The organism is Flavobacterium salmonis, from assembly GCF_903819435.1.
GTDB classification, from domain to species: domain Bacteria; phylum Bacteroidota; class Bacteroidia; order Flavobacteriales; family Flavobacteriaceae; genus Flavobacterium; species Flavobacterium chungangense.
Map to the genome: position 1 here is coordinate 64,221 of NZ_CAIJDP010000078.1, position 57,671 is coordinate 121,891.

Below are 57,671 nucleotides of genomic sequence, written 5' to 3' on the forward strand. Positions count from 1 at the left end.
AAAGCTATTTTGTTCCCATAAAAACAAAGCAAGGGATTGAGTACAGCTGATTTGTAACCCTTAAAAAAACGGAGCACTGGGATTTAAAGCTATATTGTTCCCATAAAAACAAAGCAAGGGATTGAGTACAGCTGATTTGTAACCCTTAAAAAAACAGAGCACTGGGATTTAAAGCTATATTGTTCCCACAAAAACAAAGCAAGGGATTGATAGAGCTGATATGTAACCCTTAAAAAAACAGAGCATTGGGATCTTATAAAGCTAGTTTGTTCCCATAAAAGACAAAGCAAAGTGGTATTATTTCCACTGACAATCTTTAAAATGGAACTGATTCTTGGGGAAAGAATTCTCAGGAATCACCATTTTAAAATTTGATTTAAGAATTATGGGGAATTCTTAAAACACAAAAAAAGAGCCTACATTTGATTGCAGGCTCTTTTTTGTATTTATAAATTCTAATCTACTTATCCATTCAAGGCTTCAGCACCACCAACAATTTCTAAGATTTCATTAGTAATAGCAGCCTGACGAGCTTTGTTATATGTCAATTTCAATTGATTTCTTAATTCAGTTGCGTTGTCAGTAGCTTTGTGCATTGCTGTCATACGCGCTCCGTGTTCTGAAGCAAATGAATCACGAATACCTTTATATAATTGTGTTTTTAATGATTTTGGAATCAAAGTTAACACGATTTCTTCTTTTGAAGGCTCGAAAATATAATCCCCTGTAGAAACCACTACATCAGATTTAATTGGAGCTAATGGCAAAAATTGCTCAACCTGAACAATTTGAGTTGCAGCATTTTTAAACTGATTGTAAACTAATTCAATTCTATCGTATTCTCCTGATAAGAATTTTTCAGTTAATTTATCAGCAATTGCAGCAACATTTTCAAAAGTTAAATGATCAAAGATTGCATTATGATGACCGTGAACTTTATGAGTTTTAGCTAAAACATCATTTCCTTTTTTTCCAATAGGAAAAACGTCAACTTGTTTTCCTGCGTAAAACTGAGTACGGTTTTTAATCTCTTTAATTACATTAGTATTGAATGCACCACATAAACCTCTATTTGAAGTTATAGCAACAAGCAATACTTTTTTTACTTCACGCTGTGTCGTGTAATCTCCTCCAACTTCACCTTCAAGTGTAGCAGAAAGGTTTTGCAACAGCTCCGTTAATTTCTCGGCATAAGGGCGCATTGCAGTGATTGCATCTTGTGCTTTCTTAAGCTTTGCAGCAGAAACCATTTTCATAGCCGATGTAATTTGCATCGTCGATGAAACGGAAGTAATTCTATTACGGATTTCCTTTAAATTTGCCATTTGTTAATTAAAAAATGTGACAATTTGAAAATTAGATAATTAGAAAGTCTCCTAAGATATTTTCTAATTATCTAATTAACGAATTATCTAATTAGATATATTTTGCTGAAATTTCTTTTGCTGCTTTTTCAATTACATCTGTAATGTTGTCATCTAATTTACCAGCTTTCAACGCGTTAAGTGTATCTTTGTGTTTACTGTTTAAGTAACCTAAGAAATCAACTTCAAATTCTTTTACTTTATTTACAGGAACGTTTCTTAATAAGTTTTTAGAACCTGCATAAATAATAGCTACTTGATTTTCTACAGTATAAGGATCATTTAAGCCTTGTTTCAAGATCTCAACGTTTCTTTTTCCTTTTTCAATTACATTTAAAGTAACAGAATCTAAGTCAGAACCAAATTTAGCGAAAGCTTCTAATTCACGGAATTGAGCCTGGTCTAATTTTAAAGTTCCAGAAACTTTTTTCATTGATTTAATTTGTGCATTACCTCCAACACGAGATACTGAGATACCTACGTTAATTGCAGGACGAACCCCAGAGTTGAACAAATCTCCATCAAGGAAAATCTGACCATCTGTAATCGAAATTACGTTTGTTGGGATATATGCAGAAACGTCACCAGCCTGAGTTTCGATAATTGGTAAAGCAGTCAATGAACCACCACCTTTTACGATAGACTTGATAGAATCCGGTAAATCATTCATGTTTTTAGCAATTCCGTCATCAGCAATTACTTTACAAGCACGCTCTAATAAACGAGAGTGTAAGTAGAAAACGTCTCCAGGGTAAGCCTCACGTCCCGGTGGTCTTCTTAATAAAAGAGAAACCTCACGGTAAGCAACAGCTTGTTTAGATAAATCATCATACACAATAAGGGCAGGACGACCTGAATCTCTAAAGTACTCTCCAATTGCAGCACCTGCGAAAGGAGCATAAACTTGCATCGGAGCCGGGTCAGAAGCATTTGCTGCAACAATAACTGTATAAGCCATTGCGCCTTTTTCTTCTAACATTTTAGCGATTCCTGCTACAGTTGAAGCTTTTTGTCCAATTGCAACATATATACAGAATACAGGTTTTCCTGCATCGTAAAATTCTTTTTGATTTAAGATCGTATCGATACAAACAGTTGATTTACCTGTTTGACGGTCACCAATTACAAGCTCACGTTGTCCACGACCAACCGGGATCATAGCATCTACTGCTTTTACTCCAGTTTGTAACGGCTCAGTAACTGGCTGACGGAAAATAACACCAGGTGCTTTTCTTTCTAAAGGCATTTCGTATAAGTCTCCACCAATTGGTCCTTTTCCATCAATAGGAAAACCAAGAGTGTTTACAACACGCCCTACCATTTGCTCACCTACTTTAAGAGAAGCGATACGTTGAGTTCTTTTTGCTGTTGATCCTTCTTTGATACCCGTTGATGGCCCTAAAAGTACCACACCCACATTGTCTTCTTCAAGGTTCAATACAATAGCTTCAAGTCCGTTTTCAAATTCAACTAACTCACCATATTGTACATTAGATAGCCCGTAAATACGAGCAATACCATCTCCAACCTGAAGTACTGTTCCTACTTCCTCTAGCGTAGCACCAGATTCAAAACCTTCTACTTGCTTTCTTAATATTGCTGAAATTTCAGCAGGTTTGATTTCCGCCATCTTAATTTATAATTTAGACACTTTTTGTGTTATAAAAACTAATTACTTAACTCTCTCTTTAATACTTGTAATCTGTTTGCAACTGAAGCGTTGTATTGCTGATCACCTATTCTTAAAATAAATCCTCCAATAATTGTTGGATCTACTATATTCTCAATTGTTATTTTTTTATCTGACAAAGTTGCAACTTTAGCCAAAACTTTAGCTTCTAAAGCAGCATCCATTGGGATTGCTGTCGTAATTTTTGCTACTTCTATTCCATTGCCTTCATCAAATACTTTGCTGTATTCTAATGCAATTGCTTCTAAAATTTCAAATCTTTTGTTTTCGAATAATAAATGAAATAAACCTTTAGTTACACCATTAACATCTGCGAAAACTTCTAAAAGAGCACTTTCTTTAACTTCAACTTTTGTAGTTGGGTTTTGAATAAATGTACTCAATTCTGTATTAGTTTCAATTGCAGAAGCAATTGATTTCATATCGTTATTGACAGCTTCGGCAACACCTTTAGAGTTTGCTAAGTCTAGAATTGCTTTTGCATAACGAATTGCTGCTCTTGTACTTGCCATAATCTTAGTTTAACTTTACGTCACCTAACATTTTCTCTACTAATTTAGTTTGAGATTCTTTGTTAGATAATTCTTCTTTCAATAATTTTTCAGCGATGCTTAATGATAAAGTTGAAACTTGTAATTTCAATTCTGCCATTGCAGCATTTTTTTCACTTTCGATAGCAGCTTTTGCCTGCTCGATCATTTTTTGACCCGCTTCTTGTGCTTCGTTTTTAGAATCAGCTATAATTTTCTCTTTCATTTCACGAGCTTCTTTTAACATCGCGTCACGTTCTGAACGAGCTTCATTCAAAATTCTTTGATTATCAGCCTGTAAGTTTTCCATTTCTCTTTTTGCATTTTCAGCAGAAAGCAATGCATTTTTGATACCTTCTTCTCTTGCAGTAATAGATTCCATAATTGGTTTCCATGCAAATTTCACTAAAAGCAAAATCAATACTAACAAGATTAATGCCTGCCAGAAGAATAAACCGAATGAAAAATCGTTAATTAACTTATCCATTTTATACTATATTAAAATATTTAATTTCTTTTAAAGTAACAACATCTTTAACCAACCGTCAAAGATGCTGTTATTTCTTTCTTTATTAGTTTTTTCCTAGGATTAAAGCAGCGAATGCCAAACCTTCTAATAAAGCCGCGATAATAATCATCGCAGTTTGAATTTTACCAGCAGCTTCTGGTTGACGAGCAATAGCGTCCATAGCAGATCCACCGATTTTACCTAAACCTAAACCTGCACCGATTACTACTAAACCTGCACCTACTAAAGTTGGAATTGTTCCCATAAGTATTTATATATATAAAATTAAACTTCTAAATTAAATAATTGCGTTTTCTTCTGCGTGGTGGTGATCATCATGGTGGTGATCCTGAACAGCCATACCAATAAATAATGATGACAGCATTGTAAAGATAAAGGCCTGTAAAAATGCAACTAAAACTTCAATAACCGAAATAAATAATGTTAATCCTAAAGAGATTGGTAAATCTGCAGCTAAGTTTTTACCTACGAAAATCATAGCGATCAAACTCATAATTACTACGTGACCTGCAGTAATGTTTGCATACAAACGAATTAATAATGCAAATGGTTTTGTTAGTGTTCCTAAAACTTCAATTGGAGCTAAGATAATTTTCATTGGAACCGGAACTCCTGGCATCCAGAAAATGTGTCCCCAATAATCTTTGTTTGCACTAAATTGTGTAATTAAGAAAGTAAATGCTGCTAAACAAACTGTAATAGCAATATTCCCTGTAACGTTAATTCCCAGAGGAGTCATTCCTAATAAGTTTAATAACCATATAAAGAAAAATACAGTTAACAGGTAACCCATATATTTACGATACTTTTTTTCTCCAATGTTAGGAACTGCGATTTCATCTCTAATAAAAATAATAAGCGGTTCTAAGACTCTTCCAAATCCCGTTGGAATTGGCCCTTTTTTGTACGATTTTGCTAAACCAGTAAACATGAAGAACAATAGTATTGAAACAAAAAGCATTGAAACAACATTTTTAGTAATAGAAAAATCTAAAGGTTTTTCGTTTTCAGGATGTCCGTGCTCGTTAAAGTTAATTGTTCCAGCTGCATCTGTTTTGTAAATTTTACCATGAACTAACTTGTAGAAGTTTCCGTCAACTTCTGCAACTGCTTCACCATGGTGCAATTTTGAAGAAGAGAAAATTTTCAATCCTCCATCAATTAAAATAACTGGTAATGAAAAACCATAGCTTTTGTTTTCTTTCTCATCTTGAAAGAAAACAAAGTCGTGAGAATCTTGTAAGTGATGATCAATAAAAGCATCCACTTTTGCTTTTGGATCAAGAGCTACATGCTCTTCTCCTTGATGAGCGTTATGTGAAACTACTTTCTCTTCATGAGCTGTTTCAGTTTGAACATGCGTTGAGTCATTCTCTGGATTTGCAAAACCCATAATTGGTAGAGAAGCTACAAAAGCGGCAAGAATAAAGCTGAGCGGTTTGTTTGAAATCACCATATCGTGGAAAATCTTATTTTTTTACGTTTCTAAAATTTGGTGCAAAGGTACATTTTTTATTAATATTAAAAAGGATCTGAAAAATTATTTTTGAACGTTGTTTTACAGAATCGCTAATTTAAGGCTTTTCATTTAATAATCGGATAGTTAAAAGCGTCTGAAATAACAAAAACAGCACAAATGTTATAAAAAAACTGATTTTTTCAACATCTGTTTGTATTGTACTGTTTTTTAAAATTGGCTGTAGAACTAAATATGCTAATAACATTTGTGCAAAAGTTCCAAATAAAAAAATCATTCCAACTATTTCAAAATTCTTCTTTTTTACTATTAATAATATAAGGTATAATAATATAGAAATCCCGAAAAAGAATAAATATTGTAACTCTAAACTGTAATGAAAATTTTGAACATTAATTTCCAAAAAAAAGAAAATTACTTTGTGTAAAATATAAGCTGCCAAAGCAAGACAAAAAAAAGAAAATATCGGTTTTTTATAATTTATAAGCATTTGAACTAATTTGATGCAAATATGCAACTCTACTTTGTTTTATTAATATCGTTTACTTGTCGAATTACATTATATAAAGCAATTCCAACACCTAACAATACAAAAATAGTATTATAATACACTTTACGGCTTGGATGGTTTTCGTCAAGCCAAGTTCCTAAATAAGAAAATGCAAAAATAATAATACCCATTTGAAATGGAATATTAATAAATGCCAGCCATTTATTTCTTCTATTATTATTCGGTTCCTCTTCCATCTTCCAACATAATTACTTGATTCGCTTGTGTCAGCATCGTACAAGTAGCTGTAAAATCTGCTCCTGGCTCTATAGAAAGTTTTCCAACCGCAACTTCTCCATGAATTTTTGCAGTAGCTTTTATATTAAGGATTTCTAAAACTTTTAGTTTGCCTTGAAATTCTCCTTCAATATCAGCATTATGGCAAATAATATCGCCTTTTATAATTCCTGATGATCCGATAACGAGTTTGCCCTGTGACGTAAAATTTCCAATCAATTCTCCATCCAGCCTAAAATCAGCTTTAGAAACAATATCACCAATAATAGAAGTTCCTTCAACAATTCTGTTGGTTTTTCCTAAAAGCTCTGTGCCGCTTTTTTTTGCTTTTTCAAACATAATTATGGAGTTTTAGGTGATAAATAAGTCTGAAGATTTTTCTTCATCTGAACTATTTTATAATTATCACTTGATATAATAATTGCAGGATGTGTTATTTTATACTTGTTATCTTCACGAAAAAGCTCCGAAAGATCTTTTGCATAAGCTTCTGACTTAATACCGTGAATTACGAAAAAACTTTCTGTCCTGTTATATCTATCTAAAGAAGTTGTTAGTCTTTCGAAATTTTCAACTAATAAAAAAACTTTAATAGCTTCTTCGATTTTTTTAGCTGTTTTGGTGTCACTGTTAGAAACCAGATATACAATTTTCCAGTTTTTTGCATCAACTGTGGTAAAATCAAGTTTTTCTAAGCCTGGAATTTGTTTTTCTAAAATTTCTCGGGCACTTTTACCTTCGTCACTATTTGGATAATTATCCGCTACTGTTTCCAGACCTTTTTTGTAGGCTTCCAAACCGTTTGCTTTTGCCAAAGTATTTGCTTTTAGCAATTCAAATTTAGAAACAATTTCATCACCTGAAAATTGGTTAATCAAATTATCAATATTATCTAAAACAAGATCATATTGCTCATCTGTAAATAATTTATACCATTTCTCATATTCCTTTTCGGGCGATAAGTTGCCGCTTTCAGGATTTGTATTACCTAAAATTTGGGCATATCTCGAGTTTGGATAATTGGTAGTAATATCAAATTTTATCCTTTCGGCTCTTGCGGGATTTGTAATTTGATAAATTTTATATAAATTATACATCGATGGAAGAATCCATTTTTCTTCAGGATTATTAAGAAGCAATCGCTCAAATTTATTGCTGGCCAAATCGTACTCCTTAAATTTTTCCTTATAAATTAATCCTAATTGGTAGTAGGCAAAATTGCGCTCTTTACCAATACTATCCATAGCAATCTGAGTTGTTGGAAGTTGTTTTTCGTAAAATTCTGTTGTGTACTTTTCGATAACGATTACCTCTTTCAAAGCATCTATCGAATCCTGTTTCCTATTCATTTCATCCGTAAGGGCTGTATCTTCATTTGATCTTGAAGCAGATAATCTCCAGTTTCCTGATAATCCTCTGTTGCCCCACATTTTTTTGAATTGCAATTTTCCGTAAGCTACCGTTGATGGGTTGTAGAAATAGAAAGTACTTGAAACATCATTTTCTATTGGCGGATTGAAACCTCCGGGTATACCAACAGGCGAATTATTTCCTGTTGATTGAGGATTTACGACTTCCTGAGCACTGTTAGAATTAGTGTTTTGTTCAATATTCGCTAATCGTTCTTTTTCTTTTTCTTCTAAGATGCGTTTCGCCTCGTCTTTCTTTTTTAATTCTGCTATATAATTTTCAAAATATAATTTTCTCTCCGGATCCGAAAAGCTTTTTACCTCAATAATACTGTCATTTCGTTTTGCTATCGCTTCATATTTGATAACATTGTCCAAATTTTTTCGGTTTTTCTCAATAAAGGCAAACTCTCTAGTTTTTGGGTTTAATTTTATTAATGTACTGTCATAATATTTGGCAGCCATTGTATAATCTGTATTCTTAAAATACATATTACCTATATTTCTGTAAGTCGATGCTATCAAATAAGAGTCTTTCGATTTTCTTGACAATGATTTATTATAAAATTCCAAAGCATTTTCCTGCTGCTTCTTTTTATCATAAAAAACCCCTATTTCATAAAACAGAACATCATAGTATGGTCGGTTTTCGCGGTCAGCAACTAACTTGTTATAAGTCTTTAAAAACAGAGTATCATTATCGCTTTCATAATCATACATCTGCGCTTTTTTAGCATATGCCTGCATCATATATTTTCTGTCGGCTTTTCGATTCATATCGATTACACCATTGTAAAAATAAACAGCACTGTCTTTTTTTCCTGCTTGCTGATACATCTGACCTAAAATAAAACGATAGCGTGCTTTGTCTTCATTTCTTTTAGAAAACTTTTCGGCAATTTTAAGTTTGATAACGGCACTGTCTTTTTCTTCTAAATGTAAAAATGCCTCTGCCAATAATGCATTTGCATCAGAAAATGTTTGTTTATCTAAATCTGTTTTTTTCAATAACAGTTTGATGTTTTTTATCACAATTGCGTCATTTCCTAAACGCATATTGGTTTTTTCACGCCAAATTTTTGCGGTATAAATATTACTGCTATTTGGATATTTATATAAAATATAATTGAATGCTTCAAGCGCCGGAATGAAACGCTGATCATAATAACGTGCTTTTCCAAGCATTAAATAGGCCTCATCAATCTGACTGTTTTTTTCTCTTCCGCCAATATTCATTGAATGCTTCTGAATCGCTTTTGTTGCTTTTGTTTCAGCCAGTTCAAAATCGGGATTTTTGGTTTTTTCCTTTTCAGAAATACTTTCATCGATTTGCATTTTTTCGATTGGAAGCATTTCCCAAAAATTATCCTGATCGTTATTTTGAATGGTTTTCAATCCTTTATCCAACGCTATCCCGCCATTATACAAAATGTTGTATTTGGTACTCAAAGCATGTGAGTTTCTAGCCAAAAAAGTATCTCTTTTGGTAGAACAGGCTATCAAAAAAAACAAAAAAACAAAAGGAAAACTATATTTCAGCGTATTCTTTTTCAATAGAAAAGAGTTTAGATCATTTAACTTCTAAAAAGGATTTTTAGTATAATGACTGGTAAAAATACGCTTCTTTTTGAAATATAGAAATTTATACCGCAAAAAACGATTCTAACTCTTGTAAGGTTTCTTTTGAGGTTTGAATATCTTTTACAATTTCTCCTTTATTCAAAGCTACAATTCGATCACAAACCTCAACCGTATGCTGTAAATCGTGACTGGAAACGAGAACTGTAACGTTTGGATTTTCAGCTAATTCTTTAATGATTTTTTTTAACCGGCTTACTGTGGTTGGATCTAAATTGGCAAAAGGCTCGTCCAGAATAATTACTTCGGGATTACCAATAAGCGTTGCTATAATTCCAACTTTTTTCTGGTTTCCTTTTGATAAATCACGCAGGTACTTTTTGTTTTTTAAAATTTCTCCGTTAAAAAATTCCTCGTGCTGGGCTAATAAAGCATCGACATCAGCTTTATTCTGATGACGCAAATCTCCGATAAAATAAAAATATTCTTCGGGTGTTAAATATCCAATAAGGAAACTTTCGTCCAAAAATGAACCTGTAAAAGATTTCCAGTTTTCACTTGTGTTTACCTGAATATTATTACTGCTAATATTTCCTGTTGAAGGCTGAATCAGATCTAGTAATAAACTGAAAAAAGTAGTTTTTCCTGCTCCGTTATTTCCCACTAAGCCAAAACTTTGCCCTTTTGGAATTTCAAGATTGTTTATGTTTAAAACTGTTGTTCCGTTATATGTTTTTGAAAGTTGATTTACTTGTATCATGGTAATTTTAGATTTTTGAATTAAGATTATTAGATTTATCAATTAAGACTAATTATCTAATTGACACATTTTCAAATTGGCTAATTAGTTCTTCTGTTTGTAAGCGCTGATCGTGCTGTATTTTTCGATTTTATATCTTTTTTCAATTATAGAAAAAACAGTATTTCTAAACACAAAACCTAAAACTCCTGCACCTGCAACCAGCAACAATCCAAGGGTTTTGTCTCCTAAATATAGTCCGGTTCCATAAAGTCCTAATGGTAATAATAATTTCGGCAGTGTCAATAACATAGCGTTTATATTGAATGCCTTTTTATCTCCAAATGCGCCTCCGGCATTACTTAAGTCAATTGGTGTTTTTGTAAATGCCCCGCCCAGAAGGACCAAATGCGAATTGACTCCTATATTATAAATTGCACCAACCACAATGGTCAGATAAACTTCCCATCCATAAAAAAGGTAAAATGATGCTAAAATGGTCGAAACAAAAGTAGCAATGACAACCAGCCACCATTTTGAGGTGATGTATCCCCGATAGGGAATATTCTGTGTCATCATGAGTTGATAATATGAACTGTCCCAACTTGGTACAAACTGACCAAAGACAAACATAAATCCGCCTGAAACAAATATTCCCGCAAAAATATGCATGATTTCCGGTTGATTCGTATTTCCAAAAAAGATCAATCCGTAAAACAAAAAGAGAATACTCATAAAAATTGTAGTTTTGGATCTTTTGTTTCTTTTAATCAGCTTGATATCATTTTTTAGAAATGTCCCTAAAGTTCCAAATTGATTTAGCCAGACAAGGTTTTCTGTTGTAGCAATATCTTCTTTTTTAGAAAGGCCGGCATCTAAAAATAAATTGTTCTTAAAATATTTGAATGTAAATTGATACAGGCCAATTAATACCAAAACCGGAATTAAAAATAATCCTTTAGCATCATAAAATGACTGAAAAACTGGTCCGGTAAAAAACGTAATATCAAAGAATTTATAATATTGTGCAGCACCTAAAGCCAATGTGATTGCGATAAAAACAACAAATAATTTATCGATATTACTCAAAATAATATTCAAAAAATTGTTGATGTATACTAGGGAAAAAGCAGCTATCAGCCAAAAAAGAATCCCCAAAACATCATAACCTTCAATAATAAGTACTACCGAAAAAGGAACAAAAAAGAGAGCATGTGCCCAATTAAAAAATGATATTGCTGTTTTACCTAATGAAAAATGGACAATCGTTGGTTTTTTGAAAGGCAGAACCAGTAATGGCTTGATATTTAATACCGGAATGGCCTGCATTAACAATCGAACTACTAAATCGAATAAAAAATAATAAATCAAAAATTTATTGACTGTGAGTAAGGGTTCGAGATTCATTTTCTTTAGGATGTAAAATGCTCCTATTCCCATTCCGACAAAAATGATGGAAAAATAGACCATTAAAAAACCTATCAGAATTTTCATTGCTAAATTAGCACCAAACGATGCCGATCTTGTAAAGGCTTTCCATTCGAGATAAATAAACTTTTTAATCATGGTTATTTGGTTTAAGTTTCGTAGTATGTAATCAAATGTAAGAAAACGTTACAAAATATTTTGAAGCTGAAAACTTCTTACCAAATTACAAACCGTGAGCTGAAATTTTTAGATTAAAAATCCCTGAACGAACACGTAAAATCAAATGTTGCACAATCTTAGCTTGTAAAACTCTTTTCAAATTGTTTCTTTATTTTGAAATGTTTTGCTACTAATCGAAAACTATTCAAATTATAAAATATAAAAATTATAACCAGAAAGATTGAATAACTGTCACTATAGTTGTTTTCTAAAGATGGCAAAATAGGAAAAGCTCCCAGCATAAATCCCAAAAAATAAACAATTGTTAAATAAAATCTACGCTTAAATATTTCTGAAAAAGTGGTTTTAAATTGATGTTTTTTCAGCATAATTCTTCCTGTTACTGTTATTATAAAAACAATACACAGTAAGGCTTTCAAAGCTATTATTGTAAAATTTGCGCCATCATCTGTAAACGTTACATCAAAATTTAATGCTTTCTGAATCATAAAAATTACTAATAAACAAAATCCTGCCTTATATTCGTCTATAGTAAATTGTAAAAATCTATCCATAAAAATTTTGGCTCCTGCATAATTTCCAAGCCAAACACCATAGGTTTTTGGCTTAAATTGTTCTTTCCAATTTTTGAAAACTTCTTTAAAAGCAATTTTAAAATCAGTTGCGTTTTCGGTCATTTCATACTCGATTTCAGAAGCAATATGGTCTGTCAGCTCTAATTTTATATCCTCATAAATAATTCCGTTTAACACTAAGGCTTCGTCTATTTTTGCAATTTGTTCGATGGTTAATTTCATGTTTCCAAAAATTAAAATTCAAGTTTAGGACTTACTAAACTTTGCATGTTTTTGATAAAACTCTCCAATTCTGTCAATCTGTTGATGGTTTCCTTTTGCCCGGATTCTGTCAGCTTGTAGTATTTTCTCATACGATTATCTACTTTTTCGATTTCAACATCCAGCAAACCATCGGCTTCTAATTTATGAAGAGCCGGATACAAAGCACCTTCGGTAATATTAAGTTCACCATTTGTAATCAATTTTACTTTTTGGGTAATTTCGTAACCATACATCCTACCATTTTCTTCTAGTAATTTCATTATTATGGTGTTAAGACTGCCTTTGTATAATTGTGAGTTTTTCATTTTTATCTTAAATTTGACAAACAAATATACATAAGAAAATTATACATTGATAACTTATGTATGTTAAATTCAGCCTTTTTGTTTTCAGGAAACATTTTGTCTTTAGTATATTTGCATAAAATATCATATCATGCCTTCATTCTTAAAACTCATAATTAAAGAGGTAAAACGCGAAACTATTGATGCTGTTTCAATCCTTTTTAATGTTCCCGAAGAACTAAAACCAGATTATAAATTTATTGCAGGACAATATATAAATTTAAAATTAACTCTTGATAATCAGGAAATTCGTCGTGCTTATTCTATTTGCTCAGGACCTGAAAGCGGCGAATTGAGAATTGCTGTAAAAGCGGTTAAGAATGGTTTATTTTCACAATTTGCCAATACGAAACTTAAGGCCGGAGATGTACTTGAAGTAGGTCATCCGGAAGGAAAATTCACGTTTGAACCTGATGCTGAAAGACAAAAAAACTACGCAGCTTTTGTTGCAGGAAGCGGAATTACTCCTGTTCTTTCTATCATAAAATCGGTTTTAAAAAGTGAACCAAAAAGTACTTTTGTATTGGTTTATGGAAACAAAACTCCCGATGAAACTATTTTCCATCAGGAACTGCACGATTTACAACTACAATATGTAGGACGTCTTTTTGTGCATTATGTATTTAGTCAGGCTAAAGCGGAAAATGCATTGTTTGGAAGAATCGATAAATCGGCAGTAAATTTTGTCTTGAATAACAAACACAAGGAACTGGAATTTGATAAGTTTTATTTGTGTGGTCCGGAAGAAATGATCAATACGGTTTCCGGAATTTTAAAAGAGAAAAACGTAAAAGACTCCGCTATTAAGTTTGAACTTTTTACTACCTCATCTCAAGAGCACGAAATAAAAACTTCCTTAGAAGGACATACAAAAATTACTGTTTTGGTTGATGATGACGAAGTTACTTTCGAAATGTCTCAAAAACAAACAATTTTGGATGCAGCCTTAAAACAAGGAATCGATGCTCCGTATTCTTGTCAGGGCGGAATTTGCAGCAGCTGTCTTTGCCGTATAACTCAAGGGAGTGCCGAAATGACGAAAAACTCAATCTTAACCGATAAGGAAATTGCCGACGGTTTGGTACTTAGCTGTCAGGCACATCCAACTTCGGAAACTATTTATGTAGATTTTGATGATGTATAATCGTTGAAATTTCAAAAAAAATAAATTTCAAAAAAAATAAATTCCAAATTCCAACTTTATAAATTGAGATTTGGAATTTTTTTTGGCTTTTTTAAAACTTATATTTTCTTAATTTTATCTCAAACCAAGCGGTTTCATTAAATAAAAAAATAAAATTACAAAGTGATTTCATACATTTATAGCATTAATTATATTCTATTATGAAGTACTTTTTGTTTTTATTATTCTTTTTATATACTACTACTGGTTTTTCACAATCAGAATATCAAGCCTTTATTGATAAATATGAAGAATTTGCTTTGTATGCAAAACCAAATAAAACAAATAATCTCTCTAAATATTTTGCAAAAAGAATCGATTCCAGATTGATTGATTCTTACCAAATTACTGATACGATAAAAAACAAAAAATATATTTATTTAACATTTAACCTTGACAAATTAAATAAACCAATTCGTATAATTGTTAATTCTCCTTATTCAGAATTAAACAAAAGTATTCGTGAAGCTTTTAAAGATTTTGATATAGAAGATCTGAATATTGCTGAAAAGAGCCAACTAAATATTTATACACTTCAGATTCTTTCTCAAGAAAATAATAAAATGGTTGTTAATTGCAGTACAAATGTAGTCTATGACAGGAATCCAGTATTTGAAGGCTGCGAAACGTCTGCAATCAAATCTAAGTTGTCTAACTGTTTTAATAGTCAGCTTTCAGCATATATTGCAAATACTATATCTCCTGTACAAATTACTAAAGCTAAAATATTAGGTAAATTAAATTTACGTGTTAAATTCTTAATAAATGAAAAAGGAGTTATTGAACAAATAAACTGTAAAGCACCAACAGATAGTCTTAGCCGGGAATTAAATCGCATCATTGCATTATTTCCAAAGGCCAAAAGCCCGGCCACCAGAAATGGTATACCAACAAGTTTTACTTATGAAAAAACAATTGATCTTCAAATAGAATCCAAAAATGATGAATATACCAAAGAAGTAGAAGAATATAATGAACAGTTGTATTCAAATGATTCCTTTTTAAATCCTAATAGTGACTTGGCGCTCCACTTTAAAAAATATATAAGTAACAAGGAGTTAAATGATATTCCTCTTATAGATTTTCCTGTGCTTAGTATCTATTTTGATATTGACAAAAAAGGCAATCCAATTAATATTAAAACGAATGCAAATACAGAGCTTAATAATCAGCTTGTTGCTATTTTTAGATATTTTCCCTTTGAAAAGTTAAATATCAAACCTCTAAACACTATAGATTCTTACAGTTATCCTATTATCATTAATAGATATAATAAGAATATTATTATGTCTAACGAGAAGCCTTTTGTACATACGCCTCCAATTTTCGATAAAGATTGCCATTTATCCAGCTCAAAGGAGTTGGACAATTGTATGAATGAAAATATTAAAACAATTGTTGTCAATAATTTTAAAAGAACTATCGGAAATAAAACAAAACTCACCGGAATTATCAAAATTAGTTTTTCATTTCAAATAGATGCTGAAGGAAAGATTACAAATGTAAAAGCAACTGCTCCTAATCCAAATATTTGCAATGAACTGGAGCAATTGATAAAAAACATATCTGCGGTTTATAAACCACAATATTTAAATGGAATTGCTGTATCAAGAATTTATAGATATTCTTATAGTTTTGATGTAGGAGCTAATAAAGTTAACGAATTTAAAAATTTGGTAAGAACCTATTATTAATTTGTTTATAAAAATTAAATAATATTATAAAAAAGCATTCCAAAAAAACATTTCCTTTTGCCTTTTATTTTCTTCTTTATCCTCCCCGTAACTGAACCAATCTTTTGTTTTTTCTTCTAATAATGATTTTAGTTCAACTAAGTCATAGGTTTTTTTAGCTGGAGTAGGCTTTATATCTAATCCGTTACTGATTTCTAAATCTATTTTTACAGCCATAAATGAAGTATATAATCTTGGAATTGTAAGTCCTAAAATCATACCCGGCAAACCATTTACAGAACATGGACCGCCAGAAATGGTTATATCATCTGTGTAAAAAGCAAATACATATACCCCGTCAGTCCTTTTTCCTATGGCTTTCCGGCAATTATAGCCCATAATTTCTCTGTGTTCATTTGTGATTTGCCATTGTATATTCTGTATACTATCTGCTATTACAAAATTGGTTCCTACTATTTGTTTTTGCACGTTCATTTTTCCTGAAGAAAAATCATGGTACCAGATGTTTTCTTCATCAGCCTCTTTTTGATGTTTTGGTATTCTTGTTTTTGGACTCCACCTGTTAAATTTATAAATGCTTTTGTTATCTGCAAAAGTGAAAGTGAAATAGGATATTTTTAAGTCCGAAAGATTCTCTTTCATCATCTCGTCCCAGCTGTCATTACTCATTGTTTTTTTGAGATTGGTATTTACCTCATATTCAATTATAGCCTTATCTACAAAGTGTTGTGCTTTTGAGATAATTGTAAACATTAATACTGCAATAAAAAAAAGTGGTGATTTCATAATCTTTCGGTATATTTTTTTATGTTTCTTATTGCTGTCCCTTACTTTTACTGAACAGCATCATAATTATTTTTTTGCTGCTGTGTCTTTGTTTTTAAAATTCCAGGTTAGGCCTACCATAACATATCTTTTTAATCTGTCATTTTGTTCCTCCCCTATTATATTTTCATAAACATATCTGTTAATACCTATATTTTGATTCAAAATATCCCTTACCATAATATAAGCCGTAAACTCATCATTTTTAAAGGTACGCTGCAGTCTTGCATTCCACAATTGATTGGTGAGATTGGTTTGAAAATCAACCGTCTTTTGACGAGAGAATAAATTGTAATCTGTTGACAGTTTCCATTTCTCTCTAAAATAAACTCCTATCTCTAAGCTCAAATTATTAGTGTTAAATGATTTTATTTCATCGTTTTGAGAAGTAGAATTTCTATTATTTGAAAAATTATTACTTAAACTAAACTCGTACTTCTTTTCTTTAAATTTATTCAGATAAATTCCAAATCCTGAATTTAAAGTATTCGAATTATTGATTTTATTATTAATACTAAGTACGTATTTGTTATAGTTTAGACTTGGATTTAGATTTACGTATAAATCTATTTTTTTTACCTTAAATCCATATCCAAAGTAAAAATTACCGGAAAAATTACCGTTTGTATTGATAGGTGTGGTAATTGTTTTAGCATTTTCAGGATCAATATCTTTGTTATAAGAAATTAAATTAGAAGTCGAACTAAAAGTAATATTTTGATAAAATTGCGATTCTGTCAAAATACTGTAAGTGTTATGAAATATAGATATCCTGTTTGTAAAGGATTGCTTTAAATCCGGATTACCTAAAATTTGATTAAAGAAATCCTGATTGTTTCTCAAAGGCTGTAATTGATTTATAGTAGGCTGTTTAGTAGCACCTTCATAGCTAAAACGTAAATTACTATTGCTTTTGTACTTATAAGAAAAATTTGCCGTTGGGAAAAAGTTAGTATAATGACGCTTATATTCTTTATTTAATGTTTGATCCAGCAAATCAAATGAAGTAAACCCAAAACCGCTTCCAAAACTATAATTTATCTTTTTAGCATTATAGCTCAATTTTATATTAGGTCTGTGTGTTGTTATTGTTTGCCTGAATTGGTTTGATAAAGATTCAACAACCAAATCATAATCACCTGTATCCTTGGAATAATCATAGGTTAAATAATTGCTTTTACCTGTATTGTGAGTAATCTGATAGCCAAATTGCAATGCAAAATTTTTATTAAGTGGCTCTGTGTAAGTAATGTTTAATCCTAAATCTTGATTTGTTTTTTCTCCTATTTTATTTTGATCAACATCATCCCTTGAAGAAAAAACTCCTTCATTATAGCTTTCATTAAAAGATTTCAAAAAATTATCTGAATTTGTATGCAACATATTCCAATTGCCATTTAGAGAAAATGTACGACGTTCCTTGGTGAATTTATGTCTAAATAAAATATTAGCCTGCAAAGACTGCTTGTCTGAATTTGTTATAAAAGTTTTTTCCTGCTTGTTTTTTAATACGCCATTTCCTGTAGTGGTTCCGTTTATAAATTCATCGCTTTCTGTATTATAAAAGTTAGTTTTAGCAGTAAATTTTATGGAATTTAAAGAATCTAATTTTACATCATAAGTAGCATTTACCTTGAAATTACCTCTGTTTACATTGCTCACTGTCGATGTATTTTCGTTTAACTGCGTTTCACCTACTTGTGTCCGGACATTCCTAATATTATTGTTGGTGTAAATTTGCTTATTATATTTTGGAGATAGATTCAGAGTCTGTTTATCATTCCACTTGTTGCTGTACTGCAGTCCTGCATTGGTGTTTTTGATAAACCCGTTTTGAGTGTCAACATACGGCTCTTCATCATTATTACCACCTGTCCACTCATAACTTACATTTCCATCATCATCCATATTCATGCTTATATCATCGCGTCCGCCAAACTTATCATTATCCTGCCAGCTAAGTCCGTCCTGACCCGTGTTTCCGTTTAATAAAAAAGCAGATAATTTTCTTTTACCTTTAAAACTGCTAAACATCGAATTGATATTGTACCGTGAATCAGTATCAGAAAAGGGTTGATTTGCAGCATCAATTTTACCAAAATATCCTTTCTTTTTATCTTCCTTTAATTTCAGATTAATTGTCTTTTTTGTTTCGCCATCATCTATTCCGGTAAACTCAGCCTGATCACTTTTTTTATTAAAAACCTGTACTTCTTTTACAGCATCGGCCCTTAAATTTTTGACAGCCATACCTGGGTCATCTCCAAAAAACTCTTCACCATCAACTAATACCTTTTCTACTGTTTCGCCCATAGCTTTTATGGTACCATTTTTATCAACTTGTATACCTGGCAGTTTCTTTAGTAATTCTTCAACGTTTGCATTGGCGTCTACTTTAAAATCACTGGCCCTGTAACTCGTGGTATCTCCTTTAACTCTTATAGAACCTGTCTTTATTATTATTTCTTTTAGGAGTTTCATTTTACTTATTAGAGCAATTGTTCCTATGTTTTTTTCACCATCTTCTAGAGTTATTGCATCCAAATAGTCTGCATATTGACTATGGGTAGTCATCAGGATGTAGTTTCCTGCTTCTATATTTTTAATATTAAATTTTCCCTCTTTATCAGATCGGGTAAATCTGTACAAAATAGAGTCTTTGGGTGTTAATAAAGCAACAACAGAATTATAAATGGGTGTCTTTTCACTTTCATCGGTTAAAATACCTGAAAGATTTGTTTTTTGAGAAAATGATGAAAAAGAGAATAAGAACAAAATTGTAATTGTTACTAAAATTTTTGGCATAAATAGTTTGCGATTATAATATTAAATATCATTCAGCTTATTTGTAAGACCTAACTCACAACAAGCCAAAGTAATATATTTAAGATTACGCCCTTAAAACCCTTTGTTAAATAATTTATAAAATTATTCTCTCAAAAGAAACAAACTACAATAAACATAATTTTTAAGCTAATTACATTGATCTGTTTTAATGTTTTAACATTTTTAAAACAGATTCTACTGTTATAGTTCTCATAGCATCTTGATAACCCTCAACAATTTTATTTCCGTAAACAGAAGTTGGCATTTTTGGATATTGGTTTCGATCTGAAGTTAATGTATTCTCCAAACTTTGGTTGAATGGTAAAAATCCGGCATACGGATGTGTGGCTCCCCAAAGTGTGACCACTTTTACACCCAGCATTGCTGCAATATGGCTGTTTCCAGAATCCATAGAAAGCATGACATCCAGATTGCTAATCAATTTTAATTCCTGTTGGAATTTAATTTTACCTGCCACATTTATTACATTTTCAAACGGCTCTGAAAGTGAATCCAGGATTTCGATTTCTTTTTTTCCTCCGCCAAAAAGCAGTATTTTATTGTTTGGATTTTGTGCAAGTGCTGAAACAACTTCCTTCATTAAATCCAGAGGATAAACTTTAGAATCATATTGGGCAAAAGGTGCAATTCCGATTAGTTTTTGATAATTTTCTCCAATTAAATCTGTAATTTCTGCACTTAAAACAGCTTTTTCAGGGAACTCAGGATTTGATAAATCTAATGGAAAACCCAGTTCTTCAAACACTTTGGCATGCCTTTCAAACATCGTTGGCAATTGTTTGAAAATCTTCTTTTCTGCGCGGGTTAATTCTTTTTTTCCTTCACGTCCTTTATCAACAGTTGCTCTTTTTTTTCCGCTTAAAGCAAAAAGCAAACTCACAACCTTAGATCGTAAAACATTGTGAAGATCCGCAAAAGCATCGATTTGAAGCTGTTTCAAATCTCTGAATAATCTCAAAAGTCCGGGAAATCCTTTGTGTCTTTCTTTTTCATCAAAAGCAAAAAACTCCAAATTCGGAATTCCGTCAAAAAAAGGTTTAAAAAAAGGACGCGAAATAACGGTCAATTTTACCGTTGGATATTGTTTTACAAACGCTCGTAAAACAGGAACCGTCATGGCGACATCTCCCATTGCGGATAGTCTCATGACGGCTATATGCTTGATTTTGTTGTTTGACAACTCTGCCAAATTATTTTTTATTTTGATATAAAACCGGATTCAAATCATCGTCGTTGTACATTTTCATTTGTTTGTACACTTTCATGAATTTTTCTCCACTTTCGATATCCGTCAATAATTCTTCAATTGCTGTAGACAAGTCTGTTCTTTGCTCCAAAAGAATATTCAATTTTTCCTGACATTTATCTCTGTGTTCCTGTGTAGCTTCTGCACGAGTTGCTTCTTCGTTCATATGATAAATTTTCAATGCTAAAATTGACAGTCTGTCAAAAGCCCAGGCAGGACTTTCAGAATTAATTTTTGCCCCGTCTTTTGCTTTGATATGACTGTATTTTTGCAAAAAGTAACTATCAATATATTCCACCATATCAGTACGTTCCTGATTAGAAGCATCAATTTTTCTTTTTAAAGTCAAAGCTGCTACAGGGTCAATTTGTGGATCACGTATAATATCTTCGTAATGCCATTGTACAGTATCTATCCAGTTTTTTAAATATAATAAATGCTCAAATTTGTCTTTAGGAAACGGATTGTTTATTGGTTGATCAACACTGTCAAATTGATGATAATCTTTGATGCTTTGTTCGAAAACAGTATATGCTAATTTTGAAAACATGTCTTTATTTTTTAGAGTTACAAAGATACTTTTTATACTTTTATAGTACGATAAAAACCAATAATTTTTCGTCCCGGTATTCTTTACCGTTAATCATTCTAAAAACCTATTATGAAAATTCATAACATCTCTGAAAATAATAGTGTTCTAAATCATTTTTTAGGACAAATCAGAAACATAAATATTCAGAACGACAGTATGCGTTTTCGACGAAATATAGAACGAATAGGCGAAATTATGGCCTATGAACTGAGTAAAAATCTTTCCTATAAAAATGTCGAAATACAAACCCCTCTTGGTATCAAAAAAACTACTGAAATTGAAAATGATTTAGTCTTATGTTCTATTTTGAGAGCCGGACTACCACTTCATAATGGTTTTTTAAATTATTTTGACCAGGCTGAAAATAGCTTTGTTTCTGCTTCCAGATATCATCCTAATAATGATGCTGAATTTGAAATTTTAGTCGAATATCAGGCACTCTCAAACTTAAACGATAAAACTGTCCTGCTTCTTGATCCAATGCTGGCTACAGGTCAATCTATAGTCGCAGTTCATGAAAAATTAGTTCAAAATGCTGTTCCAAAAGAGATTCATATTGTAGTCGTTATTGCCGCTCCGGAAGGAGTTGCCTATCTTGAAAAAAAGCTTCCTGACAATTGTCATTTGTGGATTGCTGCCTTAGACGAAAAATTAAACGAGAAAAATTATATTGTTCCCGGACTTGGTGATGCCGGTGATCTTGCTTATGGAAATAAATTATAATTGAGAGAAAAAAGTAAACAAACTACAACAAATAAGTACATAAAACACAATTTCTTTATTTAGTTTTTGCTGCATATATTCAATATGGCTCGAGGCCATAATAGTCAACGGCGTAATACTAAACAATAATAAATCATTGCTTTTGTCTGGTGAAAGAATGAAAACAAAGACAGCAATAAAAAAACAAGCTACCACTTTTTTGTATGAAGTATGTACAATTTGAGGTCTGTCTGATAAGGTTGTTAACATTGAAACTACAAAAAACAAAACTACTGCAACATAGATTGAGAATGCACCATTTTCATAATTATTTTTAAAATACTCAATCCTTAAATCGAAAACTGCCCTATCCTGAATAAATTTTATGGCATCAAAATTAAACATTAAGGATGTCGTTAAAAATAATAACGAAACTCCTATAAGAGCAATAAAAGGTAAAATCCAATTTCTGTAATCCCGGGATACATGAAAAATTATCGATATAAAAACCAATACCAGGAAAAGAACACACCAAAATTGAAATAACGAAGCCACTAAAATCCAAAAAGAAGCATCAAATATTTTTTCTTTTGAAGCCTTAAGCGATTGTAAAGAAATTAATCTTCGAAGTGCCAGCAAAATAAAAAAGTTAGCATATAATACATTTGGATTATTAAATATTGTTGGAAAAAACAATAAAAACAACAAATAGAAAAGTATAGCGTAACCATTGTCTTTACTGAGTCCGTTCTTTTTTACGATAAAATTTATCAGAAAAAAAGAAGCTAAAATAAAGCACAATAAACTTATTTTTTGAAACGCCAAAAAATAAGAACTCATCCATAATGGTCCCTGAATTTGAAACATAAAAAAGAAAAACAGTATCAAAATTACGACCAAAGAATAATTTAATGGCGTAGATTTTTTAAAAACACTTGTTATCATAAGGATATTTTATACTTTTGTGACTGTAAATATAATACTTGTTTAAAAAGGAAAACCAACAAGTTGAAAAAGATTCTTTTTGAATTTTGATTCAATGCGTTAAAAACAATAATAACATATAATTTTATAAATTATGACAGCTTTTTTCGAAGGAATTCAATACTTATTCGTTAACATTTTGTTTGCTCCTCTTGACTTTTTACGTCGTTTGGAATTAATTACATGGTTTGGTGCAAACACTATCAACTGGATTTTCATGATCATCTGTTCATGCGCAATCGTTTATTGGATTAAACAATTACGTATTTTTGATGATGCCGGAACAGAAAACCAAGATACAACAGCTCATTCATTTTTAAAATAAAAACCAAACCCTTTAATTAAAAAGGGCTTGTTGAATATTTTTAAAGTAAATCGAAGCCGATATCTTTTCTAAAATACATCTTATCAAAGCTTAGTTTATCTATGTTTTGGTAAGATTTTTTTATGGCCTCCTGGAAATTATCTCCGTATGATGTTACTGCAATTACACGTCCTCCATTAGTAACGACATTTTCGCCATCTAATTTTGTTCCTGCATGAAAAACTATCGAATCTGTAATATTTTCTAAACCTGTAATCACTTTTCCTTTTTCGAAATCTTCAGGATATCCTCCAGATACTAACATGACAGTAGTAGCGCTTCTTGGATCAACTTCTAAATTAAAATCTCCTAATTTTTGATCTGCAACAGACAAGAACAATTCAACTAAATCAGATTTTAATCTTGGCACTACAACTTCAGTTTCAGGATCACCCATTCTTACGTTGTATTCAATAACGATTGGTTCGTTTTTCACGTTGATTAAACCAATAAATACAAAACCTTTGTATTCGATTCCGTCTTTTTGGAAACCTTCGATGGTTGGTTTAACGATACGAGTTTCAATTTTTTCCATCAAAACAGCATCCACATAAGGAACGGGAGAAACGGCTCCCATTCCACCAGTGTTTAAACCTGTATCTCCTTCTCCAATTCTTTTGTAATCTTTTGCTGTTGGAAGAATTTTATAGTTTTTACCATCCGTTAAAACGAAACAGCTTAATTCGATTCCATCCAAAAATTCTTCTATAACTACTTTTGAACTTGCTGTACCAAATTTTGCATGAACCAGCATGTTACGCAATTCTGTTTTAGCTTCTTCAAGATCCTGAATAATCAGAACTCCTTTTCCTGCTGCTAATCCGTCTGCTTTTAAAACGTATGGTGGCTGCAAAGTTTCTAAAAAATCACATCCTTTTTCAACTGTTTCAGCAGTAAAACTGTCATAAGCTGCAGTTGGAATGTTGTGTTTCATCAGGAATTCTTTTGCAAATTCCTTGCTTCCTTCTAATTGCGCCCCCAATTGAGATGGTCCAATAACCGGAATATTTTTTAAACTTTCGTCATTTTTGAAATAGTCGTAAATACCTTTTACCAACGGATCTTCAGGTCCTACAACTACTAAACTTATATTTTCTTTAAGTACAAGTGCTTTTACTGCTTCAAAATCTGTGGCAGATATTGCTACATTTTCAGCAATTGCAGCTGTTCCTGCATTTCCAGGTACTACAAAAAGTTTTTCGCAAAGCGGGCTCTGAGTCATTTTCCATGCAAATGCATGCTCTCTTCCGCCTGACCCCAATAGTAAAATTGTCATGGTGTTGTTGTATTTAGTTGTGGTGCAAAAATACTTGCTTTTGTACGTAAAAAATAATTAAATCTTTAAAAAGTTGTTCGTTCCGCACTGTTAGTAAATCCTAAACATTATTTTTGATGAAAATATGCTGAAAAAATGATTCGCCTTTTTGATATTTCGCTTCAATTAAATGGTTTTCCAATAAAGAAAGCTAAAACCGAATTGGATAAAATTGTTCATTTTTCTGAAGAAGAATTTGCTTCGTTTCTTGAAAATAAAAAAGTAGAAATTGTTGATTTTCATCTCAAAAACAACTCTTTTTACAAAGAATTAGCCGGAAATACAATTGCTGAAAATTGGAAAAACCTTCCTGTTTTAAACAAACAAAATTTACAAAAACCTCTTGAAGAAAGACTTTCAAAAGGGTATTCTAAAAAAAACATTTACCTCAACAAAACTTCCGGATCGAGCGGAACTCCTTTTGTTTTTGCTAAAGATAAATATTCGCATGCTTTGACCTGGGCTTCGAATATGATGCGTTTTGGTTGGTTCGGAATTGATTTTAATCATTCCTATCAGGCGAGGTTTTATGGTATTCCAATGGATTTGATTGGTTATCAAAAAGAGCGTTTCAAGGATTTTTTGACGCACCGTTTTCGTTTCCCGGTTTTTGATTTATCTGATGCAGTTCTGGAAAAATTTCTGCAGAAATTCAAAACCAAAAAATTCGATTACCTCAACGGATACACTAGCTCTATCGTTTTATTTGCTAAATATCTGGAACAGAAAAATATGGTTTTAAACGAAATTTGTCCAACTCTGAAAGCTTGTTTTGTTACTTCAGAAATGCTTTTTGAATCGGATAAAAAACTTCTCGAAAGACAATTTGGCATTCCAATTATCAGTGAATATGGTGCTTCTGAACTGGATTTGATTGCTTTTGAAAATCCTCAGGGAGAATGGCAGGTAAATGCTGAAACTTTATTTGTCGAAATTTTAGATGAAAATAATAATCCTGTTCCACATGGAACAGAAGGCAAAATTGTGATTACTTCACTCTTCAATAAAGCAACTCCTTTCATAAGATATGAAATTGGCGATATTGGAATTCTCGATGAAAAGAGCACCCCTCAAAAACCAATTCTAAAAAAGCTTATTGGAAGAACCAATGATGTTGCCATTTTGCCAAGCGGTAAAAAATCCCCGGGATTGACATTTTATTATGTAACCAAAAGCATTATCGAAGATGATGGAAACGTAAAGGAATTCATTATCAAACAAACTAAATTAGATACTTTTGAAATTGAGTATGTTTCTGAAAAAGAATTGATTTCAGAACAAATTCAAAAAATAAAAGAAGCCATTGATTTATATCTGGAACCAAATCTAAACTTCACTTTTACCAGAAAAACTGTTTTAGAAAGAACCAATCGAGGCAAACTAAAACAATTCAAATCTTTTTTATAATATAAATAAAATCTTACATTTGTTTTTAATTTAAAAACTTATGGCTAATCAATCTTTACTCTCTGAAGAAACAATTTCTAATAAAATATACTTTATTCGCGGACACAAAGTGATGCTGGATAGCGATTTGGCTTCCCTTTATGATGTCGAAACTAAAAGACTAAATGAACAGGTTAAAAGAAATTTATCTCGATTTCCTGAAGACTTCATGTTTCAACTAACTGAAAATGAATACAATTCTTCAAGGTCGCAATTTGCGACCTTGAAGAATGGAAGAGGTTCAAATTTAAAATACCTTCCTTATGCCTTTACCGAACATGGGATATTAATGCTTTCAAGTGTATTAAAAAGCGACAAAGCCATTCAAACCAATATACAAATCATGAGAATTTTTACAAAAGTAAGACAAATGCTTTTGGACACAACTGAAATTAAAGTTGATATTCTTCAGATTCAAAAGAAGTTAGAAAATCATGATAAAAATATAGAATTGGTATTTTCTTATTTAGATGAATTAACTGAAAAGAAAGAAAATGAAGAGGAAAGAGTAAAAATTGGATATAAAAAGTAATTATCAAAGTCATAAATTGTAACCTTGATGAATTTAATTTTTTTTTATATATCTTGATTTTACAATCAACTGCGTATATAAAAACCTTATAATCAGCAAAATAGCAAACACAAAATTATATCCATGGAATTGGCTGTAAACCCCAAAGTTATGTTTGATTAATTTGAATTTTGAAGAGGAAACAGAATCCTTTCTAATTCTATAAAAAGCAAGAGATTCCGGGATAGGTTTTGCCGTTTTTATTTGTTTTAAAATCGTAAGCCATATTCTCCAATCTTGCCTTTTTTGGGACGTTTCCAAAATAATTTTGCCAAAATAATCTGCATCGTAAATGGCTGTTAAATTGCCAACATAATTGCAGAAAAACAACTGTTTGTAAGTTAATGGATTTGGTGATTCAACTCTTCTGTTTAAATTATTTCCTTCTTCGTCAATTGAATCGTAAAAACTAAAAGTAAAATGCAGATTATTCCTTTTTAAAAAATGTATTTGCTTTTCTAATTTCTCAGGAAACCATAAATCATCGGCATCTAAGTAGGCAATATATTTTCCTGTTGCTTTTTCTAAAGCGGCGTTTCGGGCAAAACCATTTCCACAATTTTCAGGTAATTTAAAGAGTTTTATTCGGCTGTCTTTTTTAGCAAATTCTTCAATTATCGAAATTGTGTGATCAGTTGATGCATCATCGGCCAGAATCATTTCCCAGTTTTGATAACTTTGATTCAGTACAGACTGCAGCGTTTCCCGAATATATTTTTCGGCATTATATGTGGGTGTTATGATAGAAACTAACTCACTCATCAATATGCTTTTTCATCACCTTTAATGATATGGTAAACCGTAGTTACAATAATTTTCAAGTCTAGTAAAATGGACCAGTTTTCGATGTAAAAAATATCGTATTTTACCCTGTTTATAATATCATAATCAGATTCGATTTCTCCACGAAAACCTTTTACTTGCGCTAAACCAGTAATTCCGGGTTTTATAAAATGGCGCACCATAAATTTATCTACTTTAAGTATATATTCCTGATTATAGCTTACCATGTGCGGTCTTGGTCCGACTACTGACATATCTCCTCTTAAAACATTAAAAAACTGTGGTAACTCATCAATACTGGTCTTTCGAATAAACTTTCCAATTTTAGTAACTCTGGGATCGTTTTTAGAAACCTGATTTGTATAGGTTTCATTGGTTATTTCCATTGATCGAAATTTATAACAATTGAATTCATTGTTATTGAGTCCGTTACGCCTTTGTCTGAGTAAAATTGGTCCCTTAGATTCCAGTTTAATTAAAACTCCTAATATTGGAAGAATCCATGAAAGAACACCCAAAATAATTACTATTGAAAAAGTAACATCGAAAGTTCGTTTCATTATTTTATACAAATTTTCATCTAGTCGAATACTCCTAAGTGCAATTACAGGAATATAATCATAATATTGTAAGATGAAATTTCTAAAAAATATTTGATTCCCATCAGGAATAAACTTTAATGTCTTCAAATTACTGTCAGCAAAATCAATAAGTGCATTCATCTGATCCTGAGATAATCCAATAATGGAACAATACATTTCGTCCATATTTTTATTCATCACGAATTCAAACATTTCTTCAATATGCTCATCTTTTACTTCTTCAAATTCAAAAACATGAATCAGTTCATATCCATAATCAGGATTCTCGGTAAAAAAATATTTTAAAGGCGAAATACTTGCTTTATTACCTAATAGCACAACTCTCCTGTGATTTCCGCCAAAAACAACGCGATAAGTCTGCAGGAAATAATAGATTGAAAACTTAATAAATAAGATAAGAATAAATATAAACCATAAATAAAACAACAACGTTCTAAAACTGGTTTGCTTAGCATAAAAGAAGGCAAGCGCAAAAACGACAAAACCAAATAAGCAGGCTTGTTTTAAAGCACAATTTAAAATTGCAATTACTTTTGTATAACGATAAACTTGGTAAAAACCTAAATCAGAAGCAATACCAATCCAACCGACATTTAATACGATTAAAAATAAAATTTGATTTTCAGGAAAATGTGCGATATAAACCGCAAAAAAATTGATAATAAGCAAATCAATCAAATAGGAGAATGGCCGAATATAGCCTGAATATTTTCCTGTTTTTGTCCGCATTTATTTTATATAATTTGAAAAATCTTTATGCTCTTCTTTTGAAAGTTCTTCTTTTGAAAGTGATTTAAAATAATCATACGTAATTTTCATTCCTTCTGCGCGGTTTACTTTGGCTTCCCATCCTAATAATTCTTTTGCTTTTGTAGTGTCCGGCTGGCGTTGCAGAGGGTCATTAATAGGTAATGGATGGTAAACTACTTTTTGGTTTGTCCCGGTAAGTTTTATAATTTCTTCAGCAAAATCCTTAATAGTTATTTCATCCGGATTCCCAATATTAACCGGATATACATAATCTGAATGCAATAATCTGTATATTCCTTCAACCTGATCGTCTACATAACAAAACGAACGGGTTTGCATACCATCTCCAAAAATCGTTAAATCTTCTCCACGAAGTGCCTGACCAATAAAAGCCGGAATTACGCGGCCATCATTAAGACGCATTCTTGGTCCGTAAGTATTAAAAATACGAACGATTCTGGTTTCAACACCATGAAAAGTGTGGTAAGCCATTGTTATGGATTCCTGAAAACGTTTTGCTTCATCATAAACTCCGCGAGGCCCAATCGTATTTACATTTCCATAATATTCTTCAGTTTGCGGATGGACTAAAGGGTCTCCATATACTTCAGAAGTAGAGGCAATTAAAATTCTTGCTTTTTTTACACGGGCCAAACCTAATAAATTATGAGTTCCTAATGATCCTACCTTTAAGGTTTGAATTGGAATTTTTAAATAATCAATTGGGCTTGCAGGCGAAGCAAAATGCAAAATATAGTCTAATTCGCCCGGAATATGAACAAATTTGGTAATGTCGTGATGGTAAAACTCAAAATGTTCTAACTTAAACAGATGTTCAATATTTTTAAGATCTCCTGTAATCAGGTTATCCATTCCAATAACATAATAGCCTTCTTTGATAAACCGATCACACAAATGTGATCCTAAAAATCCTGCAGCACCTGTAATAAGTATTCTTTTCATATTGATTTGTTTCCAAAAGCAAATTTACTTTTTTCAATTTTATAAAAATAAATTTAGCATTTATCTTTTTTCTATTATTGACTAAACTTTTGAATGTTGATTATTTATTATTAAAAATTTGTTCCAGTATTTTAATTGTAATTAAATAAGTTGGCTTTACCCCTGTGGTTCCTAAACCTCCTGAGGCCAGAGTACTTCCGGTTTCTAGGGGATTATCAGAAGCATAATAGGCATATCGAACCTTAATATCATGTGGCACACTTTTTCTGATTTTTGAAGCCGACTGTATGGCTTTTTGGTAATAAGAACCTTCCATTTCAAGGCCAATTACACCCCATGTCGATTCATGAAAGAATTTTAATAATTCCCTGTTTTGCAAAGAAGTCCCTAAAACGGTAACCATTGCGCCTTCAAAAACGGCAATATCATTTCCTTCAAACATGGCACCTGTTAATTCATTTTCGAAGAAATAATTATCGGCCGTCCCTTCATTTATATGCGCTGAAGGAATCATGATGTCTCCTTTTCCTCCTTCCAGGATTCCTGCCTTACCCATTATCGAAACTGATTTTACATTCAATAACGTTTCTTTTTTATACGGTTTCAAAAGCTCGTCAATTGTTTCATAAGCCTGTTCGCCAAATGCATAATCCATTACAATAATAACGGGTTTTTCTTCATCGAATTTCGTTTTTGGAAAAGCTGTTTTGGCCCAGTCAATTTTGGCTGTATCAAAAATCTGAACATCGATATTGGTTCCTGAAGTGTCAGGCAACGAAATCATTCCGTTTTTTATAGCCAGTTCTTCTACAATAGCCCTGGTTTCCTTAGCTGCAGATTTGCTCAACTCTTCATAAATAAAGAAATCAGATTTGTCCTTGAATTTTGGTTTCAGCAATGGTGTAGCAAAAATGGAATTCATTACACTGTGCATATTGGCGCTTATAATGTGAATTGGTCTCTTTAAAAGATCGTTTGCCTTTAAAACCTCTTTAATATTTGTTGCCCAGATTTCGCCGTGAATGTGATGTCCTAGCCGTTCTCTTAAAACAGGGCTAAAAGTAATCGTTCTTTTGTTATTGTCGATCATTTCTTCAATGGCTAATTTTCCAAGCCAATAAATTACATGAAGGAAACGATCCGGTGCATTTTCTGACCCGAAAGCGTCATAAATATCTAAAACTTCTTCGAATGTTCTGGCTAAAATATTGGCCACATGCGATATTGCTTTTTCCCTTTCTACCAGAGGCAGTTTTTTGGTTTGCATTACAGCTTGTTCCAATTTTAACCAGTCACGCGAAACTTCGCCACCGTCATCTAATAAAACCCTGTTTTTAATTTTATGAGATTCGATGAAAATAAAAGTCAAATGCGTTAAAATATCATAAATATCAGAGCGGCCTCGTGTGATTTCAACATTCATTTGTTCCTCATCAATACGGTAGCAATTTCTTCTTCTTTTTGGAGGAACAATGGGCTGAAAATGTGATTTTGAATATCCTTCATCTGAAGTTAAATTGATAAAACGGCATTGCTCGATTCCTATCGGAAGACGTTCTATAACATATAAAAGCCCATTTAGTTCAACTTTTTCTTCACCAATATTTCCATAAATTTCAGGGCGTAAAGCCAATAATGATTCCCGTAGACTATCGCCTGACACACCCATTGGCTTATAAAAACCACGATTGAATAAATGGCGCATTGTAATGTACATTTTTTCGATCGCTGCAGATGATTCCTGCGCTCTTGATCTTGATATATGTTTAGTTTCTTTCATGTGTTTTTATTTTTAAAATCCTCTTTAAAAAAAGATTATCCAGGAACATAATGTAAGGAAAGTTATGAATTATCTATTTAATTCATTCAAAATAGTTTTTATCAAATTGTTAGAAGAACTGTTTCTCTATTTCAAATTATCCGCTATATCCCTATTATTTGATAACCTTGGCAATTTATTCTGTCCGCCTAATTTTCCCTGCGATTTCATGTATTCCTGAAATCCATTTTTAGAAACTTTGGTTATAACTACTTTCTGCAAAACATTTCCTGTAATTAAATCATCGTAATAAATGTTTTGTTTTCGCATCGAATCGTCAATTGCTTCTGCAAAAGATAGTATATTTTCCGGTTCATTTTCAAATTCTATAAGCCACTCGTGATAAGGCAATCCCTTTGATGGATTAATTTGTGGTGCTACTGTAAATTCGTTAATGACAATTTTGGTTCCTGCTGTCGCTTCTTTCATCGCATTTTCGACTTCGTTTGCAATAACATGTTCTCCAAAAGCAGAAATATAATGCTTGATTCTGCCCGAGACAATTACGCGATGCGGAAATAAAGTCGTAAATTTAACGGTATCGCCAATATTATAACGCCACAGCCCTGCATTTGTAGAAATAATCAAAACATAATTTACATCTATTTCTACTTCGCCAACGGTATAACTTTTTGGGTTTTCTTCAAAAAATTCATCAGCTTTTATAAACTCATAGAAAATTCCGGAGTTAAGTAACAAGAGCATTCCTTTTTCTTTTTGAGAATCCTGATAGGCAAAAAATCCTTCAGAAGCAGGAAATAGCTCAATACTGTCTACTTTTCTGCCAATCATATTTTCAAATTTAGCCCGATAAGGCTCATAATTTACTCCTCCGTAAATAAACAGGTTAAAGTTCTTAAATATATCACCTATTTTCTTTCCACCGCTTTTTTGTTGTAATCGCTCAAAATACATTTGTACCCATGATGGAATTCCGGAAATTACAGACATATCTTCTTTTATTGTTTCATCAACAATAGCATCAACTTTGCTTTCCCAGTCTTCAATGCAGTTGGTTTCCCATGATGGCATTCTGTTTTTCTGCAGGTATTTCGGTACAAAATGAGCAACAATTCCTGAAAGTCTTCCAAAATTTATTCCGTGCTTTTCAGTCAAAATTGGACTTCCCTGTAAAAAGATCATTTTACCATCAACAAAATCGGCATTTCCTGTTTCGTTGATATAATGCAAAATAGCATTACGTGCCGCATTGATGTGATAAGGCATTGATTCCCTGGTTAGCGGAATATATTTGGCTCCGGATGTTGTTCCGGAAGTTTTGGCAAAATAAATAGGTTTTCCCTTCCACAGAATATTTTCCTTGCCTAATTTTACTTTTTCGATATACGATTTTAAATCTTCATAATCCCGAATTGGAACGTTCTTTTGAAAATCTGTAATTGTTTTTATAGTATCAAAATGATGATCTTTTCCAAATTCGGTTGCTTTGGCCTTCTCAATCAAAATTTTAAAAACTTTCAGCTGAGTTTCAACCGGTTTATTAGACCATACTTTTGTTTGATTGTATATTTTTCGTGCAAATATTTTTGCTGCTATAGATTTAATTGACATTTTGTGTGTATTATTTCTTTTTGTTTGCTTTGCTACCGCCTGACTCCTTCTCTATTTTGGAAACTTCTTCCCTAAGTTTAATTTCTTCTTCAGAAGCCTTCATATTAGTTACCTGTATTTCAGATTCAGCTAAAATAGAGTCTTTGTTGAACTTTGCATATTCTAATTCACCTGTCAATACTTTTTGAATCGATTTGATATAGGCTTCATTTTTCTTTAATGAAGTTGTTAATGAATCAGACTTTATAGCTAATTCTAAAGCATTTTTTTTTAACTGTGTTGACGAATATCCGGGTATAAATTCACGCAAAGGGGTAAATGCAATGATAAAAGTAGTAATGAGAATTAAGAATATTCCGCCTAAAGAAAAAACAACAAAAACATTCATTAAAGTAAGTCTGAACGAAAAGATTTCTTCAAATGTATTTTCATTCAAAATTACCAATCGGTTTTTTACGAACAATTTTTTTCTGAAGTTCTTTTTTTTCTTGGTCATTGCGGATGTTTATACTCGCAAATATAACAATTATTACATTTGGTGGTATGTGTCAAATTTGATACAATACTTCTTATTTTTTTATTTTATAAAATATTTAACGCTCTTCAAAATAAACATTTTAGTCTAAAAACTATTCTGATACGTATATTCTATATACATTTGCAACAAAAATTTATAAATTGCTTCGGCATTAATTTTACTATTATGGGAAGATTTGGCGTTACAGAAATCCTTATTATATTGGCAGTTGTTTTATTACTTTTTGGAGGTAAAAAAATTCCGGAATTAATGAAAGGACTAGGAAGCGGAATTAAAGAATTTAAAAACGCAGCCAAAGACGATCAACCTACTGCTAAAAAAGAAGAAGAAGTTAAATAAAACTCTGTAAAGAGTGTTTTGAATCCCAACTGAAATCATAATAGTTTTAGTTGGGATTTTTTATGTCCAATTTTTAAATTATTTACATTCAAAAGCTTGCATTCTTGAAGGATTTTTCCTGAAAATAAAAATTTGCAAACGAAAATAATTAGTAATTAATTCAAGTTGCTAGTTATAAAATATAAAAAGTAAGCATGAAAAGTGAGAAATTTGGTTTACCACAACTAAAGACTCACAGATATGATGCTTACACAAGACAAAATTATTTCAATTTTTTGTTTAATCGATTATATTTTACAAGGAATTGAGCACAAAGAAGATGTTAGAAGACAAGTAAGTGACAGTGAAATAATAATAACAGCCATAGTTTCCTCGACAAGTTTCTATGGCAATCATTCTTCTGCAATTCAATTTATGAAGCAATACGGGTATATCCCTAATATGCTTGAGAAAAGCAGATTCAATAGGCGGCTTCATAAAATAGGTAAGCTTCTTTATGAATTATTTGAAATTATAAGTTCTTATTTTAAAGACTTTTGTTGCGAAATGCATTATATAATTGATTCTTTTCCAGTAGCGGTATGCCATAATATGAGAATTTCAAAATGCAAAATTCTTAAAGATAAAAAGTGGAGAGGTTACACGGCAAGTATGCGCAATTACTTTTACGGTGTCAAAGTACAATTAGTAACAACAAAATCAGGTATTCCAATAGCATTTCATTTTACACCAGGAAAAACAGCTGATGTAAAATCATTAGGAAGAATGATTGACAAATTACCTGCCGAAGCTTCAATATATGGCGATAGTGCTTATTTAGATTATAGTTTAGAAGATAAAGCTTTGGAACGAAAAGCAATTTTATTGAAAATTCAAAGAAAGTCGAATTCTAAAAGAAATGATACTTTAGAACAAAAAAGGGAAAAATTAAAAATGAGAAAAAGAGTAGAAACAACAATTAGCGATATCAAAAAACTTTTCCCAAGAACAATACACGCGGTGACACTCGATGGGTTTATTATAAAGCTTACACTCTTTGTATTCGCACTACAATTAAACAAATCAATTAACTAGCAACTTGAATTAAGTAGTAAAATAAATACAAATTATAACTCATTATATTTGTTAAAGTAATTTTAAATTCTATTTTTACAAAAAATTCTTACTTAATAATTAATGTAAAAATAGTTATGGCACATTTTTCAGAACAGGTACATATCAGTATAGGTAGTTTTACCCAAAACGTAGTTTATCATAATTTAGAACTGTCACAAAAAGATGGCCGATCACCATCATTTTTCTTTTGTATGGCAATATACAGGCAAGGCGATAATCAATCCAGCAGATCAGGCAAAGGCATTGCGAACGTATCTTGGAGATGAAGTTATCTTTACCTTTAAAAGCCTTACCGGAATCCGGTTGATGAGCAAAGGAATCATAACAGAATTATCTTCTATAGATCTTCATGGCAGTGCCGAAGGATTACATGTTACAGGTATTAGCCATACTATCGTTCTGGATGATATGAAAAAATCAAGAACCTACCAGCAAAGAGGTATGAATGATATTGTACTGGATATTTTAGCAGAAGGTCCGGGAGAATTCTATGAAAGAGATGCTATAAAATCTACCTATCTTCAGGAGTTCAAATACATGGCTCAATATAATGAAACCAATTTTGATTTCTTAAAACGATTGGCCAGACGTTACGGGCAATGGTTTTATTTTGACGGGATGCGAATGCAGTTCGGACAGACTAAAACCAGTAAAATAAAACTCATCAACGGATCTTCGCTGCATGGTTTTAAAATCCAGACCAATATGGCTTCCCATAAAATTTCTTTGGGAGGGTATGATTACAATGGTGCAGCCAATATTCGTAACTCGGCAGCAAGAACCTCTTCAGGAAGTAAAGACAGTTTCTCGGCCGTTGTAGGACACAATCAGGGAACCGTTACCCAAAACGACTTAAGCAATGGAGCTTATACAACCAATGCTCAAAGCAGCGAAGAAATCGAAGAAATGGTTAAACTGCAAACAGCAGGCAGCGACGCCAATAGTGTATATTACAGTGGAACTTCTTATTTTCCGTTAGGGCTTGGACAGGTTTTCAGCATCGTAAACCAGACTGTAGAGCATGAACTTATTGTGACAGAAGTATCACACATCTCTCAGGTTCACGGAAATTACTCCTGTAATTTCAAGGCCATTCCGGCAGATGTTGCAGCACCACATTTTACAGACGTCAATGTATTTGCCAAAGCAGAAACACAGCCAGCCAAAGTAAAAGACAATAATGACCCGGAAGGATTAGGACGTGTAAAAGTACAGTTTAACTGGGCAGGCGGAAACAATTCAAGTGAGTGGCTTCGTATGATACAGCCACATTCAGGTTCAGGAAAAGGATTTTACTTTATTCCCGAAATTGACGAAGAAGTTTTAGTAGGTTTTGAAGGCAGCAATGCACAGAATCCGTATGTTTTGGGAGCACAATACAATGGAAGCCAATCCAGCGGTTATGCAGACGGTAAAAATAATGTAAAAGTAATTCATACGCGTAGTGGGCATATCCTAAAATTTACTGAAGACGAAAGCATCATTATCACAGATAAAATTGGCAATGAAATTCAACTGGATACTATTGGCGGAAATATCAATATTACTGCACCCAAAGTGATAACAATGAATGCTTCCAATATTATTATGAATGCCTCCGAAAATATTACTACCACTGCAGGAATGAATATTACAGAAAGTGCGGGTGTTGATAAATCGACAAATGTTGTCGGAATACTAAATACCAGAGTTGGATTGGATAAGATTTTGTATGTGGGTGGAAATCATAATGTAAATATCGATGGAGATTTGAATTCAGAAACTACAAAAGACCACAATCTGACTTCTGGGAGTAAGATTATTACACAAACAGAAAACGGTCATGAAATACATTCTCAAAAAGAGATAAAAAATAACAGTAGCGAAAAAACGAAACAAAACTAATGTCATGGCAATCAGAATAATCAGTGGAATTACAATAATGGGGACAGTTGACAATTTTAGTTATGATAATTCTAAAAACAGTTCGCATTTTAGAGTAAACAACCACGAAGTAATTTACCGGGATTCTTTTGGCAATTATATGACAAGTTCTCCATGTCACATCAGAATAAATTTTGAATACTTTAAGCTGGAAAAAATGGGAGATGAAATACAAATGTCAGATGGGACAGTGATGATAATGATGCCCAAAGAACAAATTCAGGAAATTGCTAATAAAACCTTCTATGCAGAAGAACAGTTTCATGCGATAGATTTTTTAACTTTTGAAATAATCGAAGAAAATAAATAGATGTCAGAAAATATACGAGTAAAAGGAAATGTTAATATAAAAGTAGGAGGAACTACAAGATGGTATGCCAAAGAAGGAGTCGAAATTAATTCGAATGGACGTATTGATTATTTTGCACCTGAATATAGTTATGGCGAGCCGGAAAGCCCGCTACCATCAAAGTTTGAAAAGAATGATAAAAAGGTTGTCTTTTATGAAACAGACGGACATTACAGTACAGTGTATTTGGTTTGTTTAATGTTGGGAATGAAAGAAGCTGATGCTGAAGAATTAGCAATTGCTGCTGAAGCTCCAGACACCACAATTCATAACGAAATGGATTTTGAATTGAATGATACCTGGATAAGTCCAGATTATCAGGGGCCAGTGCATTCTCTCACGGGAGGATTTCATGGTATTGAAGAATTTATGACAGCAGTAAAATTTTTATGGCTAAAAATTGATCATAATAACCGTGAAGATTCGATACGTCAATTAGGAGAACTCCTACATAGATTTGGGGATACTTATGCACATTCTAAATTAGATAATATAAAACCATCGAATTTAGTAGCCTATGATTTGCATTCTGGAAATAAAAATTTACCTCTTGCCATTTCTTCTTGGAAAGGACAAGGAGGTAAGGTTTTAGCAAAAGATGTAGAACCTTGGATTGTTAGAATTAATCAATATACTAAAAAATATGGTTATGATTTTTTAACAAATAAAGACTACCAACATGAAGCTTTTAATGGTAAAACATTGACTGAAGTACTTCAAGAAGTTTATTTGCTAAAGCCTACTGATAAATTTAAAATGTATGGAGGAGGGTATTTTACAACAGATCATTTTTGTTCTGATGGAGGTGAACCAGACATGATATACTTGAGACCTGATTGGTATTTAAATTATGTAAAAAATTTGGCTTGGATATTAGCATTAAAATTTCATCTTGACTCAAGTAAATTTGATCTTTCTGTTTTTAAAAAAATGACGAAATTTGCAACTGATAATAAATGTTCTTTAAAAGGAATTATTGATTATGAAATTGCTAAAAAAAGAGGAAAAAGAGAGTTTTATATTCCTGTCTTTTATAGTAGTCCAAACAGATTCTTCGCTTCAGTGGATGCTGTTAAAAATACTGACTATTTAAAAAATGCAAAAAATGCAAAAGAATTTGCAACTAAATATATGATGTATGAAGGTAATTATCCTAAACCTTTAGAAGGAGAAGAAATAACAGACATACTACGTGTGAAATTTAGTTTAAAAACAGAAAATTTTTTCTACTACACTAATGCCTTTAAACTAAAATTTTAAATGAAAAAAAATATTATTATACTAATCTTAATCTTCTTTGTTCAATATTTTTTGTTAGAAGCTTTTTTTGTAAGGTTAGACGCTTATACACCTTGGAATAAAACTGGTAATCCAATGGCTTCAGCATTATCCTTTATTTTTACAATATTTTCTTGTGTTATTATGTTTGTAGTCTTAGCGCTGGAAAAACTCAATAAAACACAATTTAAAAAAATAGTTTTATTTATTTTATTTGTACACTGTGTTCTTCATTTTTTCTGGGAAGCTTTTTTTGAGTATAATTTATTTACTGATTCAGAATCATTTGATACTTCATCAGTAATAATTATTTTATCATATTTTCTGTTTGAATTAATTTTTACTTTTTATGTAATCAATAGATTGTATAAATCAGAAGACAAGTAGTTATAATGAAAAAAATAGTATACATAGGTCTCTTAATTTTTCCGGTTCATTTTTTTGTTCTGCTTGGATTCTTTGCAAGATTAGATAATTATGTTCCAAAACATTATGAAAGAGCAGGTCATCCTATATTTGCTGTAATTGCAATTTTTATAACATTTGTCATTTATATTTTAACTATCATTCTTGTTATTATTGAAAATCGGATGAAATTTGATTATAAAGGCATAATGATGTTTCTGGTTTTAGGTAATTGCTTACAACAGTTTTATATAAATTCTTTTTATCAATTCCGGCTATTTACTAAGACGGAAAGTTATGATACAATAGCCAAAGTAATTATTTTATCATATTTTGTATTTGAATTAATTTTTACTTTTTATATAGTCAATAGATTGTATAAATCAGAAGATAATTAAACTCTAATGCAATCATATTAATATATTATCTGCCTACATTATTAGAGGTACATACATTTGCAAAAATTTGGAGTAGAGACACATCCTATAAAGAAAAATAAAAATCACAGTACTGAGCCGATCCATACCCAAATTGCCAAAGATGCCCTTCATCCTCTTAACCCTTTGGCTTCTGAACTTGCCAAAATAGCTGTCCAGGATGTTGCCCAAAAAATTCTGGAGATCTGGAAAACAAATAGCGATCCCACAGGAGAACAACTGGCTAAATATGTGATAAACAAATATACGATACACCCTGTTTACCAGGCTGCTGATTGGGCTAATAAAGCGGTTAATATTTGGATTGAAGAGAATGATACTATTATTCCAAGACTTCAAAGTGCTACTCCTTATGAGCATGCTGAAAAGGTAACCGAAAGAGCGATTAGTAACAAAAAAGTACAGGAAATTTTAAACTATTTTAAATGAAACAATTAGCAATCTTACTATTGAGTACCATATTTATGCAATGTCAAACCCCAAAAAAAGAATTCATGCCAGAAACCGATTTTTATATCAGCGAACATAGTATTACTTATAAAAACAAGGAGCTACCTTTTGGTAAACCCGTAGCTGAATGGGTGAAAAATTTTGGTAAATATAGTAGAATACATCACACAAGTGTATATATTTGGGACGATTTAGGAATTTATGTTTCCGAATCCGATAAAGATAATAGTATTGATGAACTCCATATTTTCTTTATGAATCTCGATAGTCCTTTGGGACAAATGGGTAAACTACAGGAAGCTAAAGGAAGAGTATCTGTAGCATTTATAAAAGATAAAGATAAAGATAAAAATGTAGACCTGTATGATGAAGACTATAAAAAAGAAAAATACGAAAGAATCGAAAAAAGGAATACTATAGGATCCGAAGCACCAAAAAATTTCATTTATCCATTTAAAATTTATTCTAAATCTTTAAATATAGAAGGCGCAGCAGTAAAAGCGGGAATGAAAGTATGTGACATTAATAAAAAAAGAGAAGCGGCAGATTTGCCAGTTATCAAATATTATGATGCGGATCTGAATTCGAAACATGAAGACGGTTCTGTCACTACTTTGTCAAATGGTTATTTCACTACTTTTAATGGCTTCCTGACTCCCGATGAACAAGCAAAAGCAGATTTTTATAACATCATGTACCGCCAGACCGAAGGCGAAATAGAATACATCCGTATTGTGCATGATAAAGGGCAGGAATATTTTAAATTCTAAATTTACAAATGAAATATTTTTAATAATACTGTTGTGTAGTTTCTTATCGCATTGCCAAACTTCAAAAAAAGAAACAGTACAAGAAACCGATTTTTATATCAGCTAACATAGTATTACTTACAAAAATAAGAAGTTGCCATACCTTTAAAAAAGGGTTTAGCTTTAATCAAAAAAGCTAAACCCTTTAGTTTAAACTATTATTACTTAGGCAATATTATTCTCCAATAATATGAAGTTCATTGAATTCTTTTTCAACGATTAAGAAATGGTTTGTTTCAAAATCAAGTGCATTAAATTCAATCTTTTCATTGTCAATTTCAATTTCGGTCACTTTAAAAGGTAATCCTATAAAGTTAATTTTGTACTTAGTGTATGGAGTTTCATATTTTCCCTCTTTGTACAACTGGATAATTACTTCTTTTTCTTTTCCGACGGTTCTAAAAGATAAAAAGCTAAAACGTCCTTTTTTGTAATCATAACCATCCTGTGCATCTTCATAAACTTCTGATTTTTCCTTTCCCATTTTGAAGTAATAATCCAGTACAAGTTCATCAAACTCTAATTCCCCAACATATTGCTGAACCGGATATTTTGGAATAACAGACCCTGCTTTTACGAAAACCGGAATTTCATCAAATTTAGAATCAACCCAAACTTCACGACCTCCAGTTGCAAATTCATTTGTCCAATAGTTGTACCACTCGCCTCTTGGAATATACATACGTCTTCCTATGGCATTAGGCTCCAGAATCGGGCAAACTAGTATGTGATTACCGAAGATAAATTCGTCATTGCGATAATGTGTCTGTGTATCATCCTGATCGTAGTATACCAAAGGTTTCAGCATTGGAATCCCTTCTTCGATATACTGCCAGAACATCGTATATAAATAAGGTAATAACTGATAGCGAAGACTCACAAATTTTCGTGTAATATTAATTACTTCCTCATCAAAAGCCCAAGGTTCCTGATTTCCGTGATCACCGGAAGAATGTGTTCTACAGAAAGGATGAAAAACACCTAACTGAATCCATCGGGCATATAATTCGCCGGTTGGCTGTTCTGCAAAGCCGCCAATATCAGAACCTGTAAAGCCCATTCCGGAAATACACATGCGCTGTACCTGAATATTGGCAATCCATAAATGTTCCCATGTTGCTACATTATCACCGGTCCATGACGAAGTATAACGCTGGGCACCAGAATAAGCTGATCTTGTAATAACAAATGGACGTTTTGGATAAGCAAATCGTTTTACACCATGGTATGTTGCTCTTGCCATTTGTGTTCCGTAAATATTATGTGCTTTTCTGTGACTGCAAGGATTTCCATCATAATCATGACGAACATCCATAGGAAAAGTTTTATTAGGAACTTCCATAACTGCAGGTTCATTCATATCATTCCAGACTCCTTTTACACCAATATCCGAGATTAATTCTTTAAATAATCCTGCCCACCATTCGCGAACCACAGGATTGGTATAATCAGGAAAATTACATTCCCCCGGCCACACTTTTCCTTTCATATAAGGCCCATCGGCTCTTTTGCAGAAATAATCTTTCTCTAATCCTTCTTTATACACCCAGTAATCCTTGTCAATTTTGATTCCCGGATCAATGATTACAACTGTTTTAAAGCCATCTTCGGCTAATTCAGTGACCATTTTCTTTGGATCCGGAAAATAATTTTTATTCCACGTAAAACATCGAAAACCTTCCATATAGTCAATATCAAGATAAATGGCATCGCATGGAATCTTAAGTTCTCTGAACTTTGACGTGATTTCTTTTACTTTGCTTTCAGGATAATAACTCCATTTACATTGATGGTATCCCAAAACCCAAAGCGGAGGTAATTCAGGTTTTCCTGTTAAGTCAGTATATGTTGTCACTACATCCTGCATTTGTGGGCCATAAACGAAATAATAATTCATTTCGCCGCCTTCTGCCCAGAAGCTTGTAACGTTTCTTCTTTCCTGGCAAAAATCAAAAAAAGTTCGGAATGTATTATCAAAGAAAATACCGTATGATTGCTTGTTATGCAAGCCAATATAAAATGGAACAACCTTATACAAGGGTTCCTGATCTTTTTGATAAGCGTATTGATCTGTAGCAAAATTCTCAACTCTTTTGCCTTTTAAATTCATTTGGGTGGCTTTATCACCAAGACCATAAAAACATTCACCATCTTTTGATGATTTACTCATTTTTACAATATTCCCGCCATATTCATAACTTTCTTCCCAATGAAAACCAAGTTCGTCTTCCAGAATTAAAAAGTCATTTAAATCATAAATTGACAAACGGAGATCTGTTTTTTGAATTTTGCACTTTACTTTACTGGTTCTAATCTGAAAATAAGTTTCTTCTTCTGTCAGTTCGAGAAAGTTATATCCATGCAACTGGCTTTTATCGATAGCATACGAAAAATCGTTACTGAAATAGCCTTTTGTAGTAAATCTAAAACGGATTAAACTATCCCTTAGAATAGTAACTTTCAGGATTACCTTATTATCAGTATTAAAAAAAACAGAATCACCCTCGTGTTCATACGACACAATTTTTGACGGATACAAATCTCCCTTATACTCTAACTGTGTATTTACAATCATATTGCTAATGAATTAATTAAACCAACATATGTTCGTTCCAAACATACAAAAAAACTAAGTAAGCCCCTATGATTATTAGGTTTATTAACGAAAACGTTTTTTCTGAATGAGTGATAAAATATGTATTAAAAAAACATCAATTCAGTAATTTATAACTTTAAAAAATAACAAAATAACAGTCTAAAAAAAGTTGTTTAATTACACCAAAGAATAAACTGTAACACTTAATGGCGGTAAAATTAATTCAACAGAAAAATCCCTTCCATCATAGGAAGAAGATTCAATCTGTAAAGTTCCTGGATTACCTACTCCACTTCCGCTGTAAAGAGGAGAATCAGTATTAAAAATTTCTTTTAGCTTTCCTTTGTGAGGAATTCCAATTCTATAATTTTCCCGAACTACCTGAGTAAGATTGCAAACAACAATCAAATTTTCTTTAGAATTATTTCCCTTTCGGATATACGATATAACCGCATTTTGATGATCCGAATAATTAATCCACTCAAAACCTTCACCACTAAACTGTTTTTCATATAAAGCAGGCTGTGATTTGTACAATAAATTCAAATCGGTCACAATCTTTTTTATGCCTGAATGATAATCATACTGCAACAAATGCCAGTCGAGGCTGTTTTCAAAATTCCACTCGGCAGTCTGCCCAAATTCAGAACCCATAAATAATAATTTGGTTCCCGGATGGGTAAACATATAACCGTAAAGCAACCTTAAATTGGCAAATTTCTGCCATTCATCGCCCGGCATTTTATAGACAATAGACTGTTTCCCATAAACCACTTCATCATGTGAAAAAGGCAGCATGAAATTTTCGGTAAATGCATATGTCATTGAAAAAGTCAAATCATTCTGATGATATTTTCGGTAAACGGTTTCTTTCTGAAAGTACTTTAAAGTGTCATGCATCCACCCCATCATCCACTTCATTCCAAAGCCTAAGCCTCCTGTAAATGTTGGTCTGGAAACCATTGGAAAAGAAGTACTTTCTTCTGCAATTGTCTGAACACCTTGAAAATTAGCGTAGATTACTTCATTAAATTCCTTAAGAAAACTGATAGTTTCTAAATTTTCATTTCCTCCATAAATATTAGGTTCCCATTCGCCATCGTTTCTGGAATAATCCAAATACAACATCGACGCTACAGCATCAACACGTAAACCGTCAACATGATAATTTTGAAGCCAAAAAACAGCATTACTGATTAAAAAAGCGCGAACTTCATTACGACCGTAATTAAAAACAAGGCTTTTCCAGTCGGGATGATATCCTTTTCTGCGATCCGGATGTTCATACAAATGTGAACCGTCAAAAAATCCAAGCCCATGTGCATCATCAGGAAAATGGGATGGGACCCAATCTAAAATTACCCCAATTCCGGCCTGATGTAATTTATCTACCAACACCATAAAATCCTGTGGTTTTCCAAAACGGGAGGTTGGTGCAAAATAACCAACTAACTGATAACCCCATGATGGATCATAAGGATATTCCATAACAGGCATAAATTCTACATGTGTAAAACCTGTTTCTTTAACATAAGTAACCAAATCGTCAGCCAATTCCAAATAGGTTAAAAACTTATTATCATTACCACGTTTCCAGGAGCCCAAATGTACTTCGTAAACCGAATAAGGTTTATCTAAAGCATTCTTTTCATTACGCGACTGCATCCAGTTTTCATCTTTCCAGCTATAATCTAAATCCCAGACTACAGAAGCAGTATGGGGTGGTTTTTCGCAGTATAAAGAAAAAGGATCTGATTTTTCAGTTACGATTCCGTCAATGTTAGACTGAATCTTGTATTTATAAAGTGCGCCTTTATCTAAATTTGGAATAAAGCCTTCCCAAATACCTGAAGAATCCCAACGTACCTGAAGTAAATGCTCACCCTGAGTCCAGTAATTAAAATCGCCTACAACCGAAACAGATTGTGCTGTTGGAGCCCAAACAGCAAAATAAACACCTTTAACCCCATTGACTTCAACTAAGTGTGCACCTAATTTTTCGTATAATCTAAAGTGTTTTCCTGCCTTGAATAAATCGATATCAAAATCGGTAAATAGGGAATGCGTTATAACGTTGGACATATATTATTAGTAATTAGTGAATAGTACTTAGTAATTAGTTGTTGTTTATTGATGAGTAATAATGGTTCTTAGTAACAGTTCATTTATTTTAATGATTTTTCCTAGTAATTACCTCTCGCTAATCACTACTTACTAAAGGACTAAAAATTAATCTATCCTGAAATTATCCGGAAGCACCACTCCTTTTTTAATGACAACAATACCATCTTTAATACTGTATAATTCATTAGTGAAATTTTCTAAATGCTTACCTCCGTTAATATAGACATTATTTCCGATGCGTACATTTTTATCAACTAAAACATTTTTTATAAAGCAATTTTCTCCAATTCCAATATGTATCTTATTATTTATAGTGTCCTGATTCATTTCATCGAGATCCTGATAAAAATCATTCCCCATTACATACGAATGCTGAATAACAGTTCCGTCACCAATTCTGGAACGTATGCCAATTACAGAACTTTTTATTTCCTGTGCATTGATGATACAGCCTTCAGAAATTAGCGATTGATTAATATTTGAATTTCTGAATTTTGATGGCGGTAATAATCTTGGGCGTGTGAAAATCTTGTTATCGTTATCAAATAAATTAAATTCTGGTATATCTGCAGTTAAACCAATGTTTGCTTCGAAAAAGGATTCTATATTTCCAATATCTGTCCAATATCCTTCATACTGATAACTCAGGATTTTATGTTTACCAACAGCTTGCGGAATAATTTCTTTACCAAAATCTTTGGTATCAGGATCTGACATCAAATCTTCCAATAATTGGCGGTTGAAAATATAAATTCCCATAGAAGCCAGGTATTTTTTTCCCTGAGCCTGCATTTGCTCGCTTACTTCCGATTCCCATTCTGGTAAAAGTGAAGCATTTGGTTTTTCGATAAAAGCTTCAATGCAGCTTTCATTATTGGTTTTTAAGATTCCAAATTCAGGAGCATCCTTTGCATTTACTGGCAACGTCGCAATAGAAATCGCAGCATCGGCAGCAATATGAGCGTCCAGCATTTCATTAAAATCCATTTGATACAACTGATCTCCGGAAAGTATTAAAGCATATTCAAAATCATGTTTTAAAAAATGTGACATACACTGACGAACAGCATCTGCAGTACCCTGAAACCAGGTTGGGTTATCAGGAGTTTGCTCGGCAGCTAAAATATCAACAAATGACTGACTGAAAATACTAAAATTGAAAGTGTTTTTAATATGCGCATTTAATGAAGCCGAGTTAAACTGGGTCAAAACAAATATTTTAAAAATATCCGAATTGATACAATTGGATATCGGAATATCGACCAATCTGTATTTTCCACCAATCGGAACAGCTGGTTTCGATCTGGTTTCTGTTAATGGATATAAACGTGATCCCTGACCACCTCCTAAAATAATAGCAACGACTCCCTTTTTGTTAACTTTCATTTTTTTCAATTATTTGGTTATATATTTCGATATATTCTTGGCAAACTCTTTCCCAGGAATGATCTTTAGCCATCCCTCTTTTTATTATTTCATTGAAATGATTCTTATCAGTATATAATTTTACAGCTCGATTAATCGAATAGCAAACATCCTCAACCGAAGCCTGATCATGACAGATTCCGTTTCCATTATCACCAAAATCAATTACTGTATCCCGTAAACCACCAGTTCTTCTTACTATTGGAATGGTTCCGTATCTCAAAGCATACATCTGGTTTAACCCGCAAGGCTCTACTCTTGAAGGCATTAAAATAAAGTCTGAACCTGCATAAATCAAATGCGCTAATTCTTCATTATAACCAATAAAAACATTATAATTTCCTTGATATTCTTCTTTTAACTGAACTAATTGACTTTCAATATCCGGGTTTCCCGATCCTAAAATCAGGATATTCAAATTTTTGAAATTCTCAGACAAAGACAACACAGAAGACTGAGGCAAAAGATCACCTCCTTTTTCATCAAACAATCTACCAATAAAACTAAACAAAGGCTTAGAAGAATCTAATTCGAATCGCTCACACAATTTTTCTTTATTCTTTTGTTTTCCAAAGTCAAAGTTTTCAATAGAATAATGTTCTTCCAGCATTTTATCAGTTAGCGGATTCCATACTTCGATATCTATTCCGTTCAAAATTCCTCTTGATTTGATCCGAACTTTATTAAATAATGATTCCAGTCCGTTTGCAGAAACATTAATTTCATCCAGATAACTTGGAGAAACCGTAGTCACTGCACCAGCACATTTAATCGCTACTGCCAACGAATTCAAACAATTATCCCATTCCAGAAAACCGGCATGACGTACATCAAACTCCGGGATATAATTCATTTTATCATGATTAAACCATCCCTGATACAATCCGTTATGAATAGTAATAACGGTTTTAACATTACTTAGAATTTCATATTTATAACAATACAGAAGCATAAACGGAATTAATCCTGTATGATGATCATGACAGTTGATGACATCCGGAATTATATTCTCCTCTAAAATCCAGTTTAAAGTAGCAATTTGAAAGGATACAAAGCGTTCAATGTCATCTTCATAACCATAAACATTTGGCCTGTCAAATAATTCTTTTATTTCAATCAGATACAATTCATATCCTAATTTATCTGTTACTTCTTTTAAGACATTAAATGGAAAATCAAAATTCCCTAATACAACATTACCGGAATATACCGTTTCAAAAACATTTTCATTTTTAAATTTAGTATCATAACATGGAACTACTACCCTGACTTCATGACCCGCTTTTTTTTGGTATTTAGGTAATGCGCCAACAACATCGGCCAAACCGCCCACTTTTGCCATTGGATAACACTCAGTACTAATATGAAATATTTTCATGTAAGACTTCTATTTATAAAATTGATACTAGATTCTATTAATATTAAAACTCTGATAATTTGTGGTACTTTTATGTTTTTTAAATTTAGGAAAAAATAAATAAAATTTAGCCTTGGAGTAAAATTTATCATTATGCCAAAAAAAACACCAAATCCTACAAAATCTCTAAAAATCCCATTCTTTATTATTGTTTCTGTCAAATTATGTGCGATTATTTCCCATAAACTCGTTACGCTATATGCGGCTAAACTTTTTACAACACCAATAAAACATAAAATTCCGAAAAGAGAATTAAAAATGGATTCAGAAAGTATCCAAAACACACTTCATATTCCTGCTATACATAAAGATATTACGGTTTATGAATATGGAAAAAAAAATAAAAAAATATTGCTGGTACACGGTTGGTCAGGAAGGGGAACGCAATTGTTCAAAATCGCTGATTCATTATTAGAAAATGGATATTCAATTGTGAGTTTTGATGCTCCTGCCCACGGAAAATCTAAAGGCAGTACTACTATAATGTCTGAATTTATAGCCTCGATTTTAGAAATTGAAAACCAATATGGTCCTTTTGAAATTGCTATTGGTCATTCATTAGGTGGAATGTCGGTTTTGAATGCACTCAAAAACGGCTTACGAGTTAAAAAAGCTGTAATCATTGGAAGTGGTGATATTGTACAGAATATTTTGGATGATTTTATTTCTAAATTAAAGTTAAAACCCGAAATTAGTGTTCGTTTGCGTAATTACTTTGAAAAAAAATATCAGGTAAAGATGGATGATTTTTCGGCGTATAAAGCCGCAAAAGAAATAGAAATTCCAGTCTTGGTAATTCATGACAAAAATGATCCGGAAGTTCCTGTAAAAGCTGGAATTCACATTCATAATAATCTTCAAAACGGCAGTTTATACCTAACTGAAGGTTTAGGACACCGTAAAATTTTAGGAAATCATGATGTAATCAAAAAAATTTCAGAATTCATTGGAGAACAACAATAATTAAATTGAAATTGACATGGATTTATTTGGAGAAAAAAGAAATTGGGAACAAGATTTAAAACCCATTTTAAAAAAATATAAGGGCAAAAAACATCCTTTGAATTATGAAAACACATATCAGTTATTGGTAATGGTTGTTTTATCAGCGCAGGATTCTGATGCGAATATCAACAATATAGCTCCAGATCTGTTTACTAAATTCCCAACATTAAAAAGTTTATCAAAAGCAGATTCAGAAACTTTTACACCATACGTCAGCAAAGTTCGTAATCATGCTACCAAAACAAACTGGCTTTTAGAAATTGCCCGAACCATAAAAGATGACAAAAGTATTCCACTCACCATGAATGGACTTACCGTTTTGAAAGGTTTAGGAAGAAAATCTGCCAATGTGATTTTAAGGGAAACCGATCAGCCTGCAGAAGGCATTATCACTGACTTGCATGTAATTCGTGTTGCTCCCAGACTTGGAATTGCACAGGAAAGCAAGGAAGGCAACAAAGTAGAAAAACAATTGATGGAAGCTTTACCAAAGAAAATCTGGTCAGAAATTGGTATGGCAATTTCTTTTTTAGGCAGGGAAATCTGTCGGCCACAACCTAAATGTGAAGAATGCGTTTTGAATGATATTTGTTATTATTTTCTACATCTTAAAAATGGAATTTGATTGAACTATACCCGCTGGGTGAAATTAAAAATAAGTGTCAGGCTGAGTCCATTCGTCTTCGCTCAGGATAAACTTAGTCGAAGCCCTTTCGTATTCAAAAGCCTTCGACTCCGCTCAGGATGACATTAATTCCTTAAGTTATAAATGATATTTTACTCCCGATTTTATACTTTTTATAATCAAATCAATTTTTTTAATCAATTCACCCAACGGGTTAACCTATCTCTTTAGATATAAAAAAATGTCATCATCAGTTTTTTTTCAAAAAAAAATTATCGTAATATTGCAATATAAAAATAAGATAATGGGCGCAACTAAAACAGATCATTTTACCGATAAGCAAAATCAGATTGCTATAATTGCAAAAGCATTGGGGCATCCTGCCAGAATTGCCATCATTGAATACTTATTAAAAGTAGATACTTGTATATGCGGTGATATTGTAAATGAACTTCCTCTTGCACAACCTACAGTTTCTCAACACTTGAAAGAATTGAAAAACGCAGGTCTCATCAAAGGAAACATTGAAGGAAATTCGATTTGCTATTGTATCGACGAAAAAACATTTGATACCTTAAAGGAATACTTTTCTAAAATTATCCTGACTGTTACAAATCAAAAATGCTGTTAATATGGAAATTGCTTTTGTTATCTGTACAATATTATTAATCTTATATTCAGCATTAGCATTGTTTGATGGATTGTATTTACATCTTTATAAATATCGTTTGCATGAAAATAAAGAGAGTAAATTTGAGCATCTCATGCATACTATAAGAGCCTTTTTATTTTCAGGTATTCTTTATACATTGTTTATTAGCATCGAAAATAACAAACTATTTATTATAGGTTTACTATTTATTCTTCTGGACATTTTTATAATGACTATCGATGCATTTGTAGAAAAAGACAGTCGGGAATTTATGGGTGGTCTACCTCGCTGGGAGTATATGATACATCTTTTGGTAAATGGTTTTCATTTTGCCGGTCTTGCTGTATTTCTAGTTCTTAAAATCAATCTTACAAAAGAAGGCATGGTGAGCTTGCAAAATAATTTTCAGGAATTTGAAAGTTATAATCTTTTTAAAATAATTGTTCTAAATATCTTACCTGGTTCAATTTTAATAGGCTTACTACATGTTTTGGTTTATATACCTGGATTCAATTTTTACTTTAGAAAAATCCAACTTAAGTGTTGTTAAAAACTTTTTTTCGCAACAAAAATCGCAATATTGCAATAAACAATTAAATAAAAGATTATGAAACTTTCAGAAATCAAACAAATACTGAATACTGTTGAAACAGTAAATTTTCAATTACCAAACGGAAGCTATGTTCCGGAATATTTTCATGTAACCGAAGTTGGTTTAATTACCAAAAACTTTATTGATTGTGGCGGAACGGTTCGCAAAGAAACTGTTGTTAATTTTCAGCTTTGGGATGCCAATGATTTTGAACATCGCTTAAAACCACAAAAACTCATTCATATTATCGAGCTTTCGGAAAAGGTTTTGGGAATTGAAGATTTTGAAATTGAAGTAGAATACCAAGACCATACTATTGGCAAATATGATTTAGACTTTAATGGTAAAGATTTTCAACTTCTTAATAAGCAAACGGCTTGTTTGGCTCAGGAAAATTGTGGAACTCCTAAAGAAAAATCTAAATTGAATCTTACCCAACTTCATACAGACAATACTAATTCCTGCACTCCTGGCGGAAGCTGCTGCTAATTTTTACATCTAAGAAAATGCTAAATAAAGAAATCTTATTTCCTGAAATTGAACAAACCGTGTTATCTTTTGATTTTGATGGAATTGACTTTGAACGCAAAAATATTTTGCAGCCGCTTATAGATTTTATTCAGTTTAAAGTTGACAGTAAAGAAGACATTCGCCTGAATTTAATTTGTACACACAATTCCAGAAGAAGTCATTTATCGCAAATTTGGGCGCAAACGGCAGCCCATTATTACAGAATCAAAAATATTTTTTGCTATTCGGGAGGAACGGAAGCTACAGCAATGTTTCCAAAAGTTGCTGAAGTTTTAGAAAACACAGGTTTTAAAATTCAAAAACTTTCTCAGGAAAACAATCCCGTTTATGCCATAAAATTTGCTGAGAATGCATCTCCAATTATTGGTTTTTCTAAAACTTATGATGATATATTCAATCCTGAAAGTGGTTTTGCTGCAATTATGACCTGCTCACAGGCTGACGAAGGCTGTCCGTTTATTGCAGGGGCAGAAAACAGAATTCCGATTATGTTTGAAGATCCAAAAGCTTTTGATAATACAGCACAGCAAACTGAGAAATATAAGGAACGTAGTCTTCAAATTGCAACTGAAATGTTTTATGTTTTCTCTCAAATAAAAAAATAATATGGCTATAAATCATTGTGCTCCGGTTGCAGAAAGAAAAAAACTGGGTTTTCTGGATCGATTTCTTACAGTCTGGATTTTTCTTGCCATGATAATAGGTGTTACTATTGGCTGTTTTATTCCGTCAAGCGGAAATTTTATAAACTCCTTTTCCAGCGGAACTACCAATATTCCGTTGGCAATTGGACTCATTTTGATGATGTATCCGCCTTTGGCAAAAGTGAAATATGAAAACATGGGAGAAGTTTTTAAAAATACAAAAATCCTTGGCGCTTCATTATTCCTAAATTGGATAGTTGGACCAATATTGATGTTTGCACTGTCGCTTCTATTTTTAAAAAGCTATCCGGAATACATGATTGGTTTGATACTTATTGGTTTGGCTCGCTGCATTGCAATGGTTGTGGTTTGGAATGATCTGGCTGATGGAAACCGTGAATATGCCGCAGGATTAATCGCTTTAAACAGTATTTTTCAGGTTTTGCTTTATAGTATTTATGCTTATATTTTTATCACGATTTTGCCTCCTTATTTTGGGTATACAGGATTTAATGTAGATATAAGCATTGGGCAAATTGCAGAAAGCGTAGGCATTTATTTAGGAATTCCTTTTGCGCTTGGTAGTATAAGTCGTTATAGCTTGGTAAAACTTAAAGGAGAAGAATGGTTTCAGAATAAATATGTTCCCTTTATATCTCCTGTTACCTTGATTGCTTTACTGTTTACGATTGTGATTATGTTTAGTTTAAAAGGAGAATTGATTGTTGAAATTCCGATGGATGTACTTCTAATTGCGATTCCTTTGGTGATTTATTTTGTTGTCATGTTTGTCATTAGCTTTTTTATCGGAAAGTATTTTGGTGCCGATTATTCGAAAAGTGCTGCGATTGCTTTTACAGCTACAGGAAATAATTTTGAATTAGCAATTGCTGTAGCCATTGGTGTTTTCGGAATTAACAGCGGACAGGCTTTTGCAGGTGTTATTGGTCCATTAGTAGAAGTTCCTGCATTGATTGCACTTGTGAATGTTGCTTTTTGGTTTAGAAAAAAGTATTTTTTTAGATTCAATTATTGAAGTTTTAAAATATTAGTTTTTACTCAATTTCTAATTAAACCTAAAGCCTTAGCCCAGATGGAAACGGCATCCTTTTGTGGCAGCGTTTGCCACAAAAGATATAGTGTACAGCTGGAAATAGCTCCTAAAGACAATAAAGTATCTTTTAAATCTGAAATAAATTGAACATTAACATATCATTTAAATATTGTACAAAGATATTATTAGTATTTTTGGAGCTATTTCAAAAATTCGAATCACGCTATGCGAAAAACTCAGCTCTTTTTAATTTTTTTTATCAGTATACAAATTTCTTTTGCTCAACAGCCACAAAAACCTAATGCTGTTGAAATTTATAATCAAATTCAAAAATTAAACTTTTTAGGATCTGTACTGTATATTGCAGCACATCCTGATGATGAAAATACGCGATTAATTTCATATCTATCCAATGAAGTAAATGCCAGAACCGGTTATTTATCTCTAACACGTGGCGATGGTGGACAAAATTTAATTGGCTCTCAATTACGTGAATTATTGGGTGTAATTAGAACTCAGGAATTAATTGAAGCCAGAAAAATTGATGGCGGGGAACAATTTTTTTCTCGTGCGAATGATTTTGGTTTTTCTAAAAACCCTGATGAAACTTTAAAAATATGGGACAAAGACAAAGTACTTGCCGATGTTGTCTGGACCATTAGAAAATTCCAGCCAGATGTAATCATTAACCGTTTTGATCATCGTTCCCCAGGAACTACTCATGGACATCATACTTCATCCGCAATGCTGAGTGTTGAGAGTTTTGATTTGACAAATAATCCTAAAATATATCCTGAACAATTAGAATATGTAAATCCATGGCAGGTAAAACGACAGTTTTTTAATCCGTCATGGTGGTTTTACGGCAGTCAGGAAAAGTTTGATGCGGCTGATAAATCTAAATTTACTACACTGGAAACTGGTGTTTACTATGCCGGAACAGGAAAATCGAATCAGGAAATTGCAGCTTTAAGCCGCAGCCGTCATCAATCGCAAGGTTTTGGAAGTACAGGAAGCCGTGGTAACGAAACTGAATATCTGGAACTGATAAATGGAGAGAAACCAAAAGACCGCAACAATTTATTTGATGGAATTGACACTACATGGAACCGTGTCAAAAACGGAAAACCAATTGGGGAACTGATTTCAAAAATTATTGCCAATTATAATTTCAACAATCCATCAGCCAGTATTCCTGATCTGGTAAGTGCCTATGATATGATTCAGTCTTTGGAAGATACTCATTGGAAAGATTTAAAATCGGATGCTATAAAAAACATCATCGCATCCAGTGCAGGCTTATATTTAGAAGCAGTTGCCGAAGAACAGGAAGCAACACCAGGAAGCACTATTAAATTAAATCTTGAAGCAATCAACAGATCTTCAGTTGAAATGCAATTGACAGGCTTAACTTCTTTACCGGATAACAAAACCACGGTTAAATATAAACTTTTCTTAAAAAACAATAACGACCAACGATTAAAACTCGAAATTGAGCTTCCCGAGACTATGGAATATACACAACCTTATTGGCTGAAAGAAAAAGCTAGTATTGGAATGTATACCGTTTCTAAGCAGGAAATCATAGGAATTCCCGATATTATCAGAGATGTAAAAGTTGTTTTTAATGTAAAAATTAATGGTATTGAAATTCCGTTTGAAAGAACTGTAGTATATAAATATAACGACGGTGTAAAAGGCGAAATGTATAATTTTCTGGATATTGTACCGGAAGTAACTACTTCAATTCTTGAAAAAGTACTGATTTTTAAAGATAATGAAAGTAAATTGGTACCGGTAAAAGTACGTGCCGGAAAAGATGGTATTAAGGGAGATTTGCAACTTGAGCTGCCTAAAAGCTGGATAGTTTCTCCAAAACTAATTCCGTTTTCTTTGGATAAAAAAGGCATGGAACAAACATTTTATTTTGAAGTTACACCTCCATCAAATTTTGAAGAAGCTATTGCTAAAAGCGTTGCAATTATTAACAATCAACGTTTTGACAAAGATGAAACTGTCATTGATTTTGCGCATATTACCAAACAAATGGTTTTAAAATCTGCTGAATCAAAATTTTTAAAAATTGATTTAAAAACAAGTGGTGGTGCTATTGGCTATATTATGGGTGCAGGTGATGAAGTTCCTGAAAGCTTAGCACAGATGGGTTATAAAGTAACTATTTTAAAACCAGAAGAAATTACTCCGGAAAAACTTGATTCATTTACTGTTGTCATTACCGGAATTCGTGCCTATAACACTTTAACTGCTCTGGCTAATAAACAATCTATTCTATTTGATTTTGTAAAAAGTGGCAAAACTATGATTGTACAATACAATACCAATGGTAAATTAATTACTGACCAGATAGCTCCTTACCCGCTTAAACCTTCTAATGATCGTGTTACAGAAGAAAATGCGAAAATTACTTTTTTAGCCCCGAATCATCCGGTTTTAAATATTCCAAATAAAATCAGTACAAAAGATTTTGAAGGCTGGACACAAGAACAAGGATTATATTATCCTAACCAGTTCGATTCTGCTTTTACTCCTATTATATCCTCCCATGATAAAGGTGAGTCTGGAAAAAATGGTGCTTTGTTAGTGGCTCCATATGGAAAAGGATACTACATTTACACAGGCCTGAGCTTTTTTAGAGAATTGCCTGAAGGTGTTCCCGGTGCTTATCGATTACTTTCGAATATTATATCGTTAAAACAACCCATAGAGGCTCCAAAACAGGAATTAAAAAACTAAAACTCAAAATGGAAACTAAAAAAGAAAAAAAATGGAAAAAAAGCTATACTTATGTATTAGTTGCTAATGCTGTTTACATTATTATTTTTTTCTTAATCATGCAATTATACTCATAACTTATGCAGCTATTTGACTGGATTGTACTCATTGTTACCCTTTTGTTCATTGTAGGATATGGATCCTGGAAAACCAAAGGCAGCAAAAATGTCGAAGACTTTATTTTAGGAAATAACGAAACACCGTGGTATACTGTAGGGCTTTCAGTAATGGCGACACAGGCAAGTGCCATTACTTTTTTGTCTACACCGGGACAGGCTTATCATGACGGAATGGGTTTTGTACAGTTTTATTTTGGATTGCCTATTGCTATGATTGTCATTTGTTTGACATTTATTCCATTATACCATAAAAACAAAGTTTTTACCGCCTATGAATTTCTGGAAAAACGATTTGATGTAAAAACCCGTTCGTTAGCTGCTATTCTTTTTTTAGTCCAAAGAGGATTAGGAACTGGCCTAACCATTTATGCTCCTGCAATTATATTATCAACTCTGTTAGGCTGGAATTTAACTTTCATGAACATTATTATTGGTGTACTGGTTATCATTTACACTTTCTCAGGAGGAACAAAAGCTGTAAACGTGACTCAAAAGCAGCAAATGTTTGTTATTATGTCCGGAATGTTTATCACTTTTTTTCTAATTCTACATTATTTGCCACAGGATATGACTTTTTCAAGTGCCATGCATATAGCCGGTGCAAATGACAAGATGAATATTGTAAATTTTTCTTTTGATCCTGAAGAAAGATATACTTTTTGGAGCGGAATCACAGGTGGTTTTTTCCTTATGCTTGCCTACTTTGGCACTGATCAATCACAAGTTGGCCGTTACTTATCTGGAAAATCTGTTAAGGAGAGCCAAATGGGATTAATTATGAACGGTCTTTTAAAAGTTCCTATGCAATTTTTTATTCTACTAACGGGAGTCATGGTTTTTGTGTTTTTTCAATTCAATCCCGTTCCTTTAAACTTTAATCCGAATAATAAAATTGTTATTGAAAAATCTGCTTTCAAAGACCAATATCATGCGTTGGAAATCAAACTAAATAAGCTATCTGAAGATAAAAAAGTAATCAATCTTTTGTATATTGAACAATTAAATCAGGATTATGACAATCCTATTCTTCGAAAAGAATTAGTCACATTATCCAACAAGGAAAAAGATCTGCGAGACCGGGCAAAAGAATTGATTTCTAAAGCTGATAGCAATAGCGAAACCAATGATAAAGATTATGTGTTTTTTCATTTCATTTTACATTATTTGCCAAAAGGACTTATTGGATTACTGCTTGCTGTTATTATTTCGGCAGCGATGTCTTCAACAGCTTCAGGTTTAAATGCTTTGGCCTCAACTACTGCAATTGATATCTATAAGAGAAATCTAAAAGAAGAGAA

General features: G+C 32.3%; 53 protein-coding genes (1 of these 53 only partly in view). 24 read left to right on the forward strand and 29 right to left on the reverse strand.

Annotated features, from left to right (window positions below; genetic code table 11):
* Positions 1–464: 464 nt before the first annotated feature.
* From atpG to FLACHUCJ7_RS15900, 13 genes are all read right to left on the reverse strand, one after another.
* Positions 465–1,325, reverse strand: a complete 861-nt coding sequence (gene atpG, locus FLACHUCJ7_RS15840; protein WP_180909561.1) for an ATP synthase F1 subunit gamma — start codon at positions 1,323–1,325, stop codon at positions 465–467.
* Between the two features lie 91 nt (positions 1,326–1,416).
* Positions 1,417–2,994 (reverse strand): F0F1 ATP synthase subunit alpha, encoded by a 1,578-nt coding sequence (gene atpA, locus FLACHUCJ7_RS15845; RefSeq protein ID WP_180909562.1) that lies wholly within the window; start codon positions 2,992–2,994, stop codon positions 1,417–1,419.
* A 38-nt stretch (positions 2,995–3,032) separates the two neighbouring features.
* Positions 3,033–3,566, reverse strand: coding sequence for an ATP synthase F1 subunit delta (gene atpH / locus FLACHUCJ7_RS15850; RefSeq protein ID WP_078226774.1), 534 nt, complete (start codon positions 3,564–3,566; stop codon positions 3,033–3,035).
* 4 nt (positions 3,567–3,570) lie between these two features.
* A complete protein-coding gene (locus tag FLACHUCJ7_RS15855) occupies positions 3,571–4,071 on the reverse strand; it encodes a F0F1 ATP synthase subunit B (protein WP_078226773.1) in 501 nt (166 codons plus the stop codon).
* 85 nt (positions 4,072–4,156) lie between these two features.
* Positions 4,157–4,357: an ATP synthase F0 subunit C gene (gene atpE, locus FLACHUCJ7_RS15860; RefSeq protein WP_026727281.1), complete on the reverse strand. Its 201-nt coding sequence runs from the start codon at positions 4,355–4,357 to the stop codon at positions 4,157–4,159.
* A gap of 33 nt (positions 4,358–4,390) precedes the next feature.
* The gene (gene atpB, locus FLACHUCJ7_RS15865) at positions 4,391–5,569 is read right to left on the reverse strand and encodes a F0F1 ATP synthase subunit A (RefSeq protein ID WP_180909563.1); all 1,179 of its coding nucleotides are present in this window, start codon (positions 5,567–5,569) and stop codon (positions 4,391–4,393) included.
* Positions 5,570–6,109: 540 nt separating this feature from the next.
* Positions 6,110–6,337, reverse strand: a complete 228-nt coding sequence (locus tag FLACHUCJ7_RS15870) for an AtpZ/AtpI family protein (RefSeq protein ID WP_180909564.1) — start codon at positions 6,335–6,337, stop codon at positions 6,110–6,112.
* Positions 6,318–6,716 carry a bactofilin family protein gene (locus FLACHUCJ7_RS15875; RefSeq protein WP_078226769.1) on the reverse strand — a complete coding sequence of 133 codons (399 nt, stop codon included), beginning with the start codon at positions 6,714–6,716 and terminating at the stop codon, positions 6,318–6,320. The genes FLACHUCJ7_RS15870 and FLACHUCJ7_RS15875 overlap by 20 nt, the downstream gene beginning before the upstream one ends.
* Before the next feature lie 2 nt (positions 6,717–6,718).
* Positions 6,719–9,340: a type IX secretion system periplasmic lipoprotein PorW/SprE gene (gene porW, locus FLACHUCJ7_RS15880; protein ID WP_078226768.1), complete on the reverse strand. Its 2,622-nt coding sequence runs from the start codon at positions 9,338–9,340 to the stop codon at positions 6,719–6,721.
* An 88-nt stretch (positions 9,341–9,428) separates the two neighbouring features.
* Entirely contained in the window at positions 9,429–10,124 is a 696-nt protein-coding gene (locus FLACHUCJ7_RS15885) for an ABC transporter ATP-binding protein (protein ID WP_078226767.1), read from the reverse strand.
* Between the two features lie 84 nt (positions 10,125–10,208).
* Positions 10,209–11,669 (reverse strand): DUF5687 family protein, encoded by a 1,461-nt coding sequence (locus FLACHUCJ7_RS15890; protein WP_078226766.1) that lies wholly within the window; start codon positions 11,667–11,669, stop codon positions 10,209–10,211.
* 158 nt (positions 11,670–11,827) lie between these two features.
* Positions 11,828–12,508 (reverse strand): hypothetical protein, encoded by a 681-nt coding sequence (locus FLACHUCJ7_RS15895; protein WP_180909565.1) that lies wholly within the window; start codon positions 12,506–12,508, stop codon positions 11,828–11,830.
* 11 nt (positions 12,509–12,519) lie between these two features.
* Positions 12,520–12,855, reverse strand: coding sequence for a PadR family transcriptional regulator (locus tag FLACHUCJ7_RS15900; RefSeq protein ID WP_078226764.1), 336 nt, complete (start codon positions 12,853–12,855; stop codon positions 12,520–12,522).
* A gap of 130 nt (positions 12,856–12,985) precedes the next feature.
* Between FLACHUCJ7_RS15900 and FLACHUCJ7_RS15905 the strand changes: the two genes are divergently transcribed.
* Both FLACHUCJ7_RS15905 and FLACHUCJ7_RS15910 read left to right on the forward strand, forming a co-directional pair.
* On the forward strand, positions 12,986–14,038 hold the full coding sequence (locus tag FLACHUCJ7_RS15905; protein WP_180909566.1) for a ferredoxin--NADP reductase: 1,053 nt from the start codon (positions 12,986–12,988) through the stop codon (positions 14,036–14,038).
* Between the two features lie 365 nt (positions 14,039–14,403).
* Positions 14,404–15,771 carry a hypothetical protein gene (locus tag FLACHUCJ7_RS15910; RefSeq protein ID WP_180909567.1) on the forward strand — a complete coding sequence of 456 codons (1,368 nt, stop codon included), beginning with the start codon at positions 14,404–14,406 and terminating at the stop codon, positions 15,769–15,771.
* A gap of 24 nt (positions 15,772–15,795) precedes the next feature.
* On the opposite strand, the gene FLACHUCJ7_RS15915 is transcribed toward FLACHUCJ7_RS15910, so the two are convergent.
* The 4 genes from FLACHUCJ7_RS15915 to FLACHUCJ7_RS15930 form a co-directional block, all read right to left on the reverse strand.
* On the reverse strand, positions 15,796–16,557 hold the full coding sequence (locus tag FLACHUCJ7_RS15915; RefSeq protein WP_078226761.1) for a GLPGLI family protein: 762 nt from the start codon (positions 16,555–16,557) through the stop codon (positions 15,796–15,798).
* Between the two features lie 66 nt (positions 16,558–16,623).
* Positions 16,624–19,401, reverse strand: a complete 2,778-nt coding sequence (locus FLACHUCJ7_RS15920; RefSeq protein WP_180909568.1) for a TonB-dependent receptor — start codon at positions 19,399–19,401, stop codon at positions 16,624–16,626.
* Between the two features lie 187 nt (positions 19,402–19,588).
* A complete protein-coding gene (locus FLACHUCJ7_RS15925) occupies positions 19,589–20,590 on the reverse strand; it encodes a glycosyltransferase family 9 protein (protein WP_180909569.1) in 1,002 nt (333 codons plus the stop codon).
* Positions 20,591–20,633: 43 nt separating this feature from the next.
* Positions 20,634–21,239: a DUF4254 domain-containing protein gene (locus tag FLACHUCJ7_RS15930; RefSeq protein ID WP_078226759.1), complete on the reverse strand. Its 606-nt coding sequence runs from the start codon at positions 21,237–21,239 to the stop codon at positions 20,634–20,636.
* A gap of 111 nt (positions 21,240–21,350) precedes the next feature.
* Here FLACHUCJ7_RS15930 and upp point away from each other — a divergent pair, with 111 nt between their 5' ends.
* Positions 21,351–22,004, forward strand: coding sequence for a uracil phosphoribosyltransferase (gene upp, locus FLACHUCJ7_RS15935; RefSeq protein WP_180909570.1), 654 nt, complete (start codon positions 21,351–21,353; stop codon positions 22,002–22,004).
* Here upp and FLACHUCJ7_RS15940 read toward each other — a convergent pair.
* Entirely contained in the window at positions 21,999–22,928 is a 930-nt protein-coding gene (locus FLACHUCJ7_RS15940) for a DUF6427 family protein (RefSeq protein ID WP_180909571.1), read from the reverse strand. The genes upp and FLACHUCJ7_RS15940 overlap by 6 nt on opposite strands.
* Positions 22,929–23,061: 133 nt before the next feature.
* On the opposite strand from FLACHUCJ7_RS15940, the gene FLACHUCJ7_RS15945 reads away from it, so the two are divergent.
* Positions 23,062–23,292: a DUF6341 family protein gene (locus FLACHUCJ7_RS15945; protein WP_031453858.1), complete on the forward strand. Its 231-nt coding sequence runs from the start codon at positions 23,062–23,064 to the stop codon at positions 23,290–23,292.
* A 40-nt stretch (positions 23,293–23,332) separates the two neighbouring features.
* Here the strand turns inward: FLACHUCJ7_RS15945 and purD are convergent, their stop codons facing one another.
* Positions 23,333–24,607 (reverse strand): phosphoribosylamine--glycine ligase, encoded by a 1,275-nt coding sequence (gene purD / locus FLACHUCJ7_RS15950; protein ID WP_078226757.1) that lies wholly within the window; start codon positions 24,605–24,607, stop codon positions 23,333–23,335.
* 135 nt (positions 24,608–24,742) lie between these two features.
* On the opposite strand from purD, the gene FLACHUCJ7_RS15955 reads away from it, so the two are divergent.
* Together FLACHUCJ7_RS15955 and FLACHUCJ7_RS15960 are read left to right on the forward strand one after the other, a co-directional pair.
* A complete protein-coding gene (locus FLACHUCJ7_RS15955) occupies positions 24,743–26,053 on the forward strand; it encodes a phenylacetate--CoA ligase family protein (RefSeq protein WP_180909572.1) in 1,311 nt (436 codons plus the stop codon).
* Positions 26,054–26,093: 40 nt separating this feature from the next.
* A complete protein-coding gene (locus tag FLACHUCJ7_RS15960; RefSeq protein WP_180909573.1) occupies positions 26,094–26,624 on the forward strand; it encodes an ORF6N domain-containing protein in 531 nt (176 codons plus the stop codon).
* Between the two features lie 33 nt (positions 26,625–26,657).
* On the opposite strand, the gene FLACHUCJ7_RS15965 is transcribed toward FLACHUCJ7_RS15960, so the two are convergent.
* The 6 genes from FLACHUCJ7_RS15965 to FLACHUCJ7_RS15990 all read right to left on the reverse strand — a co-directional run bounded on the left by FLACHUCJ7_RS15965 (position 26,658) and on the right by FLACHUCJ7_RS15990 (position 33,648).
* The gene (locus FLACHUCJ7_RS15965) at positions 26,658–27,425 is read right to left on the reverse strand and encodes a glycosyltransferase family 2 protein (RefSeq protein WP_180909574.1); all 768 of its coding nucleotides are present in this window, start codon (positions 27,423–27,425) and stop codon (positions 26,658–26,660) included.
* Positions 27,425–28,777: an exopolysaccharide biosynthesis polyprenyl glycosylphosphotransferase gene (locus FLACHUCJ7_RS15970; RefSeq protein ID WP_180909575.1), complete on the reverse strand. Its 1,353-nt coding sequence runs from the start codon at positions 28,775–28,777 to the stop codon at positions 27,425–27,427. The genes FLACHUCJ7_RS15965 and FLACHUCJ7_RS15970 overlap by 1 nt, the downstream gene beginning before the upstream one ends.
* Positions 28,778–29,761, reverse strand: coding sequence for a UDP-glucuronic acid decarboxylase family protein (locus tag FLACHUCJ7_RS15975; RefSeq protein ID WP_031453853.1), 984 nt, complete (start codon positions 29,759–29,761; stop codon positions 28,778–28,780). It lies immediately after the preceding gene.
* A gap of 100 nt (positions 29,762–29,861) precedes the next feature.
* The gene (locus tag FLACHUCJ7_RS15980) at positions 29,862–31,541 is read right to left on the reverse strand and encodes a DUF6909 family protein (RefSeq protein WP_078226753.1); all 1,680 of its coding nucleotides are present in this window, start codon (positions 31,539–31,541) and stop codon (positions 29,862–29,864) included.
* Between the two features lie 126 nt (positions 31,542–31,667).
* A complete protein-coding gene (locus FLACHUCJ7_RS15985; RefSeq protein ID WP_078226752.1) occupies positions 31,668–33,152 on the reverse strand; it encodes a GH3 auxin-responsive promoter family protein in 1,485 nt (494 codons plus the stop codon).
* A 10-nt stretch (positions 33,153–33,162) separates the two neighbouring features.
* Positions 33,163–33,648 (reverse strand): peptidase, encoded by a 486-nt coding sequence (locus tag FLACHUCJ7_RS15990; RefSeq protein ID WP_180909576.1) that lies wholly within the window; start codon positions 33,646–33,648, stop codon positions 33,163–33,165.
* 207 nt (positions 33,649–33,855) lie between these two features.
* Between FLACHUCJ7_RS15990 and tatA the strand changes: the two genes are divergently transcribed.
* From tatA to FLACHUCJ7_RS16035, 9 genes are all read left to right on the forward strand, one after another.
* Entirely contained in the window at positions 33,856–34,029 is a 174-nt protein-coding gene (gene tatA, locus FLACHUCJ7_RS15995; RefSeq protein ID WP_078226750.1) for a twin-arginine translocase TatA/TatE family subunit, read from the forward strand.
* 243 nt (positions 34,030–34,272) lie between these two features.
* A complete protein-coding gene (locus FLACHUCJ7_RS16000) occupies positions 34,273–35,103 on the forward strand; it encodes an IS982 family transposase (RefSeq protein WP_180909662.1) in 831 nt (276 codons plus the stop codon).
* 204 nt (positions 35,104–35,307) lie between these two features.
* Positions 35,308–37,029, forward strand: a complete 1,722-nt coding sequence (locus tag FLACHUCJ7_RS16005; protein ID WP_317170922.1) for a type VI secretion system Vgr family protein — start codon at positions 35,308–35,310, stop codon at positions 37,027–37,029.
* Positions 37,030–37,033: 4 nt separating this feature from the next.
* Positions 37,034–37,378, forward strand: a complete 345-nt coding sequence (locus FLACHUCJ7_RS16010) for a hypothetical protein (RefSeq protein WP_180909577.1) — start codon at positions 37,034–37,036, stop codon at positions 37,376–37,378.
* Positions 37,379–38,677, forward strand: a complete 1,299-nt coding sequence (locus FLACHUCJ7_RS16015) for a hypothetical protein (protein ID WP_180909578.1) — start codon at positions 37,379–37,381, stop codon at positions 38,675–38,677.
* On the forward strand, positions 38,678–39,082 hold the full coding sequence (locus tag FLACHUCJ7_RS16020) for a hypothetical protein (RefSeq protein ID WP_180909579.1): 405 nt from the start codon (positions 38,678–38,680) through the stop codon (positions 39,080–39,082).
* 5 nt (positions 39,083–39,087) lie between these two features.
* Positions 39,088–39,498, forward strand: a complete 411-nt coding sequence (locus FLACHUCJ7_RS16025; protein WP_180909580.1) for a hypothetical protein — start codon at positions 39,088–39,090, stop codon at positions 39,496–39,498.
* A gap of 57 nt (positions 39,499–39,555) precedes the next feature.
* On the forward strand, positions 39,556–39,966 hold the full coding sequence (locus FLACHUCJ7_RS16030; RefSeq protein ID WP_180909581.1) for a CAP domain-containing protein: 411 nt from the start codon (positions 39,556–39,558) through the stop codon (positions 39,964–39,966).
* The gene (locus FLACHUCJ7_RS16035) at positions 39,963–40,757 is read left to right on the forward strand and encodes a DUF7738 domain-containing protein (RefSeq protein ID WP_180909582.1); all 795 of its coding nucleotides are present in this window, start codon (positions 39,963–39,965) and stop codon (positions 40,755–40,757) included. Before FLACHUCJ7_RS16030 ends, FLACHUCJ7_RS16035 begins: the two co-directional genes overlap by 4 nt.
* Positions 40,758–40,971: 214 nt before the next feature.
* Here the strand turns inward: FLACHUCJ7_RS16035 and FLACHUCJ7_RS16040 are convergent, their stop codons facing one another.
* The 4 genes from FLACHUCJ7_RS16040 to FLACHUCJ7_RS16055 form a co-directional block, all read right to left on the reverse strand.
* Entirely contained in the window at positions 40,972–43,371 is a 2,400-nt protein-coding gene (locus FLACHUCJ7_RS16040; protein WP_078228231.1) for a glycoside hydrolase family 31 protein, read from the reverse strand.
* Positions 43,372–43,569: 198 nt separating this feature from the next.
* The gene (gene glgB / locus FLACHUCJ7_RS16045) at positions 43,570–45,474 is read right to left on the reverse strand and encodes a 1,4-alpha-glucan branching protein GlgB (protein WP_078228232.1); all 1,905 of its coding nucleotides are present in this window, start codon (positions 45,472–45,474) and stop codon (positions 43,570–43,572) included.
* A gap of 147 nt (positions 45,475–45,621) precedes the next feature.
* Entirely contained in the window at positions 45,622–46,902 is a 1,281-nt protein-coding gene (locus FLACHUCJ7_RS16050) for a glucose-1-phosphate adenylyltransferase (RefSeq protein WP_078228850.1), read from the reverse strand.
* A complete protein-coding gene (locus FLACHUCJ7_RS16055; RefSeq protein WP_180909583.1) occupies positions 46,892–48,319 on the reverse strand; it encodes a glycogen synthase in 1,428 nt (475 codons plus the stop codon). Before FLACHUCJ7_RS16055 ends, FLACHUCJ7_RS16050 begins: the two co-directional genes overlap by 11 nt.
* A 132-nt stretch (positions 48,320–48,451) precedes the next feature.
* On the opposite strand from FLACHUCJ7_RS16055, the gene FLACHUCJ7_RS16060 reads away from it, so the two are divergent.
* The 9 genes from FLACHUCJ7_RS16060 to FLACHUCJ7_RS16100 all read left to right on the forward strand — a co-directional run.
* A complete protein-coding gene (locus FLACHUCJ7_RS16060; protein WP_180909584.1) occupies positions 48,452–49,321 on the forward strand; it encodes an alpha/beta fold hydrolase in 870 nt (289 codons plus the stop codon).
* 16 nt (positions 49,322–49,337) lie between these two features.
* Complete coding sequence (locus FLACHUCJ7_RS16065; protein WP_078228235.1) at positions 49,338–49,988, forward strand: endonuclease III domain-containing protein; 651 nt, start codon at positions 49,338–49,340, stop codon at positions 49,986–49,988.
* A gap of 304 nt (positions 49,989–50,292) precedes the next feature.
* Positions 50,293–50,619, forward strand: a complete 327-nt coding sequence (locus FLACHUCJ7_RS16070) for an ArsR/SmtB family transcription factor (RefSeq protein ID WP_031453475.1) — start codon at positions 50,293–50,295, stop codon at positions 50,617–50,619.
* A gap of 1 nt (position 50,620) precedes the next feature.
* The gene (locus FLACHUCJ7_RS16075; protein ID WP_180909585.1) at positions 50,621–51,190 is read left to right on the forward strand and encodes a hypothetical protein; all 570 of its coding nucleotides are present in this window, start codon (positions 50,621–50,623) and stop codon (positions 51,188–51,190) included.
* 57 nt (positions 51,191–51,247) lie between these two features.
* A complete protein-coding gene (locus FLACHUCJ7_RS16080; RefSeq protein ID WP_180909586.1) occupies positions 51,248–51,721 on the forward strand; it encodes a DUF6428 family protein in 474 nt (157 codons plus the stop codon).
* A gap of 17 nt (positions 51,722–51,738) precedes the next feature.
* Entirely contained in the window at positions 51,739–52,368 is a 630-nt protein-coding gene (locus FLACHUCJ7_RS16085) for an arsenate-mycothiol transferase ArsC (RefSeq protein ID WP_180909587.1), read from the forward strand.
* 1 nt (position 52,369) lies between these two features.
* Positions 52,370–53,443, forward strand: coding sequence for an ACR3 family arsenite efflux transporter (gene arsB, locus FLACHUCJ7_RS16090; RefSeq protein ID WP_180909588.1), 1,074 nt, complete (start codon positions 52,370–52,372; stop codon positions 53,441–53,443).
* A 243-nt stretch (positions 53,444–53,686) separates the two neighbouring features.
* Positions 53,687–56,215, forward strand: a complete 2,529-nt coding sequence (locus tag FLACHUCJ7_RS16095) for a PIG-L family deacetylase (RefSeq protein WP_180909589.1) — start codon at positions 53,687–53,689, stop codon at positions 56,213–56,215.
* Between the two features lie 119 nt (positions 56,216–56,334).
* On the forward strand, positions 56,335–57,671 hold the 5' portion of the coding sequence (locus FLACHUCJ7_RS16100; RefSeq protein WP_078228239.1) for a sodium:solute symporter. 394 nt of this gene lie beyond the right edge of the window; the window shows 1,337 of its 1,731 coding nt (coding positions 1–1,337); its start codon is at positions 56,335–56,337; its stop codon lies off the right edge, out of view.

What these genes read in the sequence shown, in the direction of transcription:
- atpG (WP_180909561.1), bottom strand. Translation starts at nt 1,325, where the DNA reads ATGGCAAATTTAAAGGAAATCCGTAATAGAATTACTTCCGTTTCATCG.
- atpA (WP_180909562.1), bottom strand. Translation starts at nt 2,994, where the DNA reads ATGGCGGAAATCAAACCTGCTGAAATTTCAGCAATATTAAGAAAGCAA.
- atpH (WP_078226774.1), bottom strand. Translation starts at nt 3,566, where the DNA reads ATGGCAAGTACAAGAGCAGCAATTCGTTATGCAAAAGCAATTCTAGAC.
- FLACHUCJ7_RS15855 (WP_078226773.1), bottom strand. Translation starts at nt 4,071, where the DNA reads ATGGATAAGTTAATTAACGATTTTTCATTCGGTTTATTCTTCTGGCAG.
- atpE (WP_026727281.1), bottom strand. Translation starts at nt 4,357, where the DNA reads ATGGGAACAATTCCAACTTTAGTAGGTGCAGGTTTAGTAGTAATCGGT.
- atpB (WP_180909563.1), bottom strand. Translation starts at nt 5,569, where the DNA reads ATGGTGATTTCAAACAAACCGCTCAGCTTTATTCTTGCCGCTTTTGTA.
- FLACHUCJ7_RS15870 (WP_180909564.1), bottom strand. Translation starts at nt 6,337, where the DNA reads ATGGAAGAGGAACCGAATAATAATAGAAGAAATAAATGGCTGGCATTT.
- FLACHUCJ7_RS15875 (WP_078226769.1), bottom strand. Translation starts at nt 6,716, where the DNA reads ATGTTTGAAAAAGCAAAAAAAAGCGGCACAGAGCTTTTAGGAAAAACC.
- FLACHUCJ7_RS15885 (WP_078226767.1), bottom strand. Translation starts at nt 10,124, where the DNA reads ATGATACAAGTAAATCAACTTTCAAAAACATATAACGGAACAACAGTT.
- FLACHUCJ7_RS15890 (WP_078226766.1), bottom strand. Translation starts at nt 11,669, where the DNA reads ATGATTAAAAAGTTTATTTATCTCGAATGGAAAGCCTTTACAAGATCG.
- FLACHUCJ7_RS15895 (WP_180909565.1), bottom strand. Translation starts at nt 12,508, where the DNA reads ATGAAATTAACCATCGAACAAATTGCAAAAATAGACGAAGCCTTAGTG.
- FLACHUCJ7_RS15900 (WP_078226764.1), bottom strand. Translation starts at nt 12,855, where the DNA reads ATGAAAAACTCACAATTATACAAAGGCAGTCTTAACACCATAATAATG.
- FLACHUCJ7_RS15905 (WP_180909566.1), top strand. Translation starts at nt 12,986, where the DNA reads ATGCCTTCATTCTTAAAACTCATAATTAAAGAGGTAAAACGCGAAACT.
- FLACHUCJ7_RS15915 (WP_078226761.1), bottom strand. Translation starts at nt 16,557, where the DNA reads ATGAAATCACCACTTTTTTTTATTGCAGTATTAATGTTTACAATTATC.
- FLACHUCJ7_RS15920 (WP_180909568.1), bottom strand. Translation starts at nt 19,401, where the DNA reads ATGCCAAAAATTTTAGTAACAATTACAATTTTGTTCTTATTCTCTTTT.
- FLACHUCJ7_RS15925 (WP_180909569.1), bottom strand. Translation starts at nt 20,590, where the DNA reads ATGAGACTATCCGCAATGGGAGATGTCGCCATGACGGTTCCTGTTTTA.
- FLACHUCJ7_RS15930 (WP_078226759.1), bottom strand. Translation starts at nt 21,239, where the DNA reads ATGTTTTCAAAATTAGCATATACTGTTTTCGAACAAAGCATCAAAGAT.
- upp (WP_180909570.1), top strand. Translation starts at nt 21,351, where the DNA reads ATGAAAATTCATAACATCTCTGAAAATAATAGTGTTCTAAATCATTTT.
- FLACHUCJ7_RS15940 (WP_180909571.1), bottom strand. Translation starts at nt 22,928, where the DNA reads ATGATAACAAGTGTTTTTAAAAAATCTACGCCATTAAATTATTCTTTG.
- FLACHUCJ7_RS15945 (WP_031453858.1), top strand. Translation starts at nt 23,062, where the DNA reads ATGACAGCTTTTTTCGAAGGAATTCAATACTTATTCGTTAACATTTTG.
- purD (WP_078226757.1), bottom strand. Translation starts at nt 24,607, where the DNA reads ATGACAATTTTACTATTGGGGTCAGGCGGAAGAGAGCATGCATTTGCA.
- FLACHUCJ7_RS15955 (WP_180909572.1), top strand. Translation starts at nt 24,743, where the DNA reads ATGATTCGCCTTTTTGATATTTCGCTTCAATTAAATGGTTTTCCAATA.
- FLACHUCJ7_RS15960 (WP_180909573.1), top strand. Translation starts at nt 26,094, where the DNA reads ATGGCTAATCAATCTTTACTCTCTGAAGAAACAATTTCTAATAAAATA.
- FLACHUCJ7_RS15965 (WP_180909574.1), bottom strand. Translation starts at nt 27,425, where the DNA reads ATGAGTGAGTTAGTTTCTATCATAACACCCACATATAATGCCGAAAAA.
- FLACHUCJ7_RS15970 (WP_180909575.1), bottom strand. Translation starts at nt 28,777, where the DNA reads ATGCGGACAAAAACAGGAAAATATTCAGGCTATATTCGGCCATTCTCC.
- FLACHUCJ7_RS15975 (WP_031453853.1), bottom strand. Translation starts at nt 29,761, where the DNA reads ATGAAAAGAATACTTATTACAGGTGCTGCAGGATTTTTAGGATCACAT.
- FLACHUCJ7_RS15980 (WP_078226753.1), bottom strand. Translation starts at nt 31,541, where the DNA reads ATGAAAGAAACTAAACATATATCAAGATCAAGAGCGCAGGAATCATCT.
- FLACHUCJ7_RS15985 (WP_078226752.1), bottom strand. Translation starts at nt 33,152, where the DNA reads ATGTCAATTAAATCTATAGCAGCAAAAATATTTGCACGAAAAATATAC.
- FLACHUCJ7_RS15990 (WP_180909576.1), bottom strand. Translation starts at nt 33,648, where the DNA reads ATGACCAAGAAAAAAAAGAACTTCAGAAAAAAATTGTTCGTAAAAAAC.
- tatA (WP_078226750.1), top strand. Translation starts at nt 33,856, where the DNA reads ATGGGAAGATTTGGCGTTACAGAAATCCTTATTATATTGGCAGTTGTT.
- FLACHUCJ7_RS16000 (WP_180909662.1), top strand. Translation starts at nt 34,273, where the DNA reads ATGCTTACACAAGACAAAATTATTTCAATTTTTTGTTTAATCGATTAT.
- FLACHUCJ7_RS16005 (WP_317170922.1), top strand. Translation starts at nt 35,308, where the DNA reads ATGGCCGATCACCATCATTTTTCTTTTGTATGGCAATATACAGGCAAG.
- FLACHUCJ7_RS16010 (WP_180909577.1), top strand. Translation starts at nt 37,034, where the DNA reads ATGGCAATCAGAATAATCAGTGGAATTACAATAATGGGGACAGTTGAC.
- FLACHUCJ7_RS16015 (WP_180909578.1), top strand. Translation starts at nt 37,379, where the DNA reads ATGTCAGAAAATATACGAGTAAAAGGAAATGTTAATATAAAAGTAGGA.
- FLACHUCJ7_RS16020 (WP_180909579.1), top strand. Translation starts at nt 38,678, where the DNA reads ATGAAAAAAAATATTATTATACTAATCTTAATCTTCTTTGTTCAATAT.
- FLACHUCJ7_RS16025 (WP_180909580.1), top strand. Translation starts at nt 39,088, where the DNA reads ATGAAAAAAATAGTATACATAGGTCTCTTAATTTTTCCGGTTCATTTT.
- FLACHUCJ7_RS16035 (WP_180909582.1), top strand. Translation starts at nt 39,963, where the DNA reads ATGAAACAATTAGCAATCTTACTATTGAGTACCATATTTATGCAATGT.
- FLACHUCJ7_RS16040 (WP_078228231.1), bottom strand. Translation starts at nt 43,371, where the DNA reads ATGATTGTAAATACACAGTTAGAGTATAAGGGAGATTTGTATCCGTCA.
- glgB (WP_078228232.1), bottom strand. Translation starts at nt 45,474, where the DNA reads ATGTCCAACGTTATAACGCATTCCCTATTTACCGATTTTGATATCGAT.
- FLACHUCJ7_RS16050 (WP_078228850.1), bottom strand. Translation starts at nt 46,902, where the DNA reads ATGAAAGTTAACAAAAAGGGAGTCGTTGCTATTATTTTAGGAGGTGGT.
- FLACHUCJ7_RS16055 (WP_180909583.1), bottom strand. Translation starts at nt 48,319, where the DNA reads ATGAAAATATTTCATATTAGTACTGAGTGTTATCCAATGGCAAAAGTG.
- FLACHUCJ7_RS16060 (WP_180909584.1), top strand. Translation starts at nt 48,452, where the DNA reads ATGCCAAAAAAAACACCAAATCCTACAAAATCTCTAAAAATCCCATTC.
- FLACHUCJ7_RS16065 (WP_078228235.1), top strand. Translation starts at nt 49,338, where the DNA reads ATGGATTTATTTGGAGAAAAAAGAAATTGGGAACAAGATTTAAAACCC.
- FLACHUCJ7_RS16070 (WP_031453475.1), top strand. Translation starts at nt 50,293, where the DNA reads ATGGGCGCAACTAAAACAGATCATTTTACCGATAAGCAAAATCAGATT.
- FLACHUCJ7_RS16075 (WP_180909585.1), top strand. Translation starts at nt 50,621, where the DNA reads ATGGAAATTGCTTTTGTTATCTGTACAATATTATTAATCTTATATTCA.
- FLACHUCJ7_RS16080 (WP_180909586.1), top strand. Translation starts at nt 51,248, where the DNA reads ATGAAACTTTCAGAAATCAAACAAATACTGAATACTGTTGAAACAGTA.
- FLACHUCJ7_RS16085 (WP_180909587.1), top strand. Translation starts at nt 51,739, where the DNA reads ATGCTAAATAAAGAAATCTTATTTCCTGAAATTGAACAAACCGTGTTA.
- arsB (WP_180909588.1), top strand. Translation starts at nt 52,370, where the DNA reads ATGGCTATAAATCATTGTGCTCCGGTTGCAGAAAGAAAAAAACTGGGT.
- FLACHUCJ7_RS16095 (WP_180909589.1), top strand. Translation starts at nt 53,687, where the DNA reads ATGCGAAAAACTCAGCTCTTTTTAATTTTTTTTATCAGTATACAAATT.